The organism is Ruminiclostridium josui JCM 17888, assembly GCF_000526495.1.
GTDB lineage: Bacteria > Bacillota > Clostridia > Acetivibrionales > DSM-1351 > Ruminiclostridium > Ruminiclostridium josui.
In genome coordinates this window covers 2221542-2279212 of sequence record NZ_JAGE01000001.1, presented here as the reverse complement: position 1 = coordinate 2279212, position 57671 = coordinate 2221542, and the positions used below count along the sequence as shown (strand labels likewise).

General features: G+C 35.9%; 55 protein-coding genes (2 of these 55 cut by a window edge). 13 read left to right on the top strand and 42 right to left on the bottom strand.

Going from position 1 to position 57671, the window contains the following annotated elements:
• The 18 genes from K412_RS0110560 to K412_RS0110475 form a co-directional block, all read right to left on the bottom strand.
• Window positions 1–45, bottom strand: the start of a protein-coding gene (locus K412_RS0110560) for a DUF6106 family protein (RefSeq protein ID WP_024833087.1). The gene continues 459 nt to the left of window position 1, outside the view; the window shows 45 of its 504 coding nt (coding positions 1–45); its start codon is at window positions 43–45; its stop codon lies off the left edge, out of view.
• A gap of 174 nt (window positions 46–219) precedes the next feature.
• The gene (groL, locus tag K412_RS0110555) at window positions 220–1851 is read right to left on the bottom strand and encodes a chaperonin GroEL (protein ID WP_024833086.1); all 1632 of its coding nucleotides are present in this window, start codon (window positions 1849–1851) and stop codon (window positions 220–222) included.
• A gap of 21 nt (window positions 1852–1872) precedes the next feature.
• Window positions 1873–2157: a co-chaperone GroES gene (groES, locus tag K412_RS0110550; RefSeq protein ID WP_024833085.1), complete on the bottom strand. Its 285-nt coding sequence runs from the start codon at window positions 2155–2157 to the stop codon at window positions 1873–1875.
• Window positions 2158–2370: 213 nt separating this feature from the next.
• Window positions 2371–3795, bottom strand: coding sequence for a tetratricopeptide repeat protein (locus K412_RS0110545; protein ID WP_024833084.1), 1425 nt, complete (start codon window positions 3793–3795; stop codon window positions 2371–2373).
• On the bottom strand, window positions 3796–4431 hold the full coding sequence (hisIE, locus tag K412_RS0110540; protein ID WP_024833083.1) for a bifunctional phosphoribosyl-AMP cyclohydrolase/phosphoribosyl-ATP diphosphatase HisIE: 636 nt from the start codon (window positions 4429–4431) through the stop codon (window positions 3796–3798). It abuts the gene before it with no gap.
• A gap of 76 nt (window positions 4432–4507) precedes the next feature.
• On the bottom strand, window positions 4508–5269 hold the full coding sequence (hisF, locus tag K412_RS0110535) for an imidazole glycerol phosphate synthase subunit HisF (protein ID WP_024833082.1): 762 nt from the start codon (window positions 5267–5269) through the stop codon (window positions 4508–4510).
• 21 nt (window positions 5270–5290) lie between these two features.
• On the bottom strand, window positions 5291–6001 hold the full coding sequence (hisA, locus tag K412_RS0110530; protein ID WP_024833081.1) for a 1-(5-phosphoribosyl)-5-[(5-phosphoribosylamino)methylideneamino]imidazole-4-carboxamide isomerase: 711 nt from the start codon (window positions 5999–6001) through the stop codon (window positions 5291–5293).
• Between the two features lie 24 nt (window positions 6002–6025).
• A complete protein-coding gene (gene hisH, locus K412_RS0110525) occupies window positions 6026–6634 on the bottom strand; it encodes an imidazole glycerol phosphate synthase subunit HisH (protein WP_024833080.1) in 609 nt (202 codons plus the stop codon).
• Entirely contained in the window at window positions 6631–7527 is an 897-nt protein-coding gene (locus tag K412_RS0110520) for a phosphoribosylaminoimidazolesuccinocarboxamide synthase (protein ID WP_024833079.1), read from the bottom strand. The genes hisH and K412_RS0110520 overlap by 4 nt, the downstream gene beginning before the upstream one ends.
• 34 nt (window positions 7528–7561) lie before the next feature.
• The gene (hisB, locus tag K412_RS0110515; protein WP_024833078.1) at window positions 7562–8146 is read right to left on the bottom strand and encodes an imidazoleglycerol-phosphate dehydratase HisB; all 585 of its coding nucleotides are present in this window, start codon (window positions 8144–8146) and stop codon (window positions 7562–7564) included.
• A 61-nt stretch (window positions 8147–8207) separates the two neighbouring features.
• Window positions 8208–9284, bottom strand: a complete 1077-nt coding sequence (gene hisC / locus K412_RS0110510; protein ID WP_024833077.1) for a histidinol-phosphate transaminase — start codon at window positions 9282–9284, stop codon at window positions 8208–8210.
• 36 nt (window positions 9285–9320) lie between these two features.
• Window positions 9321–10625 (bottom strand): histidinol dehydrogenase, encoded by a 1305-nt coding sequence (gene hisD, locus K412_RS0110505; protein ID WP_024833076.1) that lies wholly within the window; start codon window positions 10623–10625, stop codon window positions 9321–9323.
• Between the two features lie 4 nt (window positions 10626–10629).
• Window positions 10630–11274 (bottom strand): ATP phosphoribosyltransferase, encoded by a 645-nt coding sequence (gene hisG / locus K412_RS0110500; protein ID WP_020814045.1) that lies wholly within the window; start codon window positions 11272–11274, stop codon window positions 10630–10632.
• A 48-nt stretch (window positions 11275–11322) separates the two neighbouring features.
• Window positions 11323–12582 (bottom strand): ATP phosphoribosyltransferase regulatory subunit, encoded by a 1260-nt coding sequence (hisZ, locus tag K412_RS0110495; RefSeq protein ID WP_024833075.1) that lies wholly within the window; start codon window positions 12580–12582, stop codon window positions 11323–11325.
• Between the two features lie 228 nt (window positions 12583–12810).
• On the bottom strand, window positions 12811–14463 hold the full coding sequence (locus tag K412_RS0110490) for a recombinase family protein (RefSeq protein WP_024833074.1): 1653 nt from the start codon (window positions 14461–14463) through the stop codon (window positions 12811–12813).
• Window positions 14464–14520: 57 nt separating this feature from the next.
• Window positions 14521–14724 carry a transposon-encoded TnpW family protein gene (locus K412_RS0110485; protein WP_024833073.1) on the bottom strand — a complete coding sequence of 68 codons (204 nt, stop codon included), beginning with the start codon at window positions 14722–14724 and terminating at the stop codon, window positions 14521–14523.
• A 75-nt stretch (window positions 14725–14799) separates the two neighbouring features.
• Window positions 14800–15699, bottom strand: coding sequence for a phage major capsid protein (locus K412_RS0110480; RefSeq protein ID WP_024833072.1), 900 nt, complete (start codon window positions 15697–15699; stop codon window positions 14800–14802).
• Window positions 15700–15971: 272 nt separating this feature from the next.
• Window positions 15972–18266 (bottom strand): phage/plasmid primase, P4 family, encoded by a 2295-nt coding sequence (locus K412_RS0110475; protein ID WP_340139724.1) that lies wholly within the window; start codon window positions 18264–18266, stop codon window positions 15972–15974.
• Window positions 18267–18851: 585 nt separating this feature from the next.
• Here K412_RS0110475 and K412_RS0110470 point away from each other — a divergent pair.
• The 4 genes from K412_RS0110470 (at window position 18852) to K412_RS0110455 (ending at window position 25991) form a co-directional block, all read left to right on the top strand.
• Window positions 18852–19067, top strand: a complete 216-nt coding sequence (locus K412_RS0110470; protein ID WP_024833070.1) for a helix-turn-helix domain-containing protein — start codon at window positions 18852–18854, stop codon at window positions 19065–19067.
• Window positions 19068–19110: 43 nt separating this feature from the next.
• On the top strand, window positions 19111–20061 hold the full coding sequence (locus tag K412_RS0110465; RefSeq protein WP_034847419.1) for a hypothetical protein: 951 nt from the start codon (window positions 19111–19113) through the stop codon (window positions 20059–20061).
• The gene (locus K412_RS0110460) at window positions 20061–24056 is read left to right on the top strand and encodes an Eco57I restriction-modification methylase domain-containing protein (RefSeq protein WP_024833068.1); all 3996 of its coding nucleotides are present in this window, start codon (window positions 20061–20063) and stop codon (window positions 24054–24056) included. The genes K412_RS0110465 and K412_RS0110460 overlap by 1 nt, the downstream gene beginning before the upstream one ends.
• A 150-nt stretch (window positions 24057–24206) precedes the next feature.
• Window positions 24207–25991, top strand: a complete 1785-nt coding sequence (locus tag K412_RS0110455; protein ID WP_024833067.1) for a hypothetical protein — start codon at window positions 24207–24209, stop codon at window positions 25989–25991.
• Window positions 25992–26122: 131 nt separating this feature from the next.
• Here K412_RS0110455 and K412_RS0110450 read toward each other — a convergent pair whose 3' ends face one another.
• The 16 genes from K412_RS0110450 to ku form a co-directional block, all read right to left on the bottom strand.
• Window positions 26123–28321, bottom strand: coding sequence for a X2-like carbohydrate binding domain-containing protein (locus K412_RS0110450; RefSeq protein ID WP_024833066.1), 2199 nt, complete (start codon window positions 28319–28321; stop codon window positions 26123–26125).
• A gap of 297 nt (window positions 28322–28618) precedes the next feature.
• A complete protein-coding gene (locus K412_RS0110445) occupies window positions 28619–29008 on the bottom strand; it encodes a GerW family sporulation protein (protein WP_024833065.1) in 390 nt (129 codons plus the stop codon).
• Window positions 28987–29685 (bottom strand): DUF2953 domain-containing protein, encoded by a 699-nt coding sequence (locus tag K412_RS0110440; RefSeq protein ID WP_024833064.1) that lies wholly within the window; start codon window positions 29683–29685, stop codon window positions 28987–28989. Before K412_RS0110440 ends, K412_RS0110445 begins: the two co-directional genes overlap by 22 nt.
• A gap of 21 nt (window positions 29686–29706) precedes the next feature.
• Window positions 29707–30105, bottom strand: coding sequence for a zf-HC2 domain-containing protein (locus tag K412_RS0110435; protein ID WP_024833063.1), 399 nt, complete (start codon window positions 30103–30105; stop codon window positions 29707–29709).
• Between the two features lie 2 nt (window positions 30106–30107).
• Entirely contained in the window at window positions 30108–30677 is a 570-nt protein-coding gene (locus K412_RS0110430; RefSeq protein ID WP_024833062.1) for an RNA polymerase sigma factor, read from the bottom strand.
• Window positions 30678–30783: 106 nt separating this feature from the next.
• Window positions 30784–32136 (bottom strand): GH1 family beta-glucosidase, encoded by a 1353-nt coding sequence (locus K412_RS0110425; RefSeq protein ID WP_024833061.1) that lies wholly within the window; start codon window positions 32134–32136, stop codon window positions 30784–30786.
• A gap of 23 nt (window positions 32137–32159) precedes the next feature.
• Window positions 32160–34571 carry a DNA helicase PcrA gene (pcrA, locus tag K412_RS0110420; RefSeq protein ID WP_024833060.1) on the bottom strand — a complete coding sequence of 804 codons (2412 nt, stop codon included), beginning with the start codon at window positions 34569–34571 and terminating at the stop codon, window positions 32160–32162.
• 116 nt (window positions 34572–34687) lie between these two features.
• A complete protein-coding gene (locus K412_RS0110415; protein ID WP_024833059.1) occupies window positions 34688–35191 on the bottom strand; it encodes a shikimate kinase in 504 nt (167 codons plus the stop codon).
• Between the two features lie 20 nt (window positions 35192–35211).
• On the bottom strand, window positions 35212–37089 hold the full coding sequence (locus K412_RS0110410; RefSeq protein WP_024833058.1) for an LTA synthase family protein: 1878 nt from the start codon (window positions 37087–37089) through the stop codon (window positions 35212–35214).
• Window positions 37090–37287: 198 nt separating this feature from the next.
• Window positions 37288–37818 carry a ribosome hibernation-promoting factor, HPF/YfiA family gene (gene hpf / locus K412_RS0110405; RefSeq protein WP_024833057.1) on the bottom strand — a complete coding sequence of 177 codons (531 nt, stop codon included), beginning with the start codon at window positions 37816–37818 and terminating at the stop codon, window positions 37288–37290.
• Window positions 37819–38221: 403 nt separating this feature from the next.
• The gene (locus K412_RS0110400; protein WP_024833056.1) at window positions 38222–38485 is read right to left on the bottom strand and encodes a zinc-ribbon domain containing protein; all 264 of its coding nucleotides are present in this window, start codon (window positions 38483–38485) and stop codon (window positions 38222–38224) included.
• A gap of 139 nt (window positions 38486–38624) precedes the next feature.
• Entirely contained in the window at window positions 38625–39554 is a 930-nt protein-coding gene (locus K412_RS0110395) for a nucleotidyltransferase family protein (RefSeq protein WP_024833055.1), read from the bottom strand.
• A gap of 26 nt (window positions 39555–39580) precedes the next feature.
• Window positions 39581–40594 carry a UDP-glucose 4-epimerase GalE gene (galE, locus tag K412_RS0110390; protein ID WP_024833054.1) on the bottom strand — a complete coding sequence of 338 codons (1014 nt, stop codon included), beginning with the start codon at window positions 40592–40594 and terminating at the stop codon, window positions 39581–39583.
• A gap of 107 nt (window positions 40595–40701) precedes the next feature.
• Window positions 40702–41613, bottom strand: coding sequence for a non-homologous end-joining DNA ligase (ligD, locus tag K412_RS0110385; RefSeq protein ID WP_024833053.1), 912 nt, complete (start codon window positions 41611–41613; stop codon window positions 40702–40704).
• Window positions 41613–42587, bottom strand: coding sequence for an ATP-dependent DNA ligase (locus tag K412_RS0110380; RefSeq protein ID WP_024833052.1), 975 nt, complete (start codon window positions 42585–42587; stop codon window positions 41613–41615). Before K412_RS0110380 ends, ligD begins: the two co-directional genes overlap by 1 nt.
• Window positions 42584–43519 carry a non-homologous end joining protein Ku gene (ku, locus tag K412_RS0110375; RefSeq protein WP_024833051.1) on the bottom strand — a complete coding sequence of 312 codons (936 nt, stop codon included), beginning with the start codon at window positions 43517–43519 and terminating at the stop codon, window positions 42584–42586. The genes K412_RS0110380 and ku overlap by 4 nt, the downstream gene beginning before the upstream one ends.
• 112 nt (window positions 43520–43631) lie before the next feature.
• Between ku and K412_RS0110370 the strand changes: the two genes are divergently transcribed.
• Window positions 43632–43847, top strand: coding sequence for an FmdB family zinc ribbon protein (locus tag K412_RS0110370; RefSeq protein ID WP_024833050.1), 216 nt, complete (start codon window positions 43632–43634; stop codon window positions 43845–43847).
• A gap of 107 nt (window positions 43848–43954) precedes the next feature.
• On the opposite strand, the gene K412_RS0110365 is transcribed toward K412_RS0110370, so the two are convergent.
• The 3 genes from K412_RS0110365 to K412_RS0110355 all read right to left on the bottom strand — a co-directional run bounded on the left by K412_RS0110365 (window position 43955) and on the right by K412_RS0110355 (window position 47285).
• Complete coding sequence (locus K412_RS0110365) at window positions 43955–44692, bottom strand: GerMN domain-containing protein (RefSeq protein ID WP_024833049.1); 738 nt, start codon at window positions 44690–44692, stop codon at window positions 43955–43957.
• 136 nt (window positions 44693–44828) lie between these two features.
• A complete protein-coding gene (locus tag K412_RS0110360) occupies window positions 44829–46235 on the bottom strand; it encodes a sensor histidine kinase (RefSeq protein ID WP_024833048.1) in 1407 nt (468 codons plus the stop codon).
• A gap of 174 nt (window positions 46236–46409) precedes the next feature.
• A complete protein-coding gene (locus K412_RS0110355; protein ID WP_024833047.1) occupies window positions 46410–47285 on the bottom strand; it encodes an NAD(P)/FAD-dependent oxidoreductase in 876 nt (291 codons plus the stop codon).
• A 172-nt stretch (window positions 47286–47457) separates the two neighbouring features.
• Between K412_RS0110355 and K412_RS0110350 the strand changes: the two genes are divergently transcribed.
• The 4 genes from K412_RS0110350 (at window position 47458) to K412_RS0110335 (ending at window position 49002) form a co-directional block, all read left to right on the top strand.
• On the top strand, window positions 47458–47655 hold the full coding sequence (locus K412_RS0110350) for a hypothetical protein (protein WP_024833046.1): 198 nt from the start codon (window positions 47458–47460) through the stop codon (window positions 47653–47655).
• 155 nt (window positions 47656–47810) lie between these two features.
• Window positions 47811–48125 carry a hypothetical protein gene (locus K412_RS0110345; protein ID WP_024833045.1) on the top strand — a complete coding sequence of 105 codons (315 nt, stop codon included), beginning with the start codon at window positions 47811–47813 and terminating at the stop codon, window positions 48123–48125.
• Between the two features lie 36 nt (window positions 48126–48161).
• Entirely contained in the window at window positions 48162–48563 is a 402-nt protein-coding gene (locus tag K412_RS0110340; protein ID WP_024833044.1) for a hypothetical protein, read from the top strand.
• Between the two features lie 52 nt (window positions 48564–48615).
• The gene (locus K412_RS0110335) at window positions 48616–49002 is read left to right on the top strand and encodes a hypothetical protein (RefSeq protein ID WP_024833043.1); all 387 of its coding nucleotides are present in this window, start codon (window positions 48616–48618) and stop codon (window positions 49000–49002) included.
• On the opposite strand, the gene K412_RS0110330 is transcribed toward K412_RS0110335, so the two are convergent.
• The 5 genes from K412_RS0110330 to K412_RS0110310 all read right to left on the bottom strand — a co-directional run bounded on the left by K412_RS0110330 (window position 48999) and on the right by K412_RS0110310 (window position 54191).
• Window positions 48999–49886: a hypothetical protein gene (locus K412_RS0110330; RefSeq protein ID WP_024833042.1), complete on the bottom strand. Its 888-nt coding sequence runs from the start codon at window positions 49884–49886 to the stop codon at window positions 48999–49001. The genes K412_RS0110335 and K412_RS0110330 overlap by 4 nt on opposite strands.
• A 75-nt stretch (window positions 49887–49961) precedes the next feature.
• Complete coding sequence (locus K412_RS0110325) at window positions 49962–52118, bottom strand: Tex family protein (RefSeq protein ID WP_024833041.1); 2157 nt, start codon at window positions 52116–52118, stop codon at window positions 49962–49964.
• Window positions 52119–52274: 156 nt separating this feature from the next.
• Window positions 52275–52403, bottom strand: a complete 129-nt coding sequence (locus K412_RS22905) for a hypothetical protein (protein ID WP_278244537.1) — start codon at window positions 52401–52403, stop codon at window positions 52275–52277.
• Window positions 52404–52524: 121 nt separating this feature from the next.
• Entirely contained in the window at window positions 52525–53487 is a 963-nt protein-coding gene (gene uvsE / locus K412_RS0110315; protein WP_024833040.1) for a UV DNA damage repair endonuclease UvsE, read from the bottom strand.
• A gap of 17 nt (window positions 53488–53504) precedes the next feature.
• Window positions 53505–54191, bottom strand: a complete 687-nt coding sequence (locus tag K412_RS0110310; protein WP_024833039.1) for a DUF2238 domain-containing protein — start codon at window positions 54189–54191, stop codon at window positions 53505–53507.
• A 156-nt stretch (window positions 54192–54347) separates the two neighbouring features.
• Here K412_RS0110310 and K412_RS0110305 point away from each other — a divergent pair, with 156 nt between their 5' ends.
• From K412_RS0110305 to K412_RS0110290, 4 genes are all read left to right on the top strand, one after another.
• A complete protein-coding gene (locus K412_RS0110305; protein WP_024833038.1) occupies window positions 54348–54761 on the top strand; it encodes a GtrA family protein in 414 nt (137 codons plus the stop codon).
• A gap of 73 nt (window positions 54762–54834) precedes the next feature.
• Complete coding sequence (locus tag K412_RS0110300) at window positions 54835–55131, top strand: hypothetical protein (RefSeq protein ID WP_024833037.1); 297 nt, start codon at window positions 54835–54837, stop codon at window positions 55129–55131.
• Window positions 55132–55192: 61 nt separating this feature from the next.
• Window positions 55193–57625 (top strand): mannose-1-phosphate guanyltransferase, encoded by a 2433-nt coding sequence (locus K412_RS0110295; protein ID WP_024833036.1) that lies wholly within the window; start codon window positions 55193–55195, stop codon window positions 57623–57625.
• 1 nt (window position 57626) lies between these two features.
• A protein-coding gene (locus K412_RS0110290) for an RluA family pseudouridine synthase (protein WP_024833035.1) crosses the window boundary here: on the top strand, window positions 57627–57671 show its start. The gene runs 867 nt beyond the window's last position; 45 of the gene's 912 nt are visible here — the first part of the coding sequence; it begins with the start codon at window positions 57627–57629; its stop codon lies beyond the right edge, outside the window.

The window sequence follows — 57671 nt, the reverse complement described above, 5'->3', positions numbered from 1 at the left end:
AGCAGTTTTTTTGCGTTTTACAATTTTCTCCATAAATATATCCATTTTAAAAGACCCTCCTCATTGGATAGAACAAAGCATTTTTTAAAGCTTGTTAAAATAATAATAAATTAACAAGATAATATCAAGTATTTAGTGAAATTATTTTTAATTTTCCACTTAAACACAAATAGAGGATGACTATTTTGTAGCCATCCTCTATTTTACTTTTTATTATTCTTAGTACATTCCGCCCATTCCACCTGGCATTCCACCTGGCATAGCTGGTGCCTCAGGTTCAGGCTTATCAGCTACAACGCTTTCTGTTGTAAGTACCATTGCTGCTACAGAAGCTGCATTTTGAAGAGCTGATCTTGTAACCTTTGCAGGATCAACTATTCCGTTTTCAATCATATCTATATATCTTTCGTTAAGTGCATCGAATCCGACACCCTTTTCGCTAGATTTAATCTTATCAACTATTACTGAGCCTTCAAGACCCGCATTTGCTGCTATTTGTCTTACAGGTTCTTCAAGAGCTCTTAATATAATCTGAACACCTGTCTTTTCGTCACCTGAAGTTGATTCAAGTAATTTTTCTACTTCTGGAATTACGTTAATTAAGGCTGTTCCACCACCTGCTACTATACCTTCTTCAACTGCCGCTCTTGTTGCAGCTAGAGCGTCTTCAATTCTCAATTTCTTTTCTTTCATTTCAGTTTCAGTTGCAGCACCAACCTGAATAACAGCTACACCACCTGAAAGCTTTGCAAGTCTTTCTTGAAGCTTTTCTCTGTCAAAGTCTGATGTAGTATCTTCTATCTGAGTCTTGATAGAGTTTATTCTGCTCTTTATGTCGTCAGCGCTTCCTGCACCATCAACTATTATTGTATTTTCTTTTTGTACAATTACCTGTCTTGCTTTACCAAGCTGAGTTATTTGAGTTTCCTTGAGTTCAAGACCCAATTCTTCAGTTATAACTTCTCCGCCTGTTAATATAGCTATATCTTGAAGCATAGCTTTTCTTCTGTCACCGAATCCAGGTGCCTTAACAGCTACGCAAGTAAATGTTCCTCTTAATTTATTCAGGATAAGAGTTGTAAGTGCCTCTCCTTCCATATCTTCTGCAATTATGAGAAGTTTCTTTCCTTGTTGAACGATTTGCTCAAGAATTGGAAGTATGTCCTGAATATTTGTTATTTTCTTATCTGTTATAAGGATGTATGGATCATCCAAAACTGCTTCCATCTTATCAGTATCTGTAACCATGTAAGCTGAAAGGTATCCTCTGTCAAACTGCATACCTTCAACTACTTCAAGGTTTGTTCCCATAGATTTTGATTCTTCAACAGTGATAACACCGTCATTTGTTACTTTTTCCATTGCATCAGCAATAAGAGTTCCTATTAATTCCTCATTTGCGGAAATAGTTGCAACTCTTGCGATGTCTTCCTTACCTTTAATTTTACGGCTATTTGCCTTGATTCCTGCAACAGCAGCATCAACAGCCTTCTGCAAACCTTTCTTTAATATCATTGGGTTTGCTCCAGCAGCAACGTTCTTCATACCTTCTCTGATTATTGCCTGTGCAAGTAAAGTTGCTGTAGTAGTACCGTCACCGGCTACATCGTTTGTCTTTGTAGCAACTTCTTTAACTAACTGAGCACCCATATTTTCGAATTTGTCTTCCAGTTCAACTTCTTTTGCTATAGTAACACCATCGTTTGTTATTAATGGTGATCCGAATTTCTTATCTAAAACAACATTTCTTCCCTTTGGTCCAAGTGTAACTTTTACTGTATCAGCTAATTGGTTAACACCTTTTTCAAGTGCGCGTCTAGCTTCTTCACCAAATTTAATTTCCTTTGCCATTTCTCTTACCTCCCGTTATAATTATTCAACAATTGCGAGGATATCGCTCTGTCTCAATATTGTATATTCCTGACCGTCAAATTTTACTTCTGTTCCGGAATATTTGCTGGTAAGTACTTTGTCTCCAACTTTAACTTCCATTTTAACTTCTTTGCCATCTACAACAGTTCCAGGTCCTACTGCAACTATCTCTGCCACTTGTGGCTTTTCCTTTGCACTTCCTGGTAATACGATTCCACTTTTAGTAGTTTCTTCGCTCTCAAGCATTTTTATAACTACTCTATCGCCTAATGGTTTTATCTTCATTGTTTTACCTCCTTGAATATTTAATGCTTGTAAACTGTTAGCACTCACTCCCATCGAGTGCTAATCATATTTATAATATTATATATTGAATAAAATATTATCAAACGCTTTATAGTCATAAATCTATCAATATTTTGCCATTTAGTCCAATCATAGTTTAATTGCTAATTATTTCTTCCAATTACTATGATTTTTTTGCAATATCAAAATTTACTACTTATATTTGATTTTTTTGAGTACTTTATTAAACGCAACAGAAGAAATTCCATACTTTTGTATTAATTCCTCCTTTTCCATTCTAATGAAGTTCTCTTTGCAGTAGATATATTCAATTGCAGCAGAAAGGACAACTATGTCTTTTTCATTATCTGTTAAAAGTTCCCCTGTATGATATATTGCATTATACAATATTTGTATTATTTCCTTTTCGTATTCAGAAACATACATTATTTCCTTATGAAGTACAACACACTCAACAACAGAATTATACTTTTTGGGAATCTTTTTTACAGTTCTTTGTCTTGGTTTAGAGGCATTTTCAAATATTTTTATATACTTGAAAGGGCTATACATGTAATCTTCAGGTTCCCCTATTATTCTGAATATTTCCTTATACTCTTCCAAAACCGATATTTCGGAGGTATCGTCGTACTTTATAAATCCACTGACCTTTTTAATCCAATTTGAAAAGTTTGTATCCAATATACTAATTGATTGCAGATTTTTAAGAATCGAGGTTGCCTTGCTGTAATTTCTTGTTGATATATAGCCTATAAGGAGCAACGAGCATATTAATAAATCGCTGTACTCAACAATATATGTTTCCAGCAAGTTAATCAATTCATTTATTTTATTAAACATTATTAATGTAGTTGCAATACACAAAAGGTCCTTCCTATTGTATATACTTCTATACGGAAGGATCTTTAATAATTTTTCCACTCGGGAATATTTCCGGGTGTGGTATAGATTATATATTTTAAGACTGTTAGCCCAAATGTCATCACTATATATATTGGTAACCGTGGCAATAAAATTTGATGCACGCTTATAGTTTTGCTGTTCCAAAAGTATAAGTATCAGCAGATTACGTGCATCGGTATTCATAGGATTGAATGCTATTGCTTTATATAGCTCACTTACCGCCTCTTCAGTTTTGTTGTTTAAGAGGTTTTTGTGAGCCTTTTTTAGGTTAGTTTGAGACAACTTTAAAAATCTGTTGTCTCCAGCAATGTCATTATACAGTTTCAAATAAAATATCATTTCTGAAACTTCTTCGCTGAATTCACCATCACTCTCAAAATAGATATACTTTTCAAAGTATTCGGCAGCCTTTTTCATGTCACCTAGCTCAAAGCTGTTACAGCCCATACCGAAATAACAATCATGCATTGTAGGGTCATAGTGTAAAAGTATATCCATGAATATCCTGTTGGCTTCTCTTGGCCTTTGCATTTCAGAAAGAAAGCATGCTATGTTAAATTTATACTCCATATTATCAGGACTTAGCTCAGCAGCCTTAACCAAATTTTTGTAAGCGTCGTTTAAATTCCTTTTATTTGCACAACGCAGTCCTTTATAGAAATAAAATTCCGGATTATTCCGATATTCATCGATGCTTAATAAATTATTTTTCACTTATCTTCTTCCTTTTAATTCTCCGTATATGTCCTCAAGAGTGAGGCCTCTTTCTACAAGCAATACCATAAGATGGTACATTAAATCTGATACTTCGTATCTTATTTCTTCTTTAGATTTGTTCTTTGCCGCAATAATAACTTCGGCAGCCTCTTCTCCTACTTTTTTCAAAATCTTGTCCAAACCTTTTGTAAACAGGTAATTAGTATATGAACCTTCTTTAGGATTAACTGTTCTGTCTACTATTACGTTGTAAACCTCATGAAGAATTGCAGCTGTTGGCTTTTCTTCTTCATTTTCTTTCCATTCTCCGTCAACCATTGTTCTGAAAAAACATGTCTTGTTTCCTGTATGGCAAGCAGCATCAATCTGTTCAGCCTCTATTAAAATTGTATCTCCATCACAGTCCAGCTTTATTGACTTAACAAGCTGAAAGTGGCCTGATGTCTCGCCTTTTAGCCAAAGCTTACTGCGATTGCGGCTGTAATAATGAACCTTTCCTGTCTCTATAGTCTTATCAAAGGCTTCCTCGTTCATGTACGCTACCATTAAAACCTCTTTTGTTTTAGCATCCTGAGTAACTACAGGAACAAGACCTTTCTCATCGAATTTAACCGAACTTTTTAAGTTATTCATTATTGAACGCCTCCATACATTTATTTATCATATCAAAAATTTATAGTTTGTACAGCTTTTAACTGTTTTTATTTTTTTAAAGCCTTGTTTCAATACCATTATTTTTTAGGTAACCTTTCAAATCACGAATTTCCATCTCTCTAAAATGGAATAGTGACGCAGCCAATACTGCATCTGCTTTTCCTTCCACAAGAGCATCTTTGAAATGCTCCATTTTTCCTGCTCCGCCGGATGCTATCACAGGAATTTTTACATTTTCGGATATTGTCCTTGTCAGCTCTATATCATATCCGTCTTTTGTTCCGTCCTTGTCCATGCTTGTTAACAGGATTTCACCGGCTCCCAGCTTCTCAGCTTCTATAGCCCATTCAACAGCATCCTTACCAGTGTTCACTCTTCCACCATTGAGATATGTATCCCATCCTGAGCCGTCAGCACGTTTTTTTGCATCTATTGCCAGTACTACACACTGGCTTCCGAATTTCCACGCTGCTTCTGATATCAATTCAGGTCTTTTAAGGGCAGCAGAATTTACACCAACTTTATCGGCTCCGGCTTTCAATATCTGCCGAAAATCCTCTGCTGTCCTGATTCCACCACCTACAGTGAAAGGAATAAATACTTGCTCTGCTACCCTGCTGACAACATCAAGCATTATTGACCTAGCATCTGAAGAAGCAGTAATATCCAGAAAAGTAAGCTCATCCGCACCGGCTTTGTCATAAAATGCAGCCGCTTCCACCGGGTCCCCGGCATCTATTATATTTACAAACTGTACGCCTTTAACAACTCTCCCCGCATGTACATCAAGACAGGGAATTATTCTTTTAGTCAGCATAATTTGCTCCCTTTCTTTTGGTTATATGGCTTCTATTGCTTCTTTTAAATTAACATTTCCGGTGTAAAGGGCTTTCCCTACAATTACTCCGCTTACTCCTGTCTGTTTTAAGTCAACTATATCTGTAAGGTTACTTACTCCACCGGATGCTATTACATTTAATGCAACATTTTCCGCCATTTCCTTCATAGCCTGAAGATTCGGGCCTTTGAGCATACCATCCCTTGAAATATCAGTGTATATAATTGTTTTTGTACCAAGGGATTCAATTTCTCTTGCAAACTCAACAGCTGTAAAATCACTGGTTTTCTCCCAACCGTGAATTGCAACTTTCCCATCCTTTGCATCAATCCCCACAGCTATTTTATCTTTATATTCTTTTAAAGCCTCTATAAGCATTTCACGATTATTCACTGCTGATGTGCCAAGTATAACTCTGCCCAATCCTCCGGACAGGTAAGTTTCAATGGTTTCAATGTTTCTTATTCCTCCACCTGTCTGAACCGGGATTTTCAAAGTTTTTGCTATCTGCATTATAATCTCAGCATTTTCCGACTTTCCTGACCTTGCACCATCCAAATCAACTACATGCAAGTATCTAGCTCCAAAGCTCTCCCATTTTCTTGCCATATCCACAGGGTTGTCTCCGAAAACAGTTACATCACTGTAGCTGCCCTGCTGCAGCCTCACACACTTTCCGTCTATAATATCAATTGCGGGATAAATAATCATAGTAATGTGCCATCCTCCTTGGTACTAAGCTAAAGCAAAATTCTTTAGTATTTCAAGTCCCACATCTCCACTCTTTTCAGGGTGGAACTGTACTCCCATAATATTTCCCTTGCAAACAGCGGCATCAAACCCGATTCCATATTTGCATACTGCGGCAACATCTGAGGTATTTTCAGCAGTCACAAAGTATGAGTGTACAAAATATACATAGCTATTTTGTCGTACTCCGCTAAAAATGCCTTTATTCTGTCTAATATCAAGACTGTTCCAACCCATATGGGGGACTTTTAATCCCATGTCCAAAGGAAATTGGTTTACTGAACCTTTTAACAGGCCCAAGCCTTCCACTTTTTCCCCGCCTTCAGTGCTATAATCAAAAAGCAGCTGCATTCCAAGACATATCCCCAACAAAGGTGTTCCCTTTTGAGCAACCTGCTTTATGACTGATATCATTCCAGTCTTATCAAGACTCTCCATGGCATCAGCAAATGCACCGACACCAGGTAGGACAACCTTGTCAGCTGCAAGTATTTCTCCATGGTCAGAAGATATTTTTGAATCATATCCTATAAAACTGAATGCCTTGTTAACACTGGCGAGATTACCCACGCCATAGTCTATAATAGCTATCATAGCTTATCTCCCTGAAACTTTTTCCCTGTGATTCTCTCGTATGCTTCTATATATTTCTCCTCTGTCTTTCTGATTACTTCCTGTGGAAGCTCAGGTGCAGGAGGCTGTTTGTCCCATGTAATACTTTCAAGGTATTCCCTTAAATATTGCTTGTCAAAACTCTTCTGTGCTCTTCCTGGTTGATATTCATCCATAGCCCAGAATCTTGAAGAATCAGGTGTAAATATTTCGTCACCCACAACCAGTTCTCCATCCAGGATTCCGAATTCAAATTTTGTATCTGCTAATATAAGTCCTTTGGTCTCAGCATGTTTGCTGGCTTTTTCATATAGTTTCAAGCTTGCATCCTTTAGCTTTTGAGCCATTTCTAATCCTATCTTATCACAAAGTACTTCAAAGGACACATTTATATCGTGGCCTTCGGATTCCTTGGTGGATGGTGTGAATATAGGTTCAGGCAGCTTGTCAGCCTGTTTTAATCCTGCCGGAAGTTTTATACCGCACACAGTTCCTGTTTTTTGATATTCTTTAAGTCCTGAACCTTCCAAATATCCTCTTACAATACATTCAGCAGGAAGCATCTGTACTTTCTTTACTAACATAGAGCGACCTTGTAACTCATCTTTGAAAGCTGAAAGCTCCTTTGGATATTTACTGACATCAGTTGTTATTACATGGTTTCCAATAACATCCTTTGTAAAGTCAAACCAAAATGCAGATATACTGTTCAGAACTGTTCCCTTGTTTGGTATTAATTCATTAAATACCACATCAAAGGCTGATATTCTATCTGTTACTACTATAAGTAGTTTATCTCCCAAATCGTATACGTTTCTTACCTTTCCTTTTACGAATAATGGCAACTTGATGAAATCTGTATTGTTTATTAACATTTTTACTACCTCCCGTATATATTAACTTTTTTAATTACAACGTACCTTTTGTTGACATGACTCCTTCAATTCTGGTGTCTAGTCTTGTCGCATCGTCAATAGCTCTGCCAAACGCTTTGAACATCGCTTCTATTATGTGGTGGCAGTTTGAACCGTGAAGAACCTTTATATGAAGAGTAATTCCGGCATTAAATGCAACGGCCCTGAAGAATTCCTCTACCATCTGAGTATCCATTTGTCCTACCATGGGTTGTGAAAAGTTCGCATCAAATACCAGATAGGGTCTATCGCTCAAATCAAGTGATACAAGTACAAGGGCTTCGTCCATTGGAACATAGGCAGTACCATACCTTCTTATGGATTTCTTATCTCCAAGAGCCTGCCTGATTGCAAGTCCCATGGCTATACCCGTATCTTCGATAGTATGATGGGAATCTACATGCAAATCACCTTTTACATCAAAACAGGCATCTATAAGTCCATGCTTTGTAAATAATACAAGCATATGGTCAAAGAATCCTATACCTGTATCTGCCTGACAGTCACCTTTGCCGTCCAGATTTATTTTTACATTGATTTGAGTTTCTTTTGTGTTTCGCGTGACCAAACCCTCTCTCATATGTATTCCTCCGTTCATTTTAAAATCCGAACCTTTTTTATATTTTTCGTTGTAATGTTCGTCATTTATTATAGCAGATAGCACCTAGTTCATCAAGCAATACGGAATTTTGTTCACGTGTTCCTATGGTTATTCTCATACAATCGGATAAAAGAACCGATGAACCAAAAGCTCTAATAAAAATGCCTCTTTCGCATAATTTATTATAAACGTCCTTAGAATTCTGAATCTTTACCAAGATGAAGTTTGCTGCCGAGTCGTAAACTTTTATTCCATCTATCTCAGCAAGTTTGGAGGAAACAAATTCCCTCTCTTTTATGAGATATTTTATGTTATTTTTAATTTCATCTACATTAGATAAAACCAGTGTAGCTGCATACTGTGACAAGGAGCTGATATTATAAGGCGGTCTTGCCAAATTTACAGCCTTAGTAAGCCTTTCCGAGGCTATGGAATATCCGCACCTTATTCCAGCTAACCCGAAAGCTTTTGAAAAGGTACGTAGTATAAGCAAATTCTCATATTCTTTTATATATGGAATTACCGTTGTATCGGAAAAGTCCGCATATGCTTCATCTACTACAACTATTGATTTTGTACACGCTTTCAGTACTTTTAGTATTTCATCCTGCGGCATCAGATTACCAGTAGGATTATTTGGACTACATATATAAATAATTTTTGGTTTTTCTTTTTCATAGGCCTGTATTATTTTATCAGCTGAATAAGAGAAATTATCACTTTGATTTAGAATATATTCTACAGCCTTGCCTCCGGCTATTATGCATGAGTCCTTATACATACCGAAAGAAGGAGCAGGATAAAGAACTTTATCCCCTTTCTCCAGAAACACATTTGCAATAATCTGTATTAGTTGATCAGAGCCTGTTCCCACTATGATATTTTCTTTATCTACGTTCCAGTATTCACCTAAAGCTTCCCTCAATTGAATTGAATCTGTATCAGGGTACATATTCAACTGGGGATCTTCCAGTATATAATCAGCCAGTTTTTTTCTAACTACTGACGGAAGATTGAAAGGACTCTCATTGGCATCCAGTTTTATTTTATATGGCTGCTGATTTGCATTATAGGGTACGAATGAACGTATTTCACTTCTAATTAATTCTTCTATCATAGTAACCTTCCTTTCAGTAATACAACGATTTTCAGTTTATTTATTGAACCTTACCTTTATGGCATTTGCATGTGCATCCAATAATTCCGCTTCCGCAAACCTTACAATATCGTTGCTTGTTGTTTCAAGTGATTGTTTGTTGTAATAAATCAAGCTGGATTTTTTAATAAACTGGTCAACGTTTACAGGTGATGAAAACCTTGCAGTTCCACTGGTGGGAAGAACGTGACTGGGTCCTGCCATATAATCTCCCAAGGGTTCGGGTGAATAGTTTCCAACGAATATTGCTCCTGCATTTTTTATCATTCCCAGTATACTCATGGGCTCTTTTATACATAATTCTAAATGTTCAGGCGCTATATTGTTTGATACCTCTATCGCCTCTTCTATGTTATCAACCAATATTCCAAATCCATAGTTTTTTAATGATTTCTCGATTATTTCACTTCTTTTCAAAGTTAAAAGCTGCTTTTCTATCTCAGTTTTCACACTATCCAAAAGACTTACATCGTCTGTAACCAATACCGAGGATGCCAATATGTCATGCTCTGCCTGTGAAAGAAGATCAGCTGCTACATACTCGGGTACTGCACTTGAATCTGCTATAACCAGTATCTCGCTTGGGCCTGCAAACATATCAATGTCACAGTCTCCAAAAACCAACCTCTTGGCTGTAGCAACATATACATTGCCGGGGCCACATATCTTATCCACCGACGGTATTGTTTCTGTTCCATATGCCATTGCAGCCACAGCTTGTGCGCCTCCGGCTCTATATATCTCGTCCACTCCTGCTTCTCTGGCTGCAACCAGTATTGCGGGGTTTATACTTCCATCCGGAGAAGGAGGTGTACACATTATAAGCTTTTCAACTCCGGCTACTTTTGCGGGAACTGCTGTCATCAATACCGATGATATAAGGGGCGCTGTTCCTCCTGGGACATATAAGCCTACCTTTTCAAGAGGTCTTACAAGCTGTCCCAGCATAGTTCCGTCCTCTTTAGGATTTACCCAGCTGTTTTGAAGCTGTTTTTCATGAAAGCTCCATATATTCTCTCTTGATTTTTTTATAGTCTCCAATAATTGTAGGTCAACCTTTTTGTATGCAGAGGTTATTTCCTCTTCTGATACTTTTATGTCTTCTATTTCTGCTTTATCGAATCTCTTTGTATATTCTTTTAAAGCAGTGTCACCATTTTGTTTAACGGTGTCAATTATTTCTGCTACAATTGTGATTACATTGCCTCCGTTTTGGGTTTCGGTTCTCTGGGTTAATTTTCTGTATAAATCCTTTGCTGCAGCCTCATCAAAGTCACTGCGTAAGTCTACAATGTTTAGCATATTGTTACCCCCTTGCGGATAATTCTTCTCTAACTCCGTCTATTATTTTCTGTATTCGTTGGTTTTCCATTTTCATACTTACTCTGTTTACTACCATTCTTGCACTTATGTCTGCTATTGTATCAAGCACTACCAAACCGTTTTCTTTTAGTGTTCTGCCGCTTTCGACCAAATCTACTATAACCTCTGATAAGCCTACCAAAGGTGCAAGTTCCACAGAACCATTGAGCTTTATGATTTCTACACTTTCTCTTCTTGCTTTTTCAAAGTAATTCCTTGCAATATTGGGATACTTTGTACCTACTCTTTTTATGTTCAGTTCTTCTATCTTTCCCTGCAATTCTGCAGGCCCTGCTAATGCCATTCTGCAGGCTGCAAATCCTAAATCAAGTACCTCATATAAATTCCGGCCCTCTTCAAGAAGTGTGTCCTTTCCAACTATTCCGATGTCTGCTGCTCCATACTCTACATAGGTGGGCACATCCGCAGGCTTTGCAAGAAAAAATTTTATCTTATTTTTTTCATCAGACAGTATAAGTTTTCTGGTGGATGATTTAAGCTCCGTACAATCTATTCCGATTTTTTCAAATATCTCCACCGACATATCTGTAAGTCTGCCCTTTGAAAGAGCAATTGTCAAATATCTCATTTTCTAACTCCCCACAAAATTTTATTTGATAAACTATAAACAAATTTATTATTCAATGTTTAAAAGGGCATTGAAGCTTGTTTCCTCTGTAGTATCGTTTATCATATCATACACAGTTATTTTATCGTTGTCTCCAATATATATGATTCCTCCGATTTTCTTTGAAGAAGCATATTTTTTTCCTTGGTCTATACCCTCTGTCAGAAGAAAAGTTTCTATTTTCATATCCTGCTTTCTGAGGGCTTCAGCTATTTCAATTGCCCTTTTTCTGTTTGTTTTTTCATAACATATTAATGAATCTACAGAAGGTTTTTCAAAGGTAATTCCTGAGTTTTTCATTGCTGTCATAAGCATATTTATCCTTAATGAAAAACCTGTAGCAGGACAGTCCTTTCCAAAGCTGGACGTAAGGTTGTCGTACCTTCCTCCTGAAAGTATCGGAAATCCAATTCCATTTGTAAATCCCCTAAAGGTTATTCCTGTATCATAATTAAGACTTTTTAACATTCCTAAATCTATTGATACATATTCCGATAAACCGTAATCGCATAAAATAGATACTACTTCTTCTACATTTTCGATTGCTTTAAGGCTTCTTTCATTTATTGCAGAGTTTTTGAATTCCTTTATTACATCAACTGTTCCGAATACTCCCGTTAGCTTTAAAATAAGCTCTTTTAACTCTTTTCTTATTTCATATCTGTTAAGTATACCTTCTACACCAACAAGATCCTTTTTGTCTATTTGCTTGGATATAGCATCTATATCCTCATTAGAAAATCCTGCTTCTTCCGCTAACCCCTTGAAAAACTCTACTTGGCCGATTTCTATCTTGAATTCCTTGAGGCCGGCTGATTTTAGTGTATTTATTGCCAATGCAATTATTTCTGCATCACTTTCCGATGATGAATCCCCAATCATCTCAACCCCAGCCTGTGTAAACTCGTTTTGACGGCCGCCTCCAACTTCGTTAAATCTGAATACATTGCCTATATATGAATATTTTATTGGAAGCTGTACATCCCTGTTTTTGGTAGCGGTTATTCTTGCAACAGGAACAGTTATATCCGGCCTCAATACAAGGATTCTACCTTTTGGATCAAAAAACTTTACCATTGATTCCTGAGGAAAATGCTCTATCTCTGATGAAAATACATCAAAAAATTCTATTGTGGGAGTTTCTATCTCGTAATAGCCGTAAGACCTGAATGTGTTTCTGATTCTTTTTTCTATTTCTCTTTTTATGTAACATTCGTCAAACAGGATATCCTGTACACCGTCAGGTGTGTATATCTTCCATCTAGACATAAGCAAATACCTCTCATTTAATTAAATTTATTTAAGTTACTTTATCTAATTAAAGTGCTAAATTACTAAATCATATTCATTATATTTCATTTTATTCCATGAGTCAATAGCAAAATCCTTTAGAACTGCAGAGATAAAAAACCGGCCCTTAGGAGCGGTCAGATAGGGATTTATAATTCCTGAAAAATTCGGCATAGTCGTTGATATTCGGCTATGCCGTTTTTTCGTTTATTTTGGTAAGTCGATAGCACCAATGCAGTTATAGAAAATTTGAATCCGCTGGGTTCTGCGGCCATCTATCTTTTCAGCTTTGAATACTATAATTTTGTCAATGAACTCTCGGATAATCTCTGCATCCAATTCTGCAATTTCTGTGTACTTTTTAACCAGTGCCAAAAAGCGGTCGGTATTGAGGGACTGTTCATTTGCTGTATCAATGGTATGCTTTAATTTGATTATCCTTTCTTCCAGTGTCTTCTGCTCGGCTTCATATTCAGCCGACATCTTGTAAAAACGCTCTTCGGGAATTTTGCCCATCACATTGTCCTCATATAGTTTCCGAATGATTTTGTCTATGTCAGCAATGCGAGTCTGTACTTGTTCGTACTCCTTTTGACTTTGGCGGAGTTCTTTGGCAAGTTCCTTTTCTGAATTATTCATAACTATACGAATGAATTCCTGTTCATGGTCTTTGGCAAAGGAGGTTACACGCCTTAAGTCTTCTAACAAAAGCTGTTCCACTACAACATTGCGTATCTGATGTGAACTGCACATACCCTTTTTCTTGCGGTAAGTAGCACAAACGAAGTATTCCTTATCGTGTGTCCATCCCTTGCCTCTAACCTGATACAGCTTTGCTCCACAGTCGGCACAGAACATCATGCCAGAAAGCATTCCCATTTCACCTAATCGTGATGGTCTTCGCTTGCCATCTCTGATTTTCTGCACTGTTTCCCAAGTGCCTTCATCAATAATTGCTTCATGGGTATTTTTGAAAACCAGCCAATCTTCTGGATTGTTCAATATCTTGACTTTGCTCTTATATGACTTTTTAGAAGTCTTGAAATTCACCGTGTGACCTAGATATTCCATTTTAGCCAGAATATCTGCTACGGTACGAGCCGACCAAGCATATGGGTTTTCAGGTGGTCTTGCTGGAGTGTTAATACCCATTTTGCGAAGATGAACCGTAGGTGTATCAATGCATCGCTTTTCAAGTTGCTTTGCTATCTGCGTGGGTCCAAAGCCAGCCATGCACAGTCGGAAAATATCTCTGACCACTTCGGCGGCTTTCTCATCTATAATCCAGTGCAACTTATCTTCAGGGTCTTTAATATAACCGTAAGGTGGATTGGTGCAGAGTGGCTTACCGGATTGTCCTTTGGATTTGAACACAACACGGATTTTCTTGCTAGTATCCTTAGCGTACCATTCATTAATAATGTTAAGAAACGGTGTAAAGTCACTGTCTGCTTGGTTTGCACTATCAATACCGTTGTTAATAGCAATAAATCGTACATCTGCTTCAGGAAACATAATCTCGGTATAATAACCTACTTTGAGGTAATCCCTGCCGAAGCGGGACATATCCTTGATGATAATCGTTCCGATTCTACCGGACTCTACATCTGCAATCATGCGGTTAAAGTCTGGTCTATCAAAAGTTGTACCGCTGACCCCATCATCCACATAAAATTCGATGTTACGAAAACCGTTGTCCTCAGCATATTTCTTTAGAATTGCCTTCTGGTTTACTATACTGTTGCTGTCCCCTGCAAGCTCATCATCACGGGAAAGCCTGCAGTAAAGAGCAGTAATTTTCGCTTCTTCAAATGCTAATGTTGATTTACGTATAGTGCTAAATGTTGACTGTCTATTCATTTTTCTCCTCCATTTCCGACAGTCTTCAAGCGGTTTAGCACTATGTATATTACCGTACTACCTTGAAGAAGTCGAGTTGATTTCCGTGGGTTTATATGAACTATCAGATAACTTTGAAAGGCTTTTTGCGTTGACTGTAATCAGTCGTTTCAGCTTGGAATATGCACTTTCCTTTGCTGAATCGCTTACTCGTGATTCCACCACATAGACCGTACCTCCGATATCGGATTTGGTTGTGCGGCTGTTACTTTGATTTTCCATATCGTGACCTCCTGTCCGATGTTTTGAAGGAACTGGCACTGAGCCGAATTGATGACCCAGTACCTAATCCATTATTTAAGCTTTTATTTGTAATATTTTCAGAGCATCTGGTTGAATTAGCTTGCCATCCAATCTTTCGTAAGCAGAAAATCCAATTTGCCCCTGCAATGCATATAACTCACTTAATTTTTTTATTGTTATTGGTTGACGCTCAATCAGCCAGTAGTATGATAAATCTCCAAATACAATGCTTTTTGCTCCTGCTAATACTGTAGGCATATATGGAGAGGTAACTACAGGCTTTCCGAAGATGGTGTTATCTGAAGAATTCCACAGATAACTGCCGCTTGTATCCTTAAGGGTTCTAAGAAGCATAGCTGTATTATCGTGCATGATAAACACAGCGTTATTTCGGTATTCAGCTTTTAATGAAAAATACAGAGAGATAATCTCATCAAAAGAGATGGTACTATTGTCTGCTGTAGTTACATCTGCGTCTGCCGTAAGTATACCTGTAGGCTGTGTTGTGCCATTTCCATTAAGTAATGCATTTTCCTCAGCCTTGCCAAAACGCTTCGCAAAATCACTCATCAGATACTTTTCAAGATTAAAGTTAATATCGGTGACGAATGAGCGGTTTAGCTTGACAAGAGATGCCAGCTTGTATGATTTCACCAGAAACTGTGTAAATGTATCGGCGCTTTCGGGGATTGGATCCCCGTCTTCAACCCAATCTGCTGTACCCGTTGAGGATACCGCTTGAATTTTACCTTCTGCAGAAGATAGATTGATAACAGTAGCAAATCTGCGGAATATATTCTCCTTTGCCAAAGCAGTGTTAAAGCCTTCTCGGAACTCGTCTGGTGCGACATAGGCTCCTGCATTATCAAAGCCCTCGCTTAGATTTTGATTATTTTCTTCTTTTCCTTTCATAACATTCCAAAACGCTCTATTATAAGTTGTTGATGTTGCCATAATCGTTTACCTCCTAAATTAAAATGGATTGTGGGGTATATACCCCGTTTGAAACCGCGTTTTTTACGCGTTGCCCCACGCCCGTTGTCCAGATGAAAAGGTGTGGAGATTTGACCTCCCCTAGGGGTAGGTATTAACACATGGAGTTGTATCCATTGTTTTCACTGGTTTTAAGCTTTGTAGCAAGATGTAGCAGGTAAAAACTAAACTCTCTATACGAGAGTGATTTTTTATATAACCTGTTTTTCTTGCTACAAGCTGCTACACTGTGTTTAAATAAGAAAAAACTCTTCTTCTGTCAGCTTATATCCGATAAGCATTGTGGTCATTCCACCACCAGAACGTGGTCGTTTCCTTTCTACACGGGCGATAGCTGTTAATGCCTGTTTGAAGTTTCTTGCATTCTCCGAATAACATCCATTGGCACTGCACCAACGCTGATACCGGGCATACACTTCGGATGTCCGCACCTCACTGTTAGGACTTTCTTCCAAGACGTCCTCGAAAAATAATGCTATTTTATCGCTGTCACGCTTATAAGCCTCCGTTGCTGTCTTAACGGAATCAGGTAAAGTCAAGCCTTCCTTCTTTAACAACTGATAGCCTTCAATTAGCCAGTTGAGGATAGCACTCTGATTCTTCGGTTTGGCAAATTCACGTTTTAGGTTTTTATCCTGCTCGCTTTCATCAAAGTGTCGTTCAAAAGGGATAATTACCACTCTGCCACTGGAAAACAGCGTCATATCCGTAATAACGGGCAGATAATTGGTGTTGATATACAGCTTAAACTTTGGTGAAAAGTCAAAAGAATTCTCATGTAGAAACCTTGCATTGATGGTGTCACCACCTGTCATGCTTTTTACCTGTGCAGCATTTAGGACAAGTCCTCTGCTAGGTTCGGAGATATTCACAAAGCGTACTCCTGCAAGCCGGGCAATATCTTCACTTGGACTTGAACTGTTATTGTTCTTTTTTAGACTGATAGTCTCCGGCCTTGCGGTACAGCCATAACTGCCCAATACCTTAAGAACGCTCTCGCATAGTGTACCTTTACCGTTTCGAGTTGTAGCACCATAGAGAACAAACAGGCATTCATACCGAGTGTCTCCGCCGATACTGTAGCCAAAGGCTTTTTGGAGGAATTTTGCCTTTTCCTCATCTCCGCTCATAATCTCATGAATAAATCTATCCCATCGCTCACTTTTTGCTTCCGGGTCATATTTAACACCAGATATCTTTGTGAGTCTATCCTCGCTGTTGTGGGGACGAAAATCCATAGACATTAAAAACAATGTGCCATTGGAACAGTTGAGAACCTGCGGTTCTTGGTCAAATTCAGCCATTGATATGGGATATACACTCTGTGCATCTTTAAGTACCGTTTCTCGGTATCTTCTTGACTGCCACTTTCGGCAATAGTCAATGTATGCCTTTCTTTGATGTTCATCCTGAATAGTCAAAGCATAGGTTAGCAGTTGGTTAGCCAATGATTTACACATTTCCATCACTTTGAGATTACCGACATCAGGAATCCAAATGCCATTCGCATAGCAAAACCACATCTTCCTTTCGGGAACAAAGCGGGCAAAAGACTTATAATAATCAGCAAACAGCCTGCTTGCCCCAATATCCGTCCAAGGGTAGCGATCGTTACTCTCAGGCTTAAAGCCAGTAAGAGAACATTCACCAAAATCCTCTGTAGCTGATGAACGCTTGCCACCTGGTTTATATATTTCAGTAGCATTTGCGATAGCTTTTTCTATGGTTATTATTCCATAAGTACTGCCAGACTGTGGTCTATTCCATTTATCCCGCATTAGGCCGCTCTGCCGGAATAGTCTGTCCATCTGTCCAATATCCCTGCCACACCAAAATGCCAGCATACCGCAAAGTGCCAAATCAGCTTCACTGGCAGAAGCATAGCCTGATGTATCCCCTTGCCATAATGCTTTGAACCTTTCTCCATTTGCCGATTTTAAAGCCTTCTCAATAACAGACTTGTCAGACAGATATGATTGACTTTCTGTATCCAGAAGTTGCTTCACAGTGGTAGGACGTAGCATATACTTGTCTAGTATCATCTGTAGTTCATTCGATTTCTCCGCTATATCACCATCTGCATATACATTGCCTGTTACGGTAACAAAACGATTTGTTGCTCCGCCCACATAGACCTCAACTCCCAGCTTTCTGTTGTTGATATAGTATTTTGTTTTGTCAAAGTTAAAGCCTGTGGCCTTAAATAAAATATGAAGCCCTTTTTCAGATGGACTGTGTTCCATATAACAACCACTAAAAGCCTCTACAACAATTTGGGCAACAGGCTTAAGCTTACCACCACTATCAAAGCAATCATCTAAGTCGATAACACATATGTCATTACCCACCAAAAATCCGATACCGTCATAATCACTTATAGCAGCTACCGCCGAACTAAAATCTTTAAATGTACCACGTTGATTTGGTTTTGCCCTTTTTCTCGTTACTGGGTTATAGGGAACTTTGGTTTTTCTACCACTTCGTTCTTCATATTTCCAGCAGCAAAACTGTGGCTTATCTTTAAGCACCTGTGGCAAGTTATCATATTTTGTTTTCAGTTACTTCACCTCCTTGCCTGTTATAAATGACCCGAAACGCTACTGTTCCAGAGGGTTTGCCTTGTTTGACACAACCTCGTTATCTTTCAAGGAATACGCTCGGAATTATCGTCATGGCATATTCTGCTTGAAGTATCTCTTGCATTTCGGGGTATTCAGTTGTCAAGGAGCAGTGAGAGAAAAACTCTGCTTTTATTGGTGGATTATTTTCCTCTCACCTTATAGCCACGGTAGAACACATTAGTTGAGGATTTTAGAAAAATAATTTTCTTCCTCATTCATAAGCGAAGAATTCTATTGATTCGAACCCCTAAAATAAAAAACAGCCTGTCTTTTTTCCGGTAAAGACGGCTGTAATGATTGTGCTTTTGCTCAAATTTGAGCGAAAGTGGTATTCAGTTTAAGAAGGCTGAATGCTGTAGTTTTGGATTTTTCAATTAGACTTTTCGACTTTTTTGTCTACAACTTAAATATACTCATTATATGTTGAAAAATTCACGTTTGCGTGATATACTTAATAAAGTTATTAATTGAAACTTCAAGGAGGCTAAACAGATGGCAGTACACTATAAGAAGCTGTTTCATTTGTTAATAGAAAAAGAAATGACAAATGCGGATTTACAAAAACAAGCTGGTTTTTCCGCTAATATTATTACTAGACTTAAACGAAACGGTTATGTTTCACTAGAAACTATAGAAAGTATATGTAGAACATTAAATTGTGGTGTGGACGATATATTGGAATTTGTTCCGGATGAAGATAAAGAGTAATTTCTATTTGGCTGATTATAAATTGCACCAAAGGAGGGATAGAGTGCAGATATATGCAATTATGGATATCAAAGAAGATATTGAGGAATATGATCAATCATTGCTCGATATTCTCCTGAAAGATAGAACTACAAATCAAAATATAATATGGGCTACAAATGATTATTCAAAATTTGGCGATATGTATAAGGCCGAATGTGAAATTAAGGCACATCTAATTTCAAACCCTAAGAAAAAACTGATACAACCTAGAACAACTAAGAGTTACAAGAAAAAGAGTGTTCGAACAAGAGAAAAGGCTGAAGTCTTTACTCCTTCATGGATATGTAATGAACAAAACAATCTTATTGATGAGCAATGGTTTGGCAGAAAAAATATTTTTAATATACAAAAAAATAAATCATGGGAAGTAATAAATGAAAAAATTATCTTTCCAAATGAAAAGGGACGCACGTGGAAAAATTATGTTGATGCCAGAAGAATAGAAATCTCCTGTGGAGAGGCACCATATCTGGTCAGTCGATATGATACCGTTACTGGCGAAAAGATTGAATTACAATCCCGTATAGGTCTCCTAGACCGCAAAATGCGTGTAGTAAACGAAAATGTTGACAATGAAGATGAATGGATAAAATGGGCTGAACGAGCCTTTCAAAGTATATATGGGTATGAATATCAAGGCGATAACTTGCTTTTAGCCCGCGAAAATCTTTTATATACATATATTGAAAATAAGAAATTCAAATTTGGTCGAGAACCAGGTATAAAAGAATTGAAGCGAATTGCCACCATTATATCTTGGAATTTGTGGCAGATGGATGGCATTACATTTACAGTTCCATTATGTGATTTGCGGGGCTGGTATAGGCAATTATCACTATTTGATAGCATTGAAAACCTTCACAGTGACAAGGAACCTAAATATTGTAGAATTAAAGACTGGAGGTCAAAGGTTATCGTTGAATACAAATCTTTAGTAGGGGGTGCGAACTGATGGTTAGTTTATTTACACCATCTTTTGAATATAAGCTAATATATATCTTTGAAATAAGGGATGAAACCCATAAGGGATTACTAAAAATAGGCGATACTACTATTCAAACAGAGGAATCTATTGATAACCTTCCTCCAAATTGTAAAGCATTAAACCAAGCTGCAAAAACTCGTATTAAGGAATACACCAATACAGCAGGTATTTCATTTGAGCTTTTACATACAGAACTTGCTGTTCGTACTATAAAGGATGAAAAAGGAATGCCTGTTCTAAGGGCATTCAGAGACTACCATGTACATAGAGTGTTGGAAAACTCCGGCATCAAGAAAAAGCAGCTAAAAAACTCTACAAGTCGTGAATGGTTTAAAGTGGATATTAAAACCGCAATTAAAGCGATAGAGGCTGTAAAAAAAGGACAGTACAACCTTTCTAATGCCACATCGGATACTTTCACACCCATTGTGTTCAGGCCAGAGCAGGAAGCAGCTATTGAGAAGACATTAAAGCAATTTAAAAATGGCAATAGGATGTTATGGAATGCAAAAATGCGTTTTGGTAAGACATTATGCGCTCTCGAAGTAGTTCGAAAATCAAAGTTTAATAAAACTATTATTATTACACACAGACCTGTTGTCGATATCGGTTGGTTTGAAGATTTTGGTAAAATATTTCACGGAATGAATGATTATATTTATGGTTCAAAAAGCACCGGATATACCGTTGACCAATTGCTGAAATCCAATAAAAATTTTGTATACTTTGCCTCTATTCAGGATTTAAGGGAATCCAAGAGAGTCGGTGGTAAATACGAAAAAAATGATGATGTTTTTGATACTATGTGGGATTTTGTCATAGTTGATGAAGCCCACGAAGGTACAACTACGGCATTGGGAGATACTGTGATAAAGAATATTGTCAAAGAAGATAGTGGATATGAAACAAAATTCCTTGCTCTTTCTGGTACTCCGTTTAATATTCTGCGTGATTATGATGATAACATATATACTTGGGATTATGTTATGGAGCAAAGCCGCAAGCGTGAATGGGATAGTTTGCATTTTGGAGATTCAAACCCTTATGACGAATTGCCAGAATTAAGAATTTTTACATATGACCTAGGAAAAATCATAGCAGATAATCGTTATGTTGAGCTGGAAGATAAAGCATTTAATTTCCGTGAATTTTTTCGTGTGTGGACAGGAGATATGAAGATTGACCGTAAACCTCTCCCAGTAGGAGTAAAAGTAGGGGATTTCTTTCACGCAGAAGATGTATGGAGTTTTCTTAATCTGATTACCAAAGATGATAAGGACAGTCAGTACCCTTACTCTACTGAAGAATATCGCTCTTTATTTAAGCACTCACTGTGGATGGTTCCAGGTGTAAAGGAAGCAAAAGCTTTGAGTAAGATGATGAGAAAACATCCCGTTTTCGGTAATGGGGTTTTTGAAATTGTTAATGTTGCAGGAGATGGTGACGAAGAAGAAAAATCTGAAGATGCTTTAAAAAAGGTTCGCGATGCCATAGATAGTGCAGGAGAAGATGGTTATACTATAACACTTTCCTGCGGTAAATTAACTACGGGAGTTACTGTACCAGAATGGACAGCTGTATTTATGCTTTCAGGTTCATTCTCTACTTCTGCTGCAAATTACCTGCAAACAATATTTCGTGTTCAATCACCTTGTAATAAAAATGGAAAAATCAAACGTTATTGTTATGTATTTGATTTCGCACCAGATAGAACATTAAAGATGGTTGCTGAATCTGTTGCAATATCTACCAAGGCAGGAAAAGCAGATGAATCTGACAGACGCATAATGGGGGAATTTTTAAATTATTGCCCTGTTATTGCTGTTGATGGAACTGCTATGAAAAAATACAATACGAATAGATTGTTGCAGCAACTAAAACGTGCCTATGCTGAACGTGCGGTTAAGAATGGATTTGATGATAACAATCTATATAATGATGAATTGCTAAAACTTGATAATATAGATTTAGAAAAATTCAAGAATCTAAAAGGTATTGTAGGTGCATCCAAAGCAGCCCCCAAATCTAAAGATATCGAAATTAATCGTCAAGGCTTTACAGATGAAGAATACGAAGAAATTAAACGGATTGAGAAAAAAACCAAAAAAGAGCGTACTCCGGAAGAGGAAGAAAAATTAAAAGAAATAGCTGAGAAAAACAAACAAGCGGCAAATGCACGTTCTATTCTCCGTGGTATTTCTATCCGTATGCCTTTACTGATTTATGGTGCAGACATTAATTTTGATGAAGATATTACTATAGCAAAGCTGGTTGACATAGTAGATGATTCTTCTTGGGAAGAGTTTATGCCAAAGGGTGTGACTAAAGAAATATTTAAGGATTTTATCAAATATTATGATCCTGAAATCTTTGTAGCTGCAGGAAGAAATATTCGTAATGCTGTAAAAAGTGCTGATGAACTATCTCCAACAGAACGTGTACAAAAGATAGCACAGCTTTTCTCATACTTTAAAAACCCAGATAAAGAGACCGTCTTAACACCATGGAGAGTTGTAAATATGCATATGGGAGATTGCCTTGGTGGTTATAATTTCTACGATACGGAACACAATGAGCCCATAGAGGAGCCTAGATACATAGACCATGGTACAGTCACAGCAGATACTTTTGGTAATAAAGATACCAAGATACTTGAAATCAATTCCAAGACAGGTCTTTATCCGCTTTATGTAACATATAGCATTTTCCGTAACAAATGTGCTAATTACCTAGAAGATGAACTGACCGCTGACCTAGAAGAAAAACTTTGGAATGAGACGGTTCAGCAGAATGTGTTTATTATCTGCAAAACACCAATGGCAAAATCTATAACAAGGCGTACTTTAGTGGGATTTAAAGATGTTCCTATAAATTCACACTATTTTGATGATCTTATTAATATGTTGAAAAATAAACCCAAGCAGTTTATTAACAGAGTAAAAAAACCAAGCTATTGGAAAATAAAAGGAGAGAAAGAAATGAAGTTTGATGCAATTGTAGGTAATCCTCCATATCAAATTAGTGATGGCGGTTATGGTGATAGTGCTAAACCAATATATAATCTTTTTATCGAACAGGCAAAGGCACTTAACCCTAAGCATTTATCTATGATTATTCCTGCAAGATGGTATTCGGGCGGAAAAGGATTGGACTCTTTTAGAAAAAATATGTTGAATGATGACCAGCTAAATGTTATTCATGATTTTCTAGAAACATCTGATTGTTTCTCAAATGTAAATATCCGTGGTGGTGTTTGTTACTTCCTATGGTCTAAAGATAAGCATGATGACTGTACCGTTTATAATCATCAAAACAATACAGTAGTAAGCGTATTAAAGCGGCCTTTGTTAGAAAAAGACGCCGAAACATTTATTAGGTTTAATAAAGCTATAACTATACTTAGAAAGGTGCAAGCATTTCAAGAGCCGACTATGGACAAATTAGTAAGTTCAAGAAAACCTTTTGGTTTGGCTACAAATTTTAATGATTATGTAGTTACTAAAACAAAAGATAAGAATATTTATTTATATAGATTTGGCGAGAGTGGTTATGTCTCATTAAATCAAATTTCCAAAAATATTCAATGGGTTAATAGTATAAAAGTATTTGTGCCATATGCAAGCCCTGGTTCGGATGACTACCCACACCTTGTTTTATCGAAACCTATTGTGGCCGGAATTAACACAGTTTGTACAGAAACGTATTTAGTACTTGGGCCATTTGATAATGAAATAATCGCTAAAAATGTAACCAAATATATGAAAACAAAGTTTTTTCGTTTTATGATATTGCTTTTAAAGAGTGCACAGCACATAACCCAAAAAGTTTATGGTTTTGTTCCACAGCAAGATTTTACAAAAGAATGGAATGATGAAGCTCTATATGCGAAATATGGAATTACAGATGATGAAGTCGCTTTTATAAATACATTGGTAAAAGATGTTGATTGGAATTTGGATTAATAAAAACTTCTATTTGAAGAGCAGATATTCATAGTCAAAAATTTGGTGTAACTAAGTCAAGATAAAACCATTGTATATAAACAGGTATAAGATCAGATTCCTTTTCGAAGTTTAAATGTTGGAACAAGGGGTATTAGAAAGGATTAAAAGATGTCAACCATTAAGCACAATCTATTACCAAAACAGAAGCCCAGAAGGAACAACTTAAAAGTAAAGGTTGATTTATATGCTTACGCTACTGAACTATACAAAGAACTGTCCGCTATTGGTGTTATTACCCGAATTCAAAGTATTCCTCAACTTGGTGTAATCAGAGTTCAAAAGAAACTGAAAAAATCAAGATATGATTATACTATTTTGCAGCTTTATTTCCATCAGTTAATTAAAAAAGAATTACAACCAACTTTGAAGTATACATACAACAACCCAGTAAAAGCAAAAGAATTTGGTAAGAACATAAACTATTTATCTAAGAATGAAAAACCCACTGTTGGAGATATACTACAGATTCTAACACTTATTTATAACATTGGTCATTTTTACAATACATTCACTGCATCACGGGCTATTATTATGCTGGCAAATGAAGATGATCTGTTTTGTCAAAAACTGATTAATAGTTCACAAAATGAACGCTTTCAAAATTCTGCCTTGAAATTAATAGAGGAACGGAATTATCAACGGTTTCATCTATTAAATTCTCTACTTGTGTTAGAAAAATGTAATCAAAAAAAGCAAGCGGTACTACTAGCACAAGAAACCATATATGCATATATTAATGAGGATAACATTCCAATTGATAGCAAATTACATTATGTATTTCAGATTTTTCGTAACGTAAGGAATGTTTCCTATATAGCTTATGATTTACAAATAGCCAATACACCTTTTACAATTGATCTATGGAATGACGAAGCAATATTATTGTTATTTAGGGAACTTCTATCAAATTATAACAATCAATTGCCAGCTCACTATTTGATTCAATCGATTAGTAAATTACTTGACGATACGGTTTATAATGAAAATTCTAATGCAATATGTTATTACAGAATTTCTAGAAAGATGGTTTCTTCTTTAATAAATAATCAAGAGTTGTATAATCTAGATTACTATAAAGATTTATGGTTGAATATGAAAAGTGTCTTAAATATACAACATCGTCAGTCTCGGGATTATTTGAATGAATCCATCTTGAAATTAACATTTGATTCTACAGATAAGCAATTATCGCAAAAATTGTTAGAGGAATTAGAACATACTAACAATGTAAGGGTAGGTTATTATGATAGGCATTCTGGCGAAAGGACAATTCTTGTCTCGATAAAGAAGAACTGTAATAATAAGGTTTTTATTGCCTTACGAATATTAAGATCCGTAGTTAACATTTTAAGAAGTGTAACCATTCAGCTAGCAAGCGATGTGCGATATCTCTTGGCAAGTAAGTTTTTTATCTTCTATCTGTTTTTAGAGAATACAATCATAATAGAACCAACGGTTGATGAAAATGTTTGCGTTCTGTGTACTCGCGGAAAAAATAATCGAAAAGAAGAAATCAAGAAATTGCTTAGCACAGGTATGGGAACAGAGGATGAACGACATGAAGTAAATTTCCTTATTGAATGTCTGGAAAACGATACGAGAAATGATACGACTATAACTATACCTGCAAGTATATTAGTATATCAAAAGAATGCTCCGGGAAAGAAATTGTGTGAGTTCGACGGAATGATTATACACCCAAACCGTAAATCAAATCAGGTTATTCTATTGGAAGCAAAAAACACATCTAATGCACCATCTTATGCCAAGAAATGTTTATGTGAAAAATTAGATAAAATAGGATATACATATAATAAAGATAATATTAAAATAAAAGGTTATGATGCATACTTGAATCTGTCTATTGATGGAATAAAAACAACTAACACATAAAGAAAAAGACCACACAGGATTATAAAAACTCTTATGTGGTCTTTTTTGCCCCGCTTGAAGCTGTTCACTATAGTTTTTTTTCTTCAATCCCTAAGTGAACGCTTCTTTATAGAGCCGGTTTTCTATACATCTTATTTACTCACAGGAAGATATACTATTTTACCCAACAAATACTGCTTGAAAATGGATAAATCAATTGCATCGGTTGTCCCATCCAAATTAAGGTCAAGAAAATGTAAAATATCATTATTCAAAATTTTAATTCCTAAGAGATGTTGCTTCAACATTGCATAATCAAGGGCATCTATAACACCGTCCATGTTTGCATCACCGTAAATATTATTTTGAATTAAAGTAATTTTAAGTACTGGGTCTAATGCATCTCCGCTAAAATCAAAAGTCAAATCTATATTATCGGAAGGTTGTGCTGCAAGGTATTCTTTTGTAATTGTTACAATGTCCCCTGAAATAGTAAAATCTACATTTGGATTTAGAGGTACTGAACCATTCATTATTCCAGTAAGACTATTACCGTTTGAAATTATAGTTATCTTTAAATCCGTCGAAGATGTTCTGTCAAAGGTTACAGCGGATGGGCTAATTACTGGAGATTGAATAGAGCCCCCCGGCGTTGTATCTCCTACAGCAATGGATAAAACCGGGTCTACTCCATCACTGTAATCAAAAGTCAGTTTAGTTGTACCCATAGGCAGTCCCAACAAATATTCTTTTTTTATAATCAGTTTTGTGCCATTTTCTATTATGTAATCTTGTCCTTCTACTAACTTAGCTGATGGTCCATTTAATATTGCATTAAGTGTGTTACTTTTTGAATCAAGTGTTACAGCTATATCTGCAGCATTGGCAGGATTTTTATCAAATACTGCTACTGTTGGGGATATATCTGCACTTAATTCTGATTCAGGACCATATACTCCAATCTCCCAAATTGAATAAGGCCATTGGTAATTTATCCTCTGCATTCCGTATATCCTAAGGTAACGACCAGAACAAGAAAGGCTTATATCTTCTGTTTTTCCCGTTCCGTTATACTGTGTAATCACATCAGTCCATGTAGTACCATCGTCGGATACCTGAATTTTATACTGAGTTGCATATGCAGCTTCCCAACATATGATGAGTCTGTTTATTTCTTTTTTTGCACCAAGATCTACACATACCCAGTTGGGGTCTGAGACTTGCGAAGCCCATCTTGTTTCTAAATCACCGTCTACTACATTACTTTCATTGTTTTGAGTATTTTCTATAGATGAAGCTGTAACAGTTTTTTTATAGGCCAGATTTCCGTATGGCAGCGGTTCTTTTGGCAAAACCGGAGGTAAGTTTGACAGCATGGAGGCAGGCCTCTTGGCAATGTTTTTTACACTGTATTGATTATTAAGCATAACTTCCTTACCATAGTCGTTCAATGTATCAAAGGTACTATCTGAGGTCATATCCAAAAATGTCTGAGGATTGTTTCCGGGACCCCATTCCCACGGAAGGTAACCAATTTGATTTTTATAGCACTGTTCCATAATTGTTTCGTATGGTATTTTACCATTTTCAGTTTCGTCCCACTTATGTCCGAATTCACCAACAAGAAGAGGAAGATTCATATTCACTGATTCTGCAATTTCATCAATTACTTTTTGATCTGAATTTCCCCACATATATGGCCACCACATATGTACCGAGAACATTAAATTTTTATCAGGATCGGCATTTATGAGATAAGGGCCGCATGCTTGCAATATATTGATATCTTGCCCATAGCTGGAAGCATCAATAATCAGAGGTACATGAATTCCTGCCTCCCTCATTTTTTTAACAGCGGACTCGTAGTCTTTTTTAAAAGTTTCTTCTGCAACGGTTTGCCCTACTTCATTTCCTATGTTTACTAGTAAATACTCCTGATGCTTCTTAATTACTTCTACTATGTCAGGTCTTACCCAGTAATTTACAAGTGTAGGAAGCTTTGACCAGTCTCCCGTGGCATCGTGAAGTTCAACTATAGGAATCATGTGTTCAGCACGGCAATTACGGATAACGATATCCAAATCTTCCGCCGAACCGTCTATGCCCCATGTGATTCTTACACAATTTGCTCCTGTTTTTGCTATTTCCGCAAAAGACGGAACACCATCCTTATCAGTCCATATACACATTTTGTTTACACCATAGAGAATTACCTTTTCTCCTGTATTATCATAAAGAAATCTTCCTTCGACTCTAAAGCCAGGATGTGTTGAATCTATTGCTGCATTTACTGTCATAGGAAATATGAACATAGCAACCAGCAAAGATACTATTAAATACAATTTTTTCATATTGTTTATCCTTCCTTTCTTACTTTTAATATAGATGATTCTCTTTTATTCTCACTTTCGATTCACCTGTAACAAACTAACAAAATTATCCTCCTCTCTATGGAATTTGGCTGCGAAAAGTGATAGATTGGTTTGATATAGATAAATAGATTAATATATCTAATTTTACCATTAATTTGTTTAAAAGTACGAGAAAGGAATTCAGTATGAATTATTAATGTAAAAAAACTGCTTGAATTTATCTTTTTCAAGCAGTTTTTTACGGTTTTATCTTGTTTTATGATTATTATATAGCTATTACTCTTCCTCTAACTCATTTTTAGAGTTTTTCTCTTCCTTTTTATCTTGTATCTTTTCTACAATACCCGGTACCATATCAAGTAATTTGTCCAAACCGCCGGATTTCTTTATAGGAAGAAGTTCTACCTTGTCACTGCTTATAACCAGAACAGCTGTAGGAGAAATACTTGCTCCTGTTCCTCCTCCTCCGCCTTCTCCTCCCATGCCTTTTTCATCATTACCGGTACCTCCACCTATTCCAAGACCAAAGCTCATATTTATAAACGGTACCAATGTTACATCACCAATCTTTATAGGTTCACCCACTACTGTCTTTGTCTTTAAGAAATTTTCCAGTTTGTCAAAAATAACACTCACGCTTTCATTTAAATTGAAATTATTCGCCATTTTTTTAGCCTCCTATTAATTTTATACTTAATATTTTTATACAATATATTTTTGAAAGGCTTTGTAAAAACAAATTCTATTCCAACTAGTATTAAATAGAAAATTTGAATTCCTCCGCCAATTAAAAAGCTACCCTCTAGCATTTCGCCTTCAAAATTTGTCTGAATACGAATGCTGTCTTTATTAAAAATTGCAAAGCATACATTTTTTATAGCACATAGCAGGCCCGTGTACATTGGGTCTTCAAAACCTACTTTTGCATCTATTCTGAATTTGCTTGGTTTGAAATGGTTTAGTATTTTAAAAACTGATTTTAAGCACTGTACAAGCACTTCATATTTAATGTAACTGTATGCCGGCTTTTCCTTTGATTTCTTTACCTTTTTTTTTGTAATTTCCTGAGCTTCTTTTACTGACTTGTCTTCATTTTTCTTCTTAAAGCCATGTTTAAAGCCAAACCAGCTGAATTTTGTACCAAATCCATCTTGTGTGCTGTAGTTGAAGTTTATCTTAACAGCACCAAAAAGCCAATATGCATTGCCTTTTACAGAAATAGTCTCATACTTTGAGCCCTCTGCGTAGTATTTGAAAGGTACAAAAATAACTAATAAAACTAAGGCTGCAATAATCAAAAACATATATAAAATTATTTTAAGAGCTATTATAAGAGCTACCATTCATGCCTCCGTTTATATGTATTACTTGGCAATTATTTTTTTGACTCCTCGCTTTAATCCTTTTGATGCTTGCTTTAAAATTTTTGGAGCTTGCTTTGCCCCTGGCAAAAACTCAATAAATTTTCCTGTAGTTTTGACAGTTTCAATCTGCATTTCAATAATTTTCTTTGATGGGCTTTTCCTTTTCCCTAAAAAGGAGTCAATTATATCATCTCTCATGGTTTCCAACTCTGTCGGAATGTCAATTACATAATTACTTTTATCATCAAGGTCATAAAGCAACAGCTTTAACTCTGATAATTCTCTTCTACATTCCTTACATATTTTTAAATGATTTTCAACAAATATTTTTTCAAGGGGATCTATTGTACTCTCTAAAAAGTCCTGAAGCAATGAAGCATCTACTTTGTCACAGCTCATGTCTATACCTCCCAAATACCCAAGCTAATCATATTTTCCTTGATTGACTTTCTTGCTCTATGTATAAGTGTTTTTACAGTACCCGGCGGAAGCTTCATTACATTTGCAATTTCACTGTATTTCATTTGCTTTGCGTGTCTCAGCAGTACTACCATTCTCTCCCGCTCAGGAAGTCTTACAATTAATTGTTGAAGTATTTGCTTTGTATCTTTACATAAGACTGCATCATCTGTTGTTTCATTTGAGCCAATAATATTTTGTAGTTCATCTCCGTTTTCATTAGTTTCATTAAGAGATACGTTTGTTTTCTTACTTCTCAAAAAATTAAGGCACTTATTTACGGTAATTTTTTTAATCCAAGGCAGCAGAGAAAACTGTTCTTTGAATCCTTCCATTGATTTAAAAACAGATATGAAAACCTCCTGGGTTATATCCAAAGCATCTTCCTTATTACCGGCATAATGGAATGCTATGGTATAAACATATTTCTTATATCTGTCATAGACAAGTTCCAAACCGCGTCTGTTATTCTTTTTATATTCTTTCAGTATTGTTATATCCGAAACATCCAAATACTTTTTCCCACCCTTTTTATGTGCCTTGTCTATATATACACATAAAAATAAAAAAAGTTTTAGAAAAAGATAAATTTTTCTAAAACTTTTTTTAAAGATATATTTATTTTAAAATTTCGCCATTTGTTTCAATAATTTTTTTATATCGTAATGCCGACTGTTTTAGTGTACGGCTGTAATCACTATAATCTACATATACTAATCCAAATCGCTTTGCATATCCGTATGCCCACTCAAAGTTGTCAAGAAGTGACCAGTAAAAATATCCTCTTACATCGGCCCCGTCATCTATAGACTTTGACAGAGCAGAGAGATATTGATTCATATAATCTTCTCTTTGAGTATCATTAATTTTTCCGTCAGTGCTTATCCAGTCGTTATTTGCCATTCCATTTTCTGTAATGTATACAGGTAGATTATATCTTTCAGATATAAATCTAGTTACCCAGTACAGAGTTTCCGGTTTAAAAGACCATTCCATGGAGGTTTTACCTATGCCAACAGGCAGTTTAAGGTATCTGTATTTTTTATCCTCGCATGCTTCCACAATTGAACCAATATAAACATTTATTCCTATATAATCGAGAGGAACACAGATATCCTTCATGTCTTCCTGCCAACCTTTAGGAAGATATGGTATTAGCCTTTTCGGATACTCTCCTTTTATTGCAGGCTCAAAAAGGTCACCATATCCAAAGTCAATTGAATCCTCAGAACGCTCTCTGTCAAAAAGCACATTACGTGCAGCCTGCATGTCTGCTTCCCTATCAGATGCTGGTATTCCAACTTCTCCGCAGGATACCAACCCTACTTTCACTTCCCCTTTAGCATTTTCACGTATTGCTTTTGTAGCCAGTCCTAATCCCTTTAAATTATGATGCCATGCTCTTACAACCTGGTTTACCGGAAGCTTTAAGCCCGGTGCATGCCAACCTGTGCCGTAACCAAATCCAATGTAACATTGAGGTTCATTACTAGTTACCCAGTACTTTACTCTGTCGGAAAATAGTCTTGAACAAATTGCCGCATAATTTTCGAACCAACGAGGACTTTCAGGATTTAACCATCCGCCCTTATATTGGAGCTCCATGGGGTAGTCCCAGTGAAATAAAGTTACATATGGCTCAATACCATTTTCAATCAACTCATTAATAAGATTGTTATAGTAATTTACACCTTCCATATTTATTTCACCTATACCGTCAGGCAAAATTCTACTCCAACTGATGGAAAACCTGTATGCTTTAATACCAATCTGTTTCATAAGCTGTATGTCCTCGGAATACCTGTGATAGCTATCACAGGCAAAGTCCCCGTTATCGCCATCAGCTATTGTTCCTTTCATTCTGCAAAATTCGTCCCAAACAGACTCTCCTCTGCCACCTTCTTTTACAGCACCCTCAATCTGATATGATGCTGTTGCTGTACCCCAAACAAAACCTTCTCTAAATGCCATTAAATTAACACCAACCCTTTGTTTTATAATCTTCTTAGATTTGCCATAGAAGCCATTAGCCTTCTCATTCCAGCCCCTTCAAACTGTATTTCCAATACTTGATCGCCGCTGTCCGCTGTTACCTTTGAAATAGTTCCTTGTCCAAATTTTTTATGCTCAACTTTATCCCCTACATTGAAATCACCCAATGTATTGGTTCCCCCCGATGAAGGTTTCGTCGTTATACTTCTCCCAAAGCTATTACTCTGATGACCGGCAGGACTTTTTACCGATGTACCTAATGAACTTCCCCCAAATCCACGTGTAACAAGATTTGAATTTAATAAATCCTTCAAGGAACCGGAACCAACAGGTATACTTGAAGTTGTTGAGGAAGTTGTTTTTGGGGTACCAAAAGCAGACTGTAATCCGGAATTCTTGGCTGTACTCCATGTCTGAGCATTGCTGGAACCAGAACTCTTACCCCACGAGAATGTTTCCTTGGATCTTGAGGAACTTGCTGAGGATTTAAATGGATATTCCACAAGTTCTTCTGGTATCTCTGCTAAAAATCTGGATGGTCTGTTGTAGCTTGAATTCCCGAAAAGAGTTCTGAAACGGGCATTTGACATATAGAGTTTCTCCCTTGCTCGGGTAATACCTACATAGCAAAGCCTTCTCTCTTCTTCAAGCTGTTCCGGCCCCTCGGTAATTGCCCTGTAACCCGGGAAAACACCTTCTTCCAGACCAGGAATAAATACAACCGGAAATTCCAGTCCCTTTGCACTATGCATTGTCATAAGAACCACGTAATCCTGGTCCTCTTGGAGACTGTCAATGTCCGAAACCAAAGATATATGTGCAAGGAATTCTTCCAGTGAGTTGTCCTCACTTTGTTTTTCAAACTCCATGGCAACTGATTTTAATTCTTTTATATTTTCAATTCTTGATTGAGCTTCAACTGTATTCTCAAGCTCATACTCTCTCAGGATCCCTGAATCTTCAACTACTATATCAAGCAGTTGGGATACTGACATGTTTTCTTTCATAGTCCTGAATTTATTAATCATAAGTGAAAAGTTTCCTAATTTCTGAGACGCCCTTTTTAATGCTGGAAACTCTTCTGAATTTGAAATAACCGTAAACAAGGACACATTTGCCTGGTATGCTAATACCTCTGCATTTTCAACCGTTGCATCCCCTATTCCCCTTTTTGGCACGTTGATAATTCTTTTCAGGCTTACATTATCCCCGGGGTTTTGTATCAACCGCATATATGCAATTATATCTTTTATTTCTTTTCTGTCATAGAATTTTTGTCCCCCAACAATCTTGTAGGGTATTCCTTCCCTCATAAACATTTCTTCCAATACACGGGATTGGGCATTAATTCTATAAAGTACTGCAAAATCCTTGTATTTTCTATCTTCATCATTTATCAACCGCTGAATTTCCCTTGCTGTATATAGAGCCTCTTCATGTTCATTATCATTTTCACATATTACTATTTTACTTCCACCCTTATTGTCGGTCCAGAGTCTCTTGCTTTTTCTGCCTGTATTATTACCAATTACATGGTTTGCAGCATCCAATATGTTCTGTGTTGACCTATAGTTTTGCTCCAGCTTGATAGTACGGCATTTCTTGAAATCCTTCTCAAAATCAAGGATATTTCTGATATTTGCGCCTCTCCATCCGTATATTGACTGGTCATCGTCACCTACAACACAAAGGTTTTCATGTGCCTGAGACAATTTACGGACAAGCATGTACTGGGCAGTATTTGTATCCTGATACTCGTCAACAAGAATATATCTGAACCTTTTTTGATAATATTCAATAACTTCCGGGTACTTGTCAAAAAGCTTTATAGTATTCATTATAATATCATCGAAATCTAAAGCATTATTTGCTTTAAGTTTCTTTTCATAAAGTTTGTAAACTTTTGCAATCTTACCCATTCTAAAATCTGATGCATACTGTTTCTCATATTGTTCGGCATCTATAAGTTCATCTTTCTGCTTTCCTATTGTTTCAAGGACTGATTTAGGAGGAAAGTTCTTTTCGTTCAAGTTTAATTCTTTAAGACATTCCTTAATTACTACCAGTTGATCCTGAGTGTCATATATTACAAAACTTCTGTCGTAACCAAGTCTCTCGATATCCCTTCTGAGTATTCTTATACAAATGGAGTGAAAGGTACCCACCCACATATCATTACTCAAATCACCTATAAGTCCGGCTATCCTCTCTTTCATTTCTCTTGCTGCCTTATTGGTAAAGGTTATAGCCAGTATATTTGAAGGGTATACTCCATATTGCTCAATAAGATAGGCTATCCTATGAGTAAGTACTCTTGTTTTTCCTGACCCCGCACCGGCCAATATCAAAAGAGGACCTTCATTGTGGAGTACTGCTTCTTTTTGCTCTTTGTTCAAGCCGCTTAATAAATCCATTTTTCCCTCCGTACCATCAAGTATATTGCTAGAAATAATTTATCGGATTAAGTAATTAACATTATAAATGCCGGATAATTTCTATCCGGCATAATAATTATATTTCATTTCAAGTTTTATGACAAGGAATCAAGTTTTTCATGTATCATTTCCACTGTTGAATCAATTGAACCCTTTGAACAATCTATTACTATATCTGCATATTTTTCATACAAAGGCTGTCTTTTTCTATATATATCTTCCAGGCTTTGACCGGGGCCTAAAACAACACCTCTTGTTTTAAGGTTTTTCAGCCTTTTGTAGACAGTGTCCATATCTACATATAGATAAATTACTATTCCTATCTTTTTTAAATGCTCCATTGCCTTCTCACTGTATACCACACTTCCTCCTGTTGCTATAACTGTATCAGAGCAACTGAGAGATTGTATCGCTGATTCTTCTATTTTAAGGAAAGCATCTGTACCATCATTATTTAAGATTTCCTGTAACAGCCTGCCTTGTGTCGTTTGTATCAGAACATCAGTATCAATAAATGACATTCCCCGATGCTTTGCAACAATAACTCCAACAGTGCTTTTACCCGCACTTGGCATTCCAATAAGAATAATATTTTTCATATTCCCTCCGAAAAGCCTTTTTATTTTTTGAAAAAGTTGGTTTTTATTACCATATCCGCGTATTCAAGACCATTCAGCAGTTCACTTTGTTTAGCCTTATCAATATTTCCTCTAAATTCCCCATTAGCCAATAATACATAGTCTTGCTGTGTATTAAGAAGGTTTCTTCCGAATACTGTAGATTCATATTCATTCTTATCTATTCCAAAAGAATATAAAAGCGTTGGCATTAAATCAATCTGTCCTCCGGTTGTGTGTATAACCTGGGGTATCTGCCCCTTTTCATATATAATAAGAGGTATTTTTTTGTCATTTTCAAGCCACCAGCTTTGAGACGGCTGTATATCTTTGATTTGGTCATCAAAATACTTATGAACTGAATCGTGATCACCGTAAATTACTACTACTGTGTTATCCAGTATTCCTGCCTTATCAAGTTCATCAAGGAAACTTCCAATGCATCTGTCAGTGTAGTTTATACTCTGGAAATAACCCCCAAGCCTTGTATCATTAAGAGAGTCGTCCAATTTTAAATTTTGGTGCTCTTTAGGCATTTCAAATGGAGAATGACTTGTAAGAGTAATCATAAAATTGTAAAATGGCTGCTTCTGATTTATAATTGTATCTTTTATCTGTCTGAAATAAGAACCGTCGCTTAAGCCCATAAATATTATCTCATCCATCTTGAAGCTTTTTGCGTCTATACACTGTTGAAAGCCTATGTTTGTCAGTGCTTCTTTCCAATTCCAGTATGCACCGTCATCCGGGTGAATGGCTTTAGTAGAATAACCATACTTTTCCATTATCTTGGGCAGTGAATTATACTCTGTATATGGAAATCTGAAAAATGTACTCCCTTTTCGCACCGGGAATACAGAGGTGTTTGTCATTAGGTCTGCATCAGAACTTGTTCCCTCGTTAACCTGAGTATAATAGTTATCAAAGTATATACTGTTCTTCAACAACTTATTCAATGTAGGAGTAATTTCTTGCCCGTTTACTGACTGCCCGATAACGAAGTTCTCTAGAGACTCTACTTGTAACACTAACAAGTTTTTGCCTTTATACATGCCTTTAAAGTTGTTATCAGGTAAATTTTCCTTTTTACCGTCAATCCACTTTTGAATCTCCGTACGGTCTTTTTCTGATATTTCATATGGCTTGAAATCTGCAAAGAATACATAGCAGTCATATGCATGATATCCTAAAGGGGAGGCATTGCATATAGTAGCTTCCGGTTTCCAATAAGTGTGAAAAATATAACCATATTTATTATTTCCGTATACATCAATAGCAATATAACTGCCTACAATAATGGCTAAAGACAAGGTAAATAATGATGCGAAAGCAATAAGTCTAGTTTTCAGACTTGTAAATAATGGTGATGAGTAAAACATCTTTCTTGTAATTATAAGTATTACTGCAAGAATTGGTATATCAATAAAAAATACTATATCACAGGGCCTGAACATTGCAAAAATGCTGCCCCAAATATTATTTACATTTCCAGTTTGCCTCAAAAGCTGGGTTGATAGAAAATTTCCGTTTGCCCTAAGGTACACTGCATCAAATGCAAAAAGAAATGAACATAGAAAATTGAGTATCAGAAGAAGCCATAACCGCCCTTTTCCTTTTGCTAAAAAGTTAAAAGATAAGATTACAAGTAAAAAAGCTACACAAACTGGCATATATCTGATATTACTAAAACCACGGACTATGTCAATAATAGATTTATCCTCACTATATACAAAGCCCATAAGAACTATTGATTTAAAAAGCAGTATTGCAAGAGTCAATATTGACATCCATTCTTGAGTAAGATAATCAACTATACGTGTTTTACGGCCAAAACTCCTACGATTTGCTATGACTATTCCATATGAAGGTTTCCCCAGCATAAATACATTTCTCCCGAAAATTATATAAATTATACAGACTGTATGTATTATATTACTTTATGGGTTAAATGTAAAACAAGTTATCTAAAATTATGCTTGTAAATTTGTTGTAATTTTGCTTATTGCTGCAAAATAAAAACAGTATGTATCAGAGGCCATCTTAGCTTACTGATACATACTGCTTTATTTATTGTGTTATTAGAATTCCGGTTCGATTAACCCATAGTTTCCATCTTTTCTCTTGTAAACTACGTTAACCTGCCTTGAATCTGCATTGTAGAACATAAAGAACTCATGTCCCAAAAGATTCATCTGCAATATTGCCTCTTCAACATCCATAGGCTTTACAGCAAACCTCTTTGACCTAACAACCTTAAATTCGGTTTCCTCTGGAACATCATCGGTAAATTTTGAATTATCTACCCTGAAATCGTTATCGTGGAATCTTCTTTCAAGTCTGGTCTTATTCTTTCTTATCTGCCTTTCTATTAAGTCTACTGCTCTATCAATAGATGTATACATATCTTCATTTTGATCTTCCGCTCTTAAAGTTACACCATTGAATGGTATTGTTATTTCGACAATCTGGCTGACTCTTTGAACACTCAAAGTTACATGCACTTCAGTATCGCTGTTAAAAAATTTCTCCAGCTTTTTTACTCTCTTTGTTACTTTTTCTCTCAGTGCTTCTGTAATTTCAATGTTTTTTCCGCTAATAATTATATTCATAATAACAGCCCCTCTCCATTTTTGTCTAAGTATTACTTTATAATATCCAATAGCGGTACATGTTATGAATCTATTATTCTACGTTATAACAAGAAAATCCTCCCAAACTCTGCTAATAAACATAATTTTATAATAATTAACTTATTTTATGTCTAATTCAATTTACTATCACAAAAGTTTTTCACAGGTATTCAACAAAACACCTGTTTTGTGTATATGTTTCTGTGGATAATGTGTATAACCTTGTTAATAACTTATAATATAGGAATTTTCCACTGTGGATAATCTTCCAACCAAGTACATTTCTTAATTTCTTAAATATAAAAACAGGTTGACTCTCAGATAGAACAATCCTTACAGTCAACCTAATTATATTTTTATTTATATGTCTATTAAGTATGTATTATTTTTTATTAGCAAAACATTTGCTACATAATACAGGCTTATCTAAATGAGGTTTGAAGGGAACCTTTGTGGTTTGCCCGCATTCTGCACAAACAGCCTCAAATAATTCTCTTTTTGATGAGTGGTCACGCTTACTTCTACAAGCTTTACATCTGGCGGGTTCATTCTGAAAACCCTTTTCAGCATAGAACTCCTGTTCACCTGCAGAAAAAATAAATTCATTTTCACATTCTTTGCAAACCAAGGTTTTGTCAGTGTACATTTTATCTCCCTCACTTCACAGGTATTTATTTTACATTATATTACATATGACCCTATTTTTCAATAATTAATTTTCCATACATATACAGTTGATACAATAGTTACCTATAAAGTGACCGAAGTAGTAAATTAAGTACAGTTTATTTTATATTTTCCCAAAGATGTTTTGGATATTTATTTTCCGAAACCATATCGCCTATTGATTTCTTTACAATGGGTTTGTCCTCCTGATATGTAACACCATACCATCTATCTGATGTTGAAAGTACTTTGACATCTGCTTTGCCTTCATTTATAAGATTATCTACAACTGTAGGCAGAAAATACTCTGCTTTCAAAAGATTATCCTTGTTCTTTCTCAGAAATTCAGGAAAGCGCTCCTCAAGTTCCTGTAAAATACTTAGGTTAAAGCCCCATGTGTTCATAGACACAATACTCTTTCCTGGTATTTTAATCCAGTTTTTATCATCCTCGGTGTATTTTGTCTCATTTCCGAATTTCACTATCTTTGTTCTTTCATGTATATTAATAAGATTTCCCTGACTGTCTACATTACAGACGCCTCTTGCAACATGACCGTTTTCGGTAAGTGTATTCTCTATAACAAATCCCACCATACAATATTTGTATTTATTATCTGTATCCTGATTATTTGTTAAAAATCCATTTAGTAGCTTGTATGTCTCAGCTCCGTAAAAATCATCTGCATTTATAACTGCAAATGGAGTTTTAACGGCATCTTTGGCACTTAGCACTGCATGTCCCGTTCCCCAGGGTTTCACTCTTCCTTCGGGAACACTAAATCCTTGAGGCAGATTGTCTACTTTTTGATAAACATACTCCACATCAATAATTCCTTCTATTTTCTTACCAACCACTTCTCGAAAGGTGTCCTCTATTTCCTTTTTTATTATGAATACAACCTTGTTGAATCCAGCTCTGATGGCATCATAAATAGAATACTCCATTATTATTTCGCCGTTGGGTCCTACAGGGTCAATCTGCTTTAAACCACCATATCTGCTTCCCATACCTGCAGCCATTATTACTAAAGCTGTGTTATTTTTCATATCAAATTCTCCTTGCCTGAGTTTAATTATTTATATCCTTCCGGATTCTGAGACTGCCATCTCCATGAATCTGCACACATTTCTTTAAGTCCCTTTTCAGCTGTCCATCCAAGTTCATTCTTTGCTCTGTCCGGCTTTGCATAGCACTCTGCTATATCCCCCGGCCTTCTGCCAACAATCCTATAAGGTATTTCCTTTCCGCAGGCTTCTGAAAATGCCTTTATTACTTGAAGAACGCTATATCCATTACCTGTTCCAAGATTATACTCTCTTACTCCCACATGTTCACGAGATAGCTTTTCTAAAGCCTTTATATGGCCTTTCGCAAGGTCTACAACATGTATGTAATCTCTTACTCCGGTACCATCAACTGTATCGTAATCATCTCCAAATACATTTACTTCTTTTAGCTTTCCAACTGCTACCTGTGTAATATAAGGCACCAGATTATTTGGAATTCCATTTGGGTCTTCTCCAATTGAGCCGCTTTCATGGGCTCCGATGGGGTTAAAATATCTAAGCAGAGCAATATTCCAAGTTTCGTCTGCTGTATGTAGGTCTTTTAATATTTCCTCTATCATAAGTTTTGTTCTTCCGTATGGATTTGTAACAGACAACGGAAATTCCTCGGCAATCGGAACACTGGCAGGATCTCCGTATACAGTAGCTGATGAGCTGAAAACCAGATTTTTAACTTGGTATTTTTCCATTAATTCGCATAAAATCAGCGTACCAGTTATATTGTTGTGATAATATTTCAGCGGAATTGAAACTGATTCACCTACTGCCTTTAGTCCTGCAAAATGAATTACAGAATCCGGTTTATTACGTATAAATACCTGTTCAAGTGCTTCTTTGTCCAATATATCAACTTTATAAAATTTTACCTTTTTGCCTGTGATTTTTTCCACTCTTTCTATTGCTGTCTCCTTGCTGTTACAAAGGTTATCAACTACGATAACTTCAAAACCAGCTTCAAGCAGTTCAACACATGTATGAGTGCCGATATATCCAGCCCCTCCGGTTACTAATACTTTCATGTGACTCCCCCATTTACGTTATAAATTCCTTATACAACGATGATACTCTTAAAAATTAAATATAACCATATTTTATACAATATTTATTAATATAACAACTTTTTACTTCATCTTGCAGTTTCAATCTGTTTTAATATTTCATACAATTGCGGCGAATTGTCGCATTTCAGGCTTGGTTCAAAGATATCTCCTTTTTGCTCCAACCTGTTTATAATATTTTTAAGAGTAAACATTTCCGGACGTATACTATTAAGCTCACTCCATTCTATTGGAGTCGAAACTGCTGCGCTTTTCACTGCCCTTGGGGAATAGACTGTTATCATGCTTTTCCCCGTCCACATCTGCTGCCAGTCAAAATAAATCTTGCCATCTCTTTTCTTCTTCATCCTTTCTATTGTAACGGTACTTTTAAACTTTTCAGAAAAGTATTGTGCAAAAAACTCATTAAGACTGCGAGCGGTGTCATAGTCAAACTTTGCAGCCGTAGGGACAAATATCTGCAACCCTGTTGCACCGGAAGTTTTAATAAATCCCTTTATGCCCAGTGCTTCCAATGTTTCATGGATTCTGTCTGCAAGTTCTGCAACATCCTCAAAATGAAGGTCATCATCCGGGTCTAAATCAAATACCAAGCTTGATGGATGGTTGGGCTTTTCATAAACGTTAAAGCTGGTGTGAAGCTCCAAGGCAGCCTGAGTACAGAGCCAAACAAGGGTGGCTGCCGAATTGAGGTTAATATAGTTTTTCTGATTGAATTCCACTGTTTCCACCCACTCGGGGGTTCCCTGAGGTTTTTCCTTCTGAAAAAAGCTTTTGTCATTAATACCGTGAGGATAACGTATTGAAGTTAACATTCTGTTTTTAGAGTATTTAATTAAAAATGGAGCAAGCCTTGTCATTGTTTTCACAAACTCCAGCTTAGTAACCCCGGCTTCTGGCCAAAATAACTTGTCAGGATTTTTTACGTCAATTACTTCGTCTTCAATTTCTACCTTGATAATATCAGTTACAGCAGCCATTATTCAGTCAGCACCTTTCCATCTGCCTCTTCTATAGGAAGTACGGCAAACCCTTCTATTTTAGGATGTCTCAAATGTCCGTTATTGGTCAATTCCAGAAAGCTAATCCAACACGTAAGAGCAGGATACAACCATGTAAACCTTTCACCTGTCCTATCCAATTCAATAGTTTCATCAGTAGTAAATGGACATTCCTTCCATTCAAGCTGCCCAATGTATTCTTTTATAAGCATTAAATCTGATTGTTTAAGCCCTGCAGATGCCTTACCTACATATACAAGCTTTTCGCTACCCGGAGGCTTTATACCTAAAACCAGAGAATTGGGATTTATGGATTTCCATTGTATTCCTCCAACAACGCAAAGCATCTTTTTTATAAACTTTGTCTTAAACCAAGCATTATGTTTTTTACCGCCTATATACAGGCTGTCTGTTTTTTTGGAAACGATACCTTCCATGTTCTGTTTTTTCATTTGTTCAAAGAGTTTCTTGCCATCTTGGTACATCTTCGTTAAAAATATTTTAGTATCGTCTCCTGTTAAAGAACTTAGATTTTCTTCAAGAATCTGTTTTCTTTCAATTAAGGGTATATTCACCAAGATATGGTCCTCATATTGCAAAATATCAAATACCATATAACAAACCGGGTACAAACTTGCATAGTATTGTAATTTACTGCTACTACTAACACGTTCTCGGATGAGGCTTTTATAAAAGGAGGGAACCCCTTCTTCACCTAGAACAACAAATTCACCATCCAGTATTACGCTTTTACCTCCAAGGGCCTTTTTTAAAACATCTAGTTCAGGATAGAAGCCTGTTTTCTCTTTGCCTTTCTTAGTATAGATTCTAACCTTCCCATCCTGTACATAAACCATTCCTCTTATACCATCCCATTTTATTTCATGGACGTAGCCGGATTCATCCTTAACATCAGGACAAATTACCGGCTCCATTGGTATAACCCAGTTCATGATTCAACCTTCTCTCTGGCTTTCCTTGTTCTCTTCTTTTGATGTTCGTCAGGTGTGCTCTCGCTGTTTTGTCCCTCTGATATCAAATCCTTCTTGTTGCTTTTAATACTCTTAGCACTCTTATCAGCCTTAACAGTGTCCTTATTTTTTTCATTTTTATTATTCCCCTTTGACATTTGTATACTTTGTTTCAATGCCTCCATAAGACTTACAACATTTTCCTTTTCAACTTCTTTTCTAGCTACTACCTGCTTTCCTTCAACCTTGCTATTAATAAGCTCTACAAGGTTTTCTCTGTAAGTATCCACATACTTTGACGGATCAAAATCAGTAGTCAGATTATCTATAAGTTGTGTAGCCATATCCAGTTCGGCCTGTGTTGTCTTGGCATTTTCTGGTATGCCGGGTACCTGTGCCGAATCCTTTACTTCATCAGGATAAAATATTGTTTCAAGTACAAGTACATTTTTGTAAACTCTTATAACAGCCAATGACTCCCTGTCTCTTATGGTTATTTTGGCAACAGCAATTTTTTCCTTCTGTCCCAAAGCCTCTCTCAGAAGCGTATAGGCTTTTCCTCCTGTCTCTTGAGGTGCAAGAAAATATGACTTGTCAAAATATACGGGATCAACTTCTTCAAGTCTTACAAAGTCCAATATTTCAACTGTCTTTTCACTTTTAACCTGAAGGGATTCAAAATCTTCGTCCGTCATTATAACGTATTTGCCGGGTTCATACTCAAAACCCCGAACAATATCTTCAGGTTGAACCTCCTTGTTACAGACAGGGCAAACTTTTTTATACTTTACCGGACTATGACATTCCTTATGAATGTATTTAAAACGGATATCCTTGTCTTCCGTTGCCGTAAACATTTTTACAGGAATATTAACCAAACCGAAACTGATTGAACCCTTCCAAACTGTATGCATAATTGCTCCTCCATTAATAATATTTATTGTCCGTATTTAATTTTTATTTATTCAACTATTTATCCGTGTTTTTTTAGATGGTATAATACAAAATAATAAAGGAGGTAGATTTATGCCATTTTATGATCTTAGATGCAGTAAGTGCGGTAATGAATTCAACGTAATGGCTAAAATGTCTGAACGTGAAAATAAAGAGATTAAATGCCCTGACTGCGGAAACAATGATCTTGAAACCATATTTAAGAATGTAAATATTATCCAGTCCAGAAAAGACTCTGACGGAGACTGTCCCAACAGACATGTCTGCGGTGGATGTTGTAACCACTGATTTTTGCCTTATGGTTGTAATTATCAAAGCAAAAAACAAGGTATCTTAAAGGAGCTATTGACGTCCAAAAAGATACCTTGCTGTATATAACAGATGGCCAACCGGAATTATTCTAGAATTTCATCCTCCAAATCAGCATTTGCTTTAGTATCAGGATTTGTATTTTTTGTTTCATCTTCTTTTGTTGGCTGTGCTGTTTTGTCCCGTGTATTTTCATTATCTTCTGTCGTTGTTTTTATTGAACTGTCTTTTCCTGGCTCGTTACTTATAAGGTGGGTATCTCTCGAATAAGCTATGTCAATTTGATAGCTACCCTTGAATTCTTTAGTTACTTTTCCGTTTATTCTGAATTGTACAGATGTTATATCCTTTATTTCGGTAAGTGTATTTACAATTGAGTAAAGAGTAAGCTGTTCATTCTTTTTGCCGCCGGGATGCTTTTCAATAAAGTCCTTTGAAAGATCCACAGTTGCTATACCGTCCTTTATCTTTACATCTGTAATTACTTTTGTTTCTTTAGGGACAGAAGCTTTTAAGAGACTGCCTTTTGCAGGACCGCTTATTAGTTCCTTTAAAACAACCGTTGCCAGATGCTCATTACCCTTACCTACATCCGTATTTTGAATATACCTTGTTTCTGCAGCAAGTTTTGTACCCTGTTCATTGATAAAGTATAACTGAACCGGAGTTTTATCCTTTAAGCCATTAGCTTCATCCTGCCCCATTGTAAGACTGCTTACCGGGGTAAGTTCATCACCATCAGCCTCTTCACTTTTAGCTCCACAGCCTGCAAGCATTGTAAGAACAATTCCAAATACCATAAATAGACATATAAGTTTTCGCATTTTTTTATGCACCTCACATTAAAATGTTAAAAGTTGTATTTATGAATATTCATCCCTTTACACATTTATTTTTATGCCCAAGCATGTGGAAGTATTCTAACCTTGTCAATATTTTTTGATGTGAGATACACATTTATTATATATTATAATTTTTTGTCTGAGGTAATGATTTACTATAAACATGCACAACCTTATTAACAGGAAATATCATGCATATATCAGTCCCCTGATTTTCCTTGCTCTTTATTTGAAGGCTTCCATTATGTGATTTCATAACTTTAAAACAATAACTTAATCCCAATCCATAATTATTTTTTCCTTTTTTGGTAGAAAAAAATGGAGTCATAACTTTATTTATGTAATCTTTTGGAATACCTATTCCATTGTCAGAAACTGTTATACATACTTTTTTGTTATTTATATACTCTGTATTTACTTGTATAATACCCTCCTCACGAATAGCATCAATGGCATTTATAATAAGATTTTTTAATACTTCCGACACGTGAACAGGATCAATAAGCATTGTAACATCTATTTTGCTAGCATTAATAATCTGTATATTCTTTTCGCATATGGAAGGTGCAACCTGATTTATTACTTTGGATATAATTTCGCTTAAGAGACATGGTTTAAGATTCATCTTATAAAGCTTTAATTCATTAAGCTTTTTTGTGAATTCCAAAAGATTTTTGCAGGAATTTTTTATAATAGATAATTTATTTTCCATTCCAGGGCTTGTTTCTTCAACACACATTATGGTCTCTACACAGAGACTAATAGTCGAAACTTCATTTTTTATTGCATGTGATACAATACGCATCCCGCCTATTGCTGAATCTATATTATTATCAATATTTATTCTTTCTATTTTAACCTTTACTCCTAATATTCCGTATTTTATGCATAATACCAAAAATAAAATAAATTCACACACTATTACCCAAACATTAATTGGCCATATTTTTCTATAACCCAGGGCCACTGATATATAACTTGTCCAGAGAATACATATTGTAGATGGAAGTGCTAATAATGTTGTGTGAATTTTCTGAGTTTTTGTATAGTCATCTCTTTCCTTAATTACACTTAATATAAGAATTATATTGGCCAGAATAGTATAGACAGATACCCAACAAGACAGAACACTGTAATTGGGTTTAAAATCGGGAATAATAGGGTAAGCAAAAAGCATGATAATACTTGGAAGTAACAGTATACCAACAATAGCTTTTTTAACCGCTAATTTCATTTGAATATTAAGAAAATTTGTAAATAAAAGAACAAAAACTAAAAATAGATATGTAGCAAAGTAATGATGGAAAATGTCGGCTATAGCCTTAAGTATTCGGCCGACCCAAACCAGTTTTTCATTGCCATAACCTTGTATAAATGGAATAAAGTCTTGACCTATGACCGCCGCTAGTTCGCCAAAACCGTTAAACAGTAGGCAGAGACTTGCACACCACGCCCAGTATTCTTTAGGGTTTGCATAAATTAACAGAATAGAAATTATCCACAATAAAATGAATATGACAAACATATTATATCTCCTATTCAAGTAATACTATTTTACTTTTAAGGTAAGGCGTGGTCATATTTTATCACTAATTGTAAATATTTTCAATATGTACTAAAACAAGGCAACAACATGCACCAAGCTATACTGCCCAAAACATGCGTATTTCCAACATTGTTCAGAAAAATTATCATATTTTTACGAATTATTTCTTATAAATTCAATAATCCTTCTCCCTGCCATGGCACCCTGTCCAACTGCAGTTGCAATTTGCTTGAAGCCCCCGGTACAATCCCCTGCCGCAAAAAGGCCCCTTAGGTTTGTGCTTTGATTTTCATCAACCACAATGGAATTATTTTTTGTTATTACCCCCAGTTTTCTGGCAAAATCAACACTCGATGCCGATTCAAATGCTACAAACAAGCCATCAAGATTTTCAATTGCACCGTCTTCAAAGGCTATGCCTTCAATAACCTCATTACCAATTACTTTTTTTATCTTCTGATTATTTATGGGAAATCTTGATGCATGAGCTTTATATTTTTCAGTAAGCTCAAGTTCATTACCATTTGTATAAATAGTTATATTTTTTGTTAATGGCTCAAGTTCCATAGCCTCGTGTATTGCATAATCCTTAAAGCCTACAAGACCCACTTTCAGTCCTCTGTAAAAAAATCCGTCACATGTGGTGCAATAACTTACTCCTCTGCCTTCAAATTCTTCAAGACCATCTATGTTAACCTTTTTTGTCTGCTGTCCTGTTGCCATGAGTACTGCTTTAGCAGAGTAATTTTCTTCGGCTGTATATACCTCAAAATACTCTGCTTTTTCTATAGCAATTACTTCACTCTGGACAAACTTTACCCCAAGGCGTCTTGCCTGCTTTTCTCCCTGTTCCAGTAGATACTTTCCAGATATGGGCTCAGCAAAGCCATAATAATTTTCAACTCTGTCAGTTTTATAAAGTGCACTGTTTTCCAATCCTATGACCAATGTTCTCAGCCCTGCGCGTACTGTATAAAGTGCAGCAGAAATACCTGCAGGACCCTTGCCTATTATAATTACATCAACCATATCTTTTCCTCCACGAAACAGGTTTTTACATGATTTAATATACCAGAATGTATAGAATTTTATCAATTAATCAAGCAATTTTTTTATAAAAATTATTTATTTCATGTGTAACACCTTTTAAAGCAAATTCATAATATGCAATATCTTAAATCTTTTATTTGGAGGTAAAATCATGGGATGTTTTGGTGGTTCTAATGGCTTTGACTGGTGGTGGATAATAATATTATTAATAATTATCTTCTGCTGCTGCGGTAACGATGGATTTTTCGGCGGATCAGACTTCTTCAATGGTGATTGCGAATGGTTGGTATGTCTGGCTGTTATCCTGCTTGTACTCTTCCTTTGCAATAGTGGAGATTGCTGTGATTAATTTTGTCAAAGCTGTAAAGAGTAGTTTGAATAGAAGCTTGGGTTACATATCCAAGCTTCTATTTCAGATTAAGGGTTATTATCCAACATATTAGTCCAACCATATAGCATAAACTGTAATGATACTGTTAAAACAGCTTATAGGAGGTATTTTTTATGGGAGATTCCTTAAGTAAAAAAATCCAGGAAATGATGCAGGATAAAATGATCCAAGCAAAAGTAAATAAAGCTATAGATATGTTGAAGAAAGACAGTCCGAAGGATCTTGAAAAAAAACTCTCATCTATTGATAGGGATGAACTAATGGAAAAAATAAATGAATTTGACGAAGAGAAGCTCAAAAACATAAAAATAGATAAAGATGAGATTAAGAAGAAAGTTACCCAAAAAGATCTTGATAAGCTTCAAAAAATTCTTGGCAAAGATAGCGATGCAATAATGAAAAAGGTAAACGATTTTCTAAATTCCTAGTTTTGTACATATAATCAATTGCTTGGAGGTATTTTGATGAGTGACGACATGGGAGATAAAATAAAACAGATAGCTGAAATGCTGGGGCAGGATTCAAATAGCGGTATCCCTGACAATGTAAAAGGGCTTTTGAATATGTTCATGTCATCAAATCATTCAAAGGATGAAAACTCATCAGATGACAACTCTTCAGAAAAGGAAAAACCCTCTGAAGATTCTTCCAGAGCTGATACTGATGACCTAACTGATATGGCCAGAAAAATGAAAAAGGCTATGAATATGCTTAACACGAACAATGATCCTAGAGTTAATCTGCTTAATGCAATAAAGCCATACCTTAATGACAATAGACAAAAAAAACTTCAGAAGTGTATGAAAATTATTAAAATCAGCAGTTTAACTAAGATGTTGGATGAATCGGAGGGACGTTCTGTTTAAGCAAAACAATTTACTCTCTGGTCATTACCAAAGGTTTTTAGGAGTGGATAGTATGGTTTACAGAAAGCGTCCTCCAAAATCCCGCAGATATAATAAAAATCACTCTGCTCATCCAAACAACGAGCATGAACAAATTGATGCAAATATATCCGTAATAGAAGAACAACCGGTGAATATTGAGGCAAAAGAGTCAATGCCTCTAGCGAATTCCAGCAGCCGTGAAAAAAAGCCCCAAAAACCATTGGGGTTCCTTTCATCGCTTCTAGGAACCGGAGACAAAACAGAGCGGTCAGGAAGACCACTGTTTACAGTTTTTGATTATGATATATATTTGGATGACCTGCTGCTTATAGGTCTTATTGTACTGCTATATACAGATAAAGCAGAAGATGAACTTCTGCTTATCATTCTCTTGTATCTGTTATTGGATATATTCTAACGGATTGCTTTTTTGTGTTTATAATCATCACTGCATTTTTTGAAGGATGAAAACACAAAGCAAATCAAAATTGCAAAAACTATTGTTTTAAATACAATATTTACAATAATCAGTATAGTATTTATAGTCCCTGATACTATCTGCGTATTAGCTAATGTAAAATTTGCAATTATGTATAGAATGTCGAACAAAATCAATGTAATATCAAAGGCTACAAACTTTGACAGTAGGGACCAGAAGTTTCTGTCTGATATTTTTTTTGCCATTTTAAAATGATTTTTATCATGAATCATAGCCGATGGATACCAAAATACAATATACTGTCTAAAAAAAGTAAAGCTGAAAAACAGTACCACCGCAGTTATGATTGAAAGAAAAATCCCCGCCAGCGGATTCATAGTTCCTCCCATAGAATTGTCTAATACAATTGCTGCAGGAATAACCGCTATCAAGACATATATTATAAATATAACCGATGAACAAATAGTCCACAAATTCAGTGAAATCATCCTTAGAAAGTATTTCCTTACTCCCTGAACAAATTCACTTCCTGACTTTTTATCTCTTCCTTCAACAGCATTATAAAGTATATTGAAACACCCTGAGAATATTAACCCAAGAATAAAAGACACTGCAACAACTGCAATTACCAGTACCAATATGATTTTCACTGCTGTCTCCGGTACGATAACTGTATTTATAACAAATTGAATTATATTTACGTAGTCATCAAAAGGACTACCTGTTTTAAACATTGTCAACCCATAAAATAGGGTCATAAAAAGATATTCAAAAACACATACAACAGTACTAAGAAGTGCCGTAAGAAACAATACTGATGGTCTCTTGGCAATCAAATGTACCGCTTTATTAACTATTTCCATATGCTTCTTCTTCCCATCATTTATTTATAAAAAACTTAATATAATAATACCACAATAACCCACAAATAAATAGTTTTAGTTTATTTCTTTCATGGTCAGTGATATTCTCTTTCTTTCAACGTCCACCTCTAAAACCTTTACCTTTACTATATCCCCCACAGCTACTACATCCATAGGGTTCTTTACGAATTTATCCGCCAGTTGGGATATGTGGACAAGTCCGTCCTGATGAACACCTATATCTACAAAAGCACCGAAATCAGCAACATTTCTCACAGTGCCCGTTAATATCATTCCCGCTTTCAAATCCTCCATATTAAGTACGTCAGAGTGAAGCATTGGTTTTGGAAGTTCATCTCTTGGGTCTCTTCCCGGCTTCAGCAATTCATTTATTATATCCTTTAAGGTTGGTACCCCGATACCTAACTTTTCTGCAACCTGTGATATTCCTGCCTGGGCAACCTTAGCGTCAAGGCCTGTCAGTTTTTTGTCTTTTACATCCTCTAGAGAATACCCCATGGTTTCCAAAAGAAGCTTTGCCGCCTTATAAGATTCCGGGTGAACTGATGTATTGTCCAGAATATTTTCTCCATCAGTTATTCTTAAAAAACCTGCGCACTGCTCAAAGGTTTTATTTCCCAGCTTCTTTACTTTCTTCAATTCATTTCTTGCCTTAAATTTGCCATTTTCTTCTCTATACTCAACAACATTCTTTGCAATTGCAGTGCTTATTCCCGAAACATATGAAAGCAAGGGTGCAGAAGCTGTATTCAAATCAACCCCTACATTGTTTACACAATCCTCAACTACCCCACCTAGAGATTCATCAAGCCTTTTTTGATTCATATCATGCTGGTACTGCCCTACTCCGATAGCTTTTGGGTCTATCTTTACCAACTCTGCCAAAGGATCCTGAAGCCTTCTTGCTATTGAAACTGCACTTCGAAGGGCAACGTCAAAATCAGGAAATTCCTCAGCACCAAGCTTTGAAGCAGAATATACCGATGCACCAGCCTCGCTTACCACCATGTAGTAAACCTTTCTGTCTATTTCCTTCAGCAAGTCGGCTACAAATATCTCAGACTCCTTAGAGGCTGTACCATTTCCAATTGAAATTATGTCAACCTTATGCTTTTCAATAAGCTCTTTTACTTTCTTTTTTGCTTCCTCTATTTTGTTCTGGGGAGGAGTAGGATAAATAACGGTAGTTTCTAAAACCTTACCCGTTTCATCCACCACTGCCAGCTTGCAGCCTGTCCGATATGCCGGGTCAAGCCCAAGCACCACCCGGTCTTTGACAGGAGGCTGCAGCAAAAGATTTCTGAGATTTTCAGAGAACACTTTTATAGCCTGGTCCTCAGCTAACTCTGTAAGCTGATTGCGTATGTCCCTCTCCAGTGATGGAAAAATAAGTCTTTTAAAAGAATCCTCCACAGCTGATTCTACATATTTAGACATTTCAGGGTTTGTTTTTTTAATAGTATCTGCTTTTAAAAAATTAAGGCACAAATCCTCATTGACTTCAATTCGAACATTGAGGAAATCTTCTTTCTCTCCTCTGTTCAAAGCAAGTACACGATGTCTAGCTATCTTTGAAACAGGTTCTTTAAAATCATAGTACATTCTGTATACAGAGTCTTCTTCCTTTTTACCTGAAGACACTACAAGCCCATTTTTAAATATTATTTCTCTTAAAGCTTTTCTGAACTCAGCATTGTCGGAAATTTCTTCGGCTATTATATCCAACGCCCCTGCAATAGCTTCATGGGCGCTGTTTACCCCTTTGTCAGTGTCAATATATCTTGAAGCAATTTCCTCTAAAGGAGTTTTAGATGGGAGCTGTGAATATATAATAGTGGCAAGAGGTTCAAGTCCTTTTTCCCTAGCCACAGAGGCCCGTGTTTTTCTTTTTACTTTGTAAGGCCTGTAAATATCTTCTATTTCCTGTAACGTAACTGCTTTATCCAAGGATTTAATTATTTCTTCAGTAAGTTTACCCTGCTCATCTATAAGCCTTTTTACATCTTCCCGGCGTTCATCAAGATTTCTTAAATAAACCAAGCGCTCATAAAGTTCTCTTAAAATCTGGTCATTAAGTTCCCCTGTAGCTTCCTTTCTGTAACGTGCTATAAATGGTATTGTATTTCCCTCATCAATGAGCTTAACGGTATTTTGCACCTGAAAAGGCTTCAAATTGAATTCCCTGGTTAACTGTCCCACTACATCTGTCATATATATGCCTCCGCTGTTATACAAAATATAGGTAAGTTTATCCTTTTTAACAATTATAGATATTATATATTAATTTCCCCTTCAAGAAAAGAAACCATTACGTAAACAAAATAAGAACCGACTTTTTAGCCGATTCTTATTTCGTGATACCTTCGATTACTTATTTTTTTTATTGCAGTCACATGACTGACGTCCTACTTCTCTATTATTCTTGTTTTCTCCAAGCTGGTCATTTTCAAATGTAAGTTTTTCATTATCACTGCTTTTTGGTTTACCTTTAGCCATATACAGCACCCCTTTTAAGTTATTTCAACTTTAGTATTAACGACTTTTTCCCAAGCCATCGGAATTATTTTATACAAATAATATGAAAATTATAAACCAACTTTTTAAAAAGAAATGTTTTCTACATTCGAAAGGTTGCTTTGTCTAATCTTTCGATTTCCGGCATCTCCAAAAGTTCTGCAGAAAGCCTTTGCAATGCCCTGTCCTTCATTTTTGCTTCCAACATTATATCAGTATCTCTATCTATCTTTTTTGATATATGAAGGAATTCCATAAACTCAGCTAAGTCAACATAATCCGCATGGCTACGGAATTCTTTTTCACTTTTTGGACTGGAAAAATGGACTTTGGGCGGGTCCGGTTCAAAATTCCATGTGTTAAATATTCTTTCAAGTAAATCTCCTAATTCCTCTCCGTTGTTAACACACCTGTGATGATGAACATCCAAAACCATAGGAATTTTCAAATCTTCGCAAATACCTAAAACATCTGCTGCTGTAAAACATTTATCGTCATTTTCAAGTATTATTCTTTTTGAAATCCTGTGGGGCAACTTTAAAAAGTTTTCCTTAAATCTGTCAATAGCGCTTTCTTTATCTCCGTACAATCCACCCACATGTAAAACTAACTTGTATTTATAGTCATACAAGCCCATAGCTTCAAAAAGCTTCACATGGTAATCAAGGTCACGAATTGAAGATTCTAAAATTTCGGGTTTTATTGGGTTGAGTATTGTAAAATGGTCAGGATGAGCGCTTACCCTGAAATTGTTTTTTATAATATATTCACCAAGGCGTTGAAATTCCTCATGAAAGTCGGATACATAATCCCAGTCCTTCAAATCACCGTGAGTAGCTAAAGGAATTAGTTTTGAAGTCAATCTATATACTTTTATATTTAAAGCAAGACTGTTTTTGAGAATCCTTAAGGTATTGTTAATATTACTTTTGGCTACCCTATCCAATTTTGCACGTTTCCCGGCTTCATCCTTAATCTTATTGTATACAGTATATGTTACAGTTCCTGATGGTGAACAGTTTTCAAGCTCTAGTGTCATTGCTACAAATCCCAGTCTGAATATCATTTGTTTCTCCATATAGACTAATTATTTCGGCATTTTACCATATATATTTTATGATTCTTATTAATCCTTAATATTATGCAAGTACTCATTGAAATTAATGAGCCCAGAACTGCCAACATCATATCTTTCTGGGAATCCCATAAGTCCCCTTGATAGCCCAAAAAAACTTCTATACGTCCATCACTTAAAAACATTGCTGAAAACATTTGGAAAATCTCATACATTGACGCTGCAGCAAGAATAATTATCACAGAAAGCATACACGAACCTATATATCTGATTCGCAGCCTGTAATATATGCTTTCCAAAACTGGTATTGAAATAAGTAAACCGAATACAAAACTAACCATTCTGTCAAAATGGTTCCTTTGCATACCAAAGAATCTGCTAACCCAAGCTCCTATAGGACAAGCAGCATATGTATAATGAGCCCCTACCGCATGTAAAACCAATACCACCAGAACGCAGAAATACGCAGTATTTGTAAGCCTGTTTTTTGTATATAAAAACACAAGTGCTGTCAATACAATAATGGGTATAATACTTTCATACCACCATACAAAGTTATCAACAGGTTTTATTGATAGAATAACAAAAACTATGACATAAACAGCTATCATAGCATGCAGAACATGATTTTTTCTAAAAGGAATTCTATTTTTTCTTGTGTCAAGAAGTGAAATTTTTTTCATGAATTTAGACATATCCTATCTCCAATCAAATTATATTCGTGCAGTTTTCACCATCCTGGCTTTTCAGGCAATTTTTATGGTAAAATTATAAGACAGTTAGAGGTCTTCTCACAGTATTATATATACTTATATACTACGCAAATATGTTTAAAAAAGGTGATGAATATAATGAACTCTTTGGGTATCCTAAAAGACAAATTCGGCAACATTATAGGTCAGATGATAAAATATGGACTTGTAGGTATAACTAATACACTTATCACTGTAATAGTACTTTTTGTTCTTCAGAATGCTTTTGGTGTTTCTTACAAGCTTGCAAACGGTGCAGGCTATATATGCGGATTTATAAACAGTTTTATTTTAAATAAATTATGGACATTCAAAGGTAATCAAAAATCCACATTAAATCAGTTCATACGGTTTGCACTGGTGTTTGTAGGATGCTATGCAGTACAGCTAGGATTTGTTATTCTTCTTGTGGAACAAATTCACATTGAAAAAAATATTTCTCAGCTTATAGGAATGGTTTTTTATACTCTTGTAAGCTTTTTGCTCAATAAGATGTTTACTTTCAAAGATTAGCAGAAAAAACCGGCTTAATTCCTTGCAATGTTACAAATACTACTTGTAACTAAATCAAGGAGGTTGGCAAATTATGCAGGAAGAACTTGTTTTTCTCTATACAAATTTATCAGATGCAAAAAACGCTCTAGGCAGTTTGAAGGATAAGGGAATACGAAAAGCATACTTGACTACTACTGAATTTGGACTTCACATAGGTATAAGCCAGAAACAGTTAATTAAAAAATTTCCCGGAGCTTTCCCGTCAACTGTTGTAAAAGTGGTAGCTGAAGTGGAACCCCATAATAAAGAAAATGCAGTTTCAATCTTAGAAGAAAGTTTTGGAGTTGAAGATATTAAAATATTAAAGGATTATTACACCAAAAGATGAATATTATATATTAGGAAAACTTAACCAGTAGAGTCAAATACTAGGAATGCGGGGTGATAGTGTGAAAGCTATTATTATGGCAGGCGGCGAAGGCTCTAGACTCCGACCCCTTACTTGTGATTTACCAAAACCGATGGTTCCTATCATGAACAAGCCTGTATTGGAACATACTATTGGTTTACTAAAAAGTTATGGTATTACAGATATTGGTATGACTCTGTTGTATCATCCTCAAATAATCAAAGACTACTTTGGCAACGGACATTCTTATGGAGTAAATATATATTACTTTCTTGAAGAATCTCCTTTAGGTACTGCAGGCGGTATAAAAAATGCCAAAGACTTTTTAGATGAGACCTTTATTGTAATAAGCGGTGATTCTCTTACTGATTTGGATATTCATAAAGCTCTGAAATATCACCAATCCAAAAAGTCCATTGCGACACTTGTACTTGCAAAGGTTGATGTCCCTCTGGAATATGGAGTTGTTTTAACGGATGAAGATGGCTCTGTAAAGGGATTTGTTGAGAAGCCCAGTTGGGGTGAGATTTTCAGCGATATGGTTAACACCGGTATATATATACTGGAGCCGGAAATTCTTAGCTACATTGAACCGGGTAAAAATATGGATTTCAGTCAGGATGTATTTCCTGCTCTCTTATCCTCATCCAAAAAAATCTTTGGCTATGTCACCAATGACTACTGGTGCGACATAGGCGATACACATTCTTATATAAACTCCCATTGTGATATTCTCAATGGAAAACTAAAAATAAATATTGGTGACCAATTTAATGAGGACGTATGGATAGGTCCCGGTACGATTATTGATAAAAGTGCCCGGATTATACCACCGTGTGTAATAGGCTCCAATTGTAAAATCGGCAGTGGTTCAGTTATCGGAAGCCATACTGTAATCGGAAATAATACAATAGTCAAAAACAATGTATCTGTGGTAAGAAGTATTTTATGGGACAACTGCTATGTTGAAAATGGAAGTGAACTCAGAGGAGCGATACTGTGTAATCATGTTAATCTTAAGAATTATGTCTCAGTATTCGAAAATTCGGTAATAGGCGCAGGTTGCAAAATAAATGAAAGGTCTATAATAAAGCCAAATATACGGCTTTGGCCGGAAAAAGTTGTAGAACCCCTTGCCATAGTTGATAGAAATTTGATTTGGGGTTCAAAACGCAATAGTAAGATTTTTGGAGAAAATGGTATATCAGGTATTATAAATGTAGATATTTCCCCTGAATACGCTACAAGACTTGGCGCTGCATATGGCTCTCACCTTAAAACAGGCTCTAAAGTTGTAGTCAGCTCTACTAATTCAAATTCAGCCCGGATGTTTAAGCATGCTTTTATTTCCGGAATACTCTCTGTGGGTATTGAAGTTTTCAATATGAGCAGCCTTCTTACTCCAATATCAAGATATGCCATAAGCTATCTAAAAACAGAGGGCGGAATCCATATAAAGACAGATATGGATAATCCCAACTTAATAAGAGTGGATTTTATGGATTCAAGAGGAACTTCAATTGGTAAGTTCTCTGAGCGCAAAATAGAAAATTCTTTCTTCCGTGAAGATTTTAAAAGATGCTCATCCCAGCAAATCAGCAGATTAAATAACATTACTGATTTCAGTAGTTTTTATGTTAAAAACCTAACTGAAAGTACAAATATACATGCTATAAAGCAGCATAGTCTCAGAATATGTATATTTTCCAAATCTGAATTTGTTTTATCGATTGTAGGCCCTATGCTTACAAACATGGGCTGCCAGACTATTTGTTATGAAAACTACTCTGATATATCCTCAGTAACTTCAGTATTAGTTGAAACTAATTGCGAATTTGGTGCTATAATTGACAGTAACGGTGAAAATCTTTCTCTAATAAGTCGAGAAGGAATTGTTGTAAAAGATGATTTGTTTGAGGCTTTTATCTCTCTTATTATTTTTAAAAGGTCACCGGGAACAACCTTCTATGTACCTATTACAAGTTCTAATGTAATAGAAAGGCTTGCTTCAAGATATCGTTGCGTTGTGAAAAGAACTAAAAATTCTCTACAAGCTGTTATGAATGAGATTTTAAGTGAAAGGAGCAACTCAGCGGGCTCTGACCAGCTTATACTTAACTTTGATGCCATAGCAGGCCTTGTTAAAATAATTGAATACATGTGTGTGTCGGGGATAACCTTAAACCAACTGCTTTTAGAAATCCCCAAAATCTACATAGACAGAAAAAGCGTTTACTGTCCCTGGGAGTTAAAAGGTACGGTAATGCGAAGAATAATAAATGATAATAAAGACAAAAAAGCTGAACTTCTAGATGGAATAAAGATATACCTAGAAGACGGCTGGGTGCTTATAATACCTGATGCCGATACTCCGGCTTTTAAAATAATTTCTGAAGGCAGTTCTGCAATTACAGCCAAAGAACATTGTGTCAGATTTCACAATATTGTAGAAAGGATTATTACAAACTGTTAATATGAGATCAATTACAGCAGAAGAAAACCATGAAGGTAAAAAGATT

Bases quoted from the DNA above. Each gene is read 5' to 3' on its own strand.
- groL (WP_024833086.1), bottom strand. From the start codon at position 1,851: ATGGCAAAGGAAATTAAATTTGGTGAAGAAGCTAGACGCGCACTTGAA.
- groES (WP_024833085.1), bottom strand. From the start codon at position 2,157: ATGAAGATAAAACCATTAGGCGATAGAGTAGTTATAAAAATGCTTGAG.
- hisIE (WP_024833083.1), bottom strand. From the start codon at position 4,431: ATGAATAACTTAAAAAGTTCGGTTAAATTCGATGAGAAAGGTCTTGTT.
- hisF (WP_024833082.1), bottom strand. From the start codon at position 5,269: ATGCTGACTAAAAGAATAATTCCCTGTCTTGATGTACATGCGGGGAGA.
- hisA (WP_024833081.1), bottom strand. From the start codon at position 6,001: ATGATTATTTATCCCGCAATTGATATTATAGACGGAAAGTGTGTGAGG.
- hisH (WP_024833080.1), bottom strand. From the start codon at position 6,634: ATGATAGCTATTATAGACTATGGCGTGGGTAATCTCGCCAGTGTTAAC.
- K412_RS0110520 (WP_024833079.1), bottom strand. From the start codon at position 7,527: ATGTTAATAAACAATACAGATTTCATCAAGTTGCCATTATTCGTAAAA.
- hisB (WP_024833078.1), bottom strand. From the start codon at position 8,146: ATGAGAGAGGGTTTGGTCACGCGAAACACAAAAGAAACTCAAATCAAT.
- hisC (WP_024833077.1), bottom strand. From the start codon at position 9,284: ATGATAGAAGAATTAATTAGAAGTGAAATACGTTCATTCGTACCCTAT.
- hisD (WP_024833076.1), bottom strand. From the start codon at position 10,625: ATGCTAAACATTGTAGACTTACGCAGTGACTTTGATGAGGCTGCAGCA.
- hisG (WP_020814045.1), bottom strand. From the start codon at position 11,274: ATGAGATATTTGACAATTGCTCTTTCAAAGGGCAGACTTACAGATATG.
- hisZ (WP_024833075.1), bottom strand. From the start codon at position 12,582: ATGTCTAGATGGAAGATATACACACCTGACGGTGTACAGGATATCCTG.
- K412_RS0110490 (WP_024833074.1), bottom strand. From the start codon at position 14,463: ATGAATAGACAGTCAACATTTAGCACTATACGTAAATCAACATTAGCA.
- K412_RS0110485 (WP_024833073.1), bottom strand. From the start codon at position 14,724: ATGGAAAATCAAAGTAACAGCCGCACAACCAAATCCGATATCGGAGGT.
- K412_RS0110480 (WP_024833072.1), bottom strand. From the start codon at position 15,699: ATGGCAACATCAACAACTTATAATAGAGCGTTTTGGAATGTTATGAAA.
- K412_RS0110470 (WP_024833070.1), top strand. From the start codon at position 18,852: ATGGCAGTACACTATAAGAAGCTGTTTCATTTGTTAATAGAAAAAGAA.
- K412_RS0110460 (WP_024833068.1), top strand. From the start codon at position 20,061: ATGGTTAGTTTATTTACACCATCTTTTGAATATAAGCTAATATATATC.
- K412_RS0110455 (WP_024833067.1), top strand. From the start codon at position 24,207: ATGTCAACCATTAAGCACAATCTATTACCAAAACAGAAGCCCAGAAGG.
- K412_RS0110450 (WP_024833066.1), bottom strand. From the start codon at position 28,321: ATGAAAAAATTGTATTTAATAGTATCTTTGCTGGTTGCTATGTTCATA.
- K412_RS0110445 (WP_024833065.1), bottom strand. From the start codon at position 29,008: ATGGCGAATAATTTCAATTTAAATGAAAGCGTGAGTGTTATTTTTGAC.
- K412_RS0110440 (WP_024833064.1), bottom strand. From the start codon at position 29,685: ATGGTAGCTCTTATAATAGCTCTTAAAATAATTTTATATATGTTTTTG.
- K412_RS0110435 (WP_024833063.1), bottom strand. From the start codon at position 30,105: ATGAGCTGTGACAAAGTAGATGCTTCATTGCTTCAGGACTTTTTAGAG.
- K412_RS0110425 (WP_024833061.1), bottom strand. From the start codon at position 32,136: ATGGCATTTAGAGAAGGTTTTGTTTGGGGTACAGCAACAGCATCATAT.
- pcrA (WP_024833060.1), bottom strand. From the start codon at position 34,571: ATGGATTTATTAAGCGGCTTGAACAAAGAGCAAAAAGAAGCAGTACTC.
- K412_RS0110415 (WP_024833059.1), bottom strand. From the start codon at position 35,191: ATGAAAAATATTATTCTTATTGGAATGCCAAGTGCGGGTAAAAGCACT.
- K412_RS0110410 (WP_024833058.1), bottom strand. From the start codon at position 37,089: ATGCTGGGGAAACCTTCATATGGAATAGTCATAGCAAATCGTAGGAGT.
- hpf (WP_024833057.1), bottom strand. From the start codon at position 37,818: ATGAATATAATTATTAGCGGAAAAAACATTGAAATTACAGAAGCACTG.
- K412_RS0110400 (WP_024833056.1), bottom strand. From the start codon at position 38,485: ATGTACACTGACAAAACCTTGGTTTGCAAAGAATGTGAAAATGAATTT.
- K412_RS0110395 (WP_024833055.1), bottom strand. From the start codon at position 39,554: ATGAAAAATAACACAGCTTTAGTAATAATGGCTGCAGGTATGGGAAGC.
- galE (WP_024833054.1), bottom strand. From the start codon at position 40,594: ATGAAAGTATTAGTAACCGGAGGGGCTGGATATATCGGCACTCATACA.
- ligD (WP_024833053.1), bottom strand. From the start codon at position 41,613: ATGGCTGCTGTAACTGATATTATCAAGGTAGAAATTGAAGACGAAGTA.
- K412_RS0110380 (WP_024833052.1), bottom strand. From the start codon at position 42,587: ATGAACTGGGTTATACCAATGGAGCCGGTAATTTGTCCTGATGTTAAG.
- ku (WP_024833051.1), bottom strand. From the start codon at position 43,519: ATGCATACAGTTTGGAAGGGTTCAATCAGTTTCGGTTTGGTTAATATT.
- K412_RS0110370 (WP_024833050.1), top strand. From the start codon at position 43,632: ATGCCATTTTATGATCTTAGATGCAGTAAGTGCGGTAATGAATTCAAC.
- K412_RS0110365 (WP_024833049.1), bottom strand. From the start codon at position 44,692: ATGCGAAAACTTATATGTCTATTTATGGTATTTGGAATTGTTCTTACA.
- K412_RS0110360 (WP_024833048.1), bottom strand. From the start codon at position 46,235: ATGTTTGTCATATTCATTTTATTGTGGATAATTTCTATTCTGTTAATT.
- K412_RS0110355 (WP_024833047.1), bottom strand. From the start codon at position 47,285: ATGGTTGATGTAATTATAATAGGCAAGGGTCCTGCAGGTATTTCTGCT.
- K412_RS0110350 (WP_024833046.1), top strand. From the start codon at position 47,458: ATGGGATGTTTTGGTGGTTCTAATGGCTTTGACTGGTGGTGGATAATA.
- K412_RS0110345 (WP_024833045.1), top strand. From the start codon at position 47,811: ATGGGAGATTCCTTAAGTAAAAAAATCCAGGAAATGATGCAGGATAAA.
- K412_RS0110340 (WP_024833044.1), top strand. From the start codon at position 48,162: ATGAGTGACGACATGGGAGATAAAATAAAACAGATAGCTGAAATGCTG.
- K412_RS0110335 (WP_024833043.1), top strand. From the start codon at position 48,616: ATGGTTTACAGAAAGCGTCCTCCAAAATCCCGCAGATATAATAAAAAT.
- K412_RS0110330 (WP_024833042.1), bottom strand. From the start codon at position 49,886: ATGGAAATAGTTAATAAAGCGGTACATTTGATTGCCAAGAGACCATCA.
- K412_RS0110325 (WP_024833041.1), bottom strand. From the start codon at position 52,118: ATGACAGATGTAGTGGGACAGTTAACCAGGGAATTCAATTTGAAGCCT.
- K412_RS22905 (WP_278244537.1), bottom strand. From the start codon at position 52,403: ATGGCTAAAGGTAAACCAAAAAGCAGTGATAATGAAAAACTTACATTT.
- uvsE (WP_024833040.1), bottom strand. From the start codon at position 53,487: ATGATATTCAGACTGGGATTTGTAGCAATGACACTAGAGCTTGAAAAC.
- K412_RS0110310 (WP_024833039.1), bottom strand. From the start codon at position 54,191: ATGTCTAAATTCATGAAAAAAATTTCACTTCTTGACACAAGAAAAAAT.
- K412_RS0110305 (WP_024833038.1), top strand. From the start codon at position 54,348: ATGAACTCTTTGGGTATCCTAAAAGACAAATTCGGCAACATTATAGGT.
- K412_RS0110300 (WP_024833037.1), top strand. From the start codon at position 54,835: ATGCAGGAAGAACTTGTTTTTCTCTATACAAATTTATCAGATGCAAAA.